The organism is Rhizobium indicum, assembly GCF_005862305.2.
GTDB lineage: Bacteria > Pseudomonadota > Alphaproteobacteria > Rhizobiales > Rhizobiaceae > Rhizobium > Rhizobium indicum.
Window position 1 is genome coordinate 1,295,786 of the sequence record NZ_CP054021.1, and the last position, 57,013, is coordinate 1,352,798.

The 57,013-nt window shown below is 60.8% G+C and carries 51 protein-coding genes and 2 pseudogenes (2 of these 53 cut by a window edge); 24 read left to right on the top strand and 29 right to left on the bottom strand.

Going from position 1 to position 57,013, the window contains the following annotated elements:
- Both FFM53_RS06420 and FFM53_RS06425 read right to left on the bottom strand, forming a co-directional pair.
- Nucleotides 1-299, bottom strand: the 5' portion of a protein-coding gene (locus FFM53_RS06420) for an MDR family MFS transporter (protein WP_138387760.1). 1,321 nt of this gene lie to the left of the window's left edge; only the first 299 of its 1,620 coding nucleotides appear in the window; the start codon lies at nt 297-299; its stop codon lies off the left edge, out of view.
- A gap of 78 nt (nt 300-377) precedes the next feature.
- Nucleotides 378-1,619 carry an HlyD family secretion protein gene (locus FFM53_RS06425; RefSeq protein ID WP_138387761.1) on the bottom strand — a complete coding sequence of 414 codons (1,242 nt, stop codon included), beginning with the start codon at nt 1,617-1,619 and terminating at the stop codon, nt 378-380.
- Nucleotides 1,620-1,757: 138 nt separating this feature from the next.
- Between FFM53_RS06425 and FFM53_RS06430 the strand changes: the two genes are divergently transcribed.
- A complete protein-coding gene (locus tag FFM53_RS06430; protein WP_138387762.1) occupies nt 1,758-2,660 on the top strand; it encodes a LysR family transcriptional regulator in 903 nt (300 codons plus the stop codon).
- A 166-nt stretch (nt 2,661-2,826) separates the two neighbouring features.
- Nucleotides 2,827-3,372, top strand: a complete 546-nt coding sequence (locus FFM53_RS06435; RefSeq protein WP_138387763.1) for a hypothetical protein — start codon at nt 2,827-2,829, stop codon at nt 3,370-3,372.
- 194 nt (nt 3,373-3,566) lie between these two features.
- On the opposite strand, the gene FFM53_RS06440 is transcribed toward FFM53_RS06435, so the two are convergent.
- Entirely contained in the window at nt 3,567-4,454 is an 888-nt protein-coding gene (locus tag FFM53_RS06440; RefSeq protein WP_138387764.1) for a branched-chain amino acid aminotransferase, read from the bottom strand.
- Between the two features lie 247 nt (nt 4,455-4,701).
- Between FFM53_RS06440 and FFM53_RS06445 the strand changes: the two genes are divergently transcribed.
- Nucleotides 4,702-5,745, top strand: a complete 1,044-nt coding sequence (locus FFM53_RS06445; RefSeq protein WP_138387765.1) for a zinc-dependent alcohol dehydrogenase family protein — start codon at nt 4,702-4,704, stop codon at nt 5,743-5,745.
- Between the two features lie 311 nt (nt 5,746-6,056).
- Here the strand turns inward: FFM53_RS06445 and FFM53_RS06450 are convergent, their stop codons facing one another.
- Complete coding sequence (locus tag FFM53_RS06450) at nt 6,057-6,875, bottom strand: sugar phosphate isomerase/epimerase family protein (protein ID WP_138387766.1); 819 nt, start codon at nt 6,873-6,875, stop codon at nt 6,057-6,059.
- Nucleotides 6,876-7,319: 444 nt separating this feature from the next.
- On the opposite strand from FFM53_RS06450, the gene FFM53_RS06455 reads away from it, so the two are divergent.
- Nucleotides 7,320-7,787 carry a cupin domain-containing protein gene (locus FFM53_RS06455; protein WP_138387767.1) on the top strand — a complete coding sequence of 156 codons (468 nt, stop codon included), beginning with the start codon at nt 7,320-7,322 and terminating at the stop codon, nt 7,785-7,787.
- 18 nt (nt 7,788-7,805) lie between these two features.
- Here the strand turns inward: FFM53_RS06455 and FFM53_RS06460 are convergent, their stop codons facing one another.
- The 5 genes from FFM53_RS06460 to FFM53_RS06480 form a co-directional block, all read right to left on the bottom strand.
- Nucleotides 7,806-8,444, bottom strand: a complete 639-nt coding sequence (locus tag FFM53_RS06460) for a TetR family transcriptional regulator (protein WP_138387768.1) — start codon at nt 8,442-8,444, stop codon at nt 7,806-7,808.
- 67 nt (nt 8,445-8,511) lie between these two features.
- Complete coding sequence (locus FFM53_RS06465) at nt 8,512-9,795, bottom strand: alpha/beta hydrolase (protein WP_138387769.1); 1,284 nt, start codon at nt 9,793-9,795, stop codon at nt 8,512-8,514.
- Between the two features lies 1 nt (nt 9,796).
- Nucleotides 9,797-12,850, bottom strand: coding sequence for an efflux RND transporter permease subunit (locus tag FFM53_RS06470; protein ID WP_138387770.1), 3,054 nt, complete (start codon nt 12,848-12,850; stop codon nt 9,797-9,799).
- On the bottom strand, nt 12,847-13,944 hold the full coding sequence (locus FFM53_RS06475) for an efflux RND transporter periplasmic adaptor subunit (protein ID WP_138387771.1): 1,098 nt from the start codon (nt 13,942-13,944) through the stop codon (nt 12,847-12,849). The genes FFM53_RS06470 and FFM53_RS06475 overlap by 4 nt, the downstream gene beginning before the upstream one ends.
- A 1-nt stretch (nt 13,945) precedes the next feature.
- Complete coding sequence (locus FFM53_RS06480; protein ID WP_138387772.1) at nt 13,946-15,010, bottom strand: efflux RND transporter periplasmic adaptor subunit; 1,065 nt, start codon at nt 15,008-15,010, stop codon at nt 13,946-13,948.
- Nucleotides 15,011-15,190: 180 nt separating this feature from the next.
- Here FFM53_RS06480 and FFM53_RS36230 point away from each other — a divergent pair.
- Nucleotides 15,191-15,859 (top strand): annotated as a pseudogene (locus FFM53_RS36230) (TetR/AcrR family transcriptional regulator).
- Between the two features lie 186 nt (nt 15,860-16,045).
- On the opposite strand, the gene FFM53_RS06485 reads toward FFM53_RS36230, so the two are convergent.
- Nucleotides 16,046-16,270 (bottom strand): hypothetical protein, encoded by a 225-nt coding sequence (locus FFM53_RS06485; RefSeq protein WP_138328563.1) that lies wholly within the window; start codon nt 16,268-16,270, stop codon nt 16,046-16,048.
- A 595-nt stretch (nt 16,271-16,865) separates the two neighbouring features.
- Between FFM53_RS06485 and FFM53_RS06490 the strand changes: the two genes are divergently transcribed.
- Nucleotides 16,866-18,185, top strand: a complete 1,320-nt coding sequence (locus tag FFM53_RS06490) for a glucoamylase family protein (protein WP_138328564.1) — start codon at nt 16,866-16,868, stop codon at nt 18,183-18,185.
- An 81-nt stretch (nt 18,186-18,266) separates the two neighbouring features.
- Here FFM53_RS06490 and FFM53_RS06495 read toward each other — a convergent pair whose 3' ends face one another.
- Nucleotides 18,267-18,662: a response regulator transcription factor gene (locus FFM53_RS06495; RefSeq protein WP_138387773.1), complete on the bottom strand. Its 396-nt coding sequence runs from the start codon at nt 18,660-18,662 to the stop codon at nt 18,267-18,269.
- Nucleotides 18,663-19,035: 373 nt separating this feature from the next.
- Between FFM53_RS06495 and FFM53_RS06500 the strand changes: the two genes are divergently transcribed.
- Together FFM53_RS06500 and FFM53_RS06505 are read left to right on the top strand one after the other, a co-directional pair.
- The gene (locus FFM53_RS06500) at nt 19,036-19,674 is read left to right on the top strand and encodes a response regulator transcription factor (protein WP_138328566.1); all 639 of its coding nucleotides are present in this window, start codon (nt 19,036-19,038) and stop codon (nt 19,672-19,674) included.
- A 782-nt stretch (nt 19,675-20,456) separates the two neighbouring features.
- Nucleotides 20,457-25,997 (top strand): trifunctional serine/threonine-protein kinase/ATP-binding protein/sensor histidine kinase, encoded by a 5,541-nt coding sequence (locus FFM53_RS06505; RefSeq protein WP_138387774.1) that lies wholly within the window; start codon nt 20,457-20,459, stop codon nt 25,995-25,997.
- Between the two features lie 344 nt (nt 25,998-26,341).
- On the opposite strand, the gene FFM53_RS06510 is transcribed toward FFM53_RS06505, so the two are convergent.
- Nucleotides 26,342-26,671: a hypothetical protein gene (locus tag FFM53_RS06510; protein ID WP_245456130.1), complete on the bottom strand. Its 330-nt coding sequence runs from the start codon at nt 26,669-26,671 to the stop codon at nt 26,342-26,344.
- A gap of 107 nt (nt 26,672-26,778) precedes the next feature.
- Between FFM53_RS06510 and FFM53_RS06515 the strand changes: the two genes are divergently transcribed.
- Entirely contained in the window at nt 26,779-26,994 is a 216-nt protein-coding gene (locus tag FFM53_RS06515) for a hypothetical protein (protein ID WP_171599321.1), read from the top strand.
- A gap of 792 nt (nt 26,995-27,786) precedes the next feature.
- A complete protein-coding gene (locus FFM53_RS06520; RefSeq protein WP_138387776.1) occupies nt 27,787-28,005 on the top strand; it encodes a hypothetical protein in 219 nt (72 codons plus the stop codon).
- A gap of 371 nt (nt 28,006-28,376) precedes the next feature.
- On the opposite strand, the gene FFM53_RS06525 is transcribed toward FFM53_RS06520, so the two are convergent.
- Complete coding sequence (locus FFM53_RS06525) at nt 28,377-28,571, bottom strand: hypothetical protein (protein WP_138328569.1); 195 nt, start codon at nt 28,569-28,571, stop codon at nt 28,377-28,379.
- Nucleotides 28,572-28,872: 301 nt separating this feature from the next.
- On the opposite strand from FFM53_RS06525, the pseudogene FFM53_RS06530 reads away from it, so the two are divergent.
- Both FFM53_RS06530 and FFM53_RS06535 read left to right on the top strand, forming a co-directional pair.
- Nucleotides 28,873-29,308: pseudogene (locus FFM53_RS06530) on the top strand (IS66 family transposase); the annotation flags it as partial.
- Nucleotides 29,309-29,639: 331 nt separating this feature from the next.
- Entirely contained in the window at nt 29,640-30,281 is a 642-nt protein-coding gene (locus FFM53_RS06535) for a TetR/AcrR family transcriptional regulator (protein ID WP_138387777.1), read from the top strand.
- Nucleotides 30,282-30,392: 111 nt separating this feature from the next.
- Here FFM53_RS06535 and FFM53_RS36240 read toward each other — a convergent pair whose 3' ends face one another.
- The 5 genes from FFM53_RS36240 to FFM53_RS06560 form a co-directional block, all read right to left on the bottom strand.
- Nucleotides 30,393-31,157 carry a hypothetical protein gene (locus FFM53_RS36240; protein ID WP_246413100.1) on the bottom strand — a complete coding sequence of 255 codons (765 nt, stop codon included), beginning with the start codon at nt 31,155-31,157 and terminating at the stop codon, nt 30,393-30,395.
- Between the two features lie 311 nt (nt 31,158-31,468).
- Nucleotides 31,469-32,356: a DUF2092 domain-containing protein gene (locus FFM53_RS06545; RefSeq protein WP_138387778.1), complete on the bottom strand. Its 888-nt coding sequence runs from the start codon at nt 32,354-32,356 to the stop codon at nt 31,469-31,471.
- A gap of 138 nt (nt 32,357-32,494) precedes the next feature.
- On the bottom strand, nt 32,495-33,277 hold the full coding sequence (locus tag FFM53_RS06550) for a 3-hydroxybutyrate dehydrogenase (protein WP_138328570.1): 783 nt from the start codon (nt 33,275-33,277) through the stop codon (nt 32,495-32,497).
- A gap of 26 nt (nt 33,278-33,303) precedes the next feature.
- Nucleotides 33,304-34,062 (bottom strand): acetoacetate decarboxylase, encoded by a 759-nt coding sequence (locus FFM53_RS06555; RefSeq protein ID WP_138387779.1) that lies wholly within the window; start codon nt 34,060-34,062, stop codon nt 33,304-33,306.
- 28 nt (nt 34,063-34,090) lie between these two features.
- The gene (locus FFM53_RS06560; RefSeq protein WP_138328572.1) at nt 34,091-35,269 is read right to left on the bottom strand and encodes a patatin-like phospholipase family protein; all 1,179 of its coding nucleotides are present in this window, start codon (nt 35,267-35,269) and stop codon (nt 34,091-34,093) included.
- Between the two features lie 147 nt (nt 35,270-35,416).
- On the opposite strand from FFM53_RS06560, the gene FFM53_RS06565 reads away from it, so the two are divergent.
- Both FFM53_RS06565 and FFM53_RS06570 read left to right on the top strand, forming a co-directional pair.
- The gene (locus FFM53_RS06565; protein ID WP_138328573.1) at nt 35,417-36,103 is read left to right on the top strand and encodes a TetR/AcrR family transcriptional regulator; all 687 of its coding nucleotides are present in this window, start codon (nt 35,417-35,419) and stop codon (nt 36,101-36,103) included.
- A gap of 75 nt (nt 36,104-36,178) precedes the next feature.
- The gene (locus tag FFM53_RS06570; protein WP_138388023.1) at nt 36,179-36,628 is read left to right on the top strand and encodes a hypothetical protein; all 450 of its coding nucleotides are present in this window, start codon (nt 36,179-36,181) and stop codon (nt 36,626-36,628) included.
- Nucleotides 36,629-36,859: 231 nt separating this feature from the next.
- Here the strand turns inward: FFM53_RS06570 and FFM53_RS06575 are convergent, their stop codons facing one another.
- The 4 genes from FFM53_RS06575 to FFM53_RS06590 all read right to left on the bottom strand — a co-directional run bounded on the left by FFM53_RS06575 (nt 36,860) and on the right by FFM53_RS06590 (nt 40,985).
- Complete coding sequence (locus FFM53_RS06575; RefSeq protein WP_138387780.1) at nt 36,860-37,366, bottom strand: P-loop nucleotide/nucleoside kinase family protein; 507 nt, start codon at nt 37,364-37,366, stop codon at nt 36,860-36,862.
- A 72-nt stretch (nt 37,367-37,438) separates the two neighbouring features.
- Nucleotides 37,439-37,909 carry a GNAT family N-acetyltransferase gene (locus tag FFM53_RS06580; protein ID WP_138387781.1) on the bottom strand — a complete coding sequence of 157 codons (471 nt, stop codon included), beginning with the start codon at nt 37,907-37,909 and terminating at the stop codon, nt 37,439-37,441.
- On the bottom strand, nt 37,884-38,447 hold the full coding sequence (locus FFM53_RS06585; RefSeq protein WP_138387782.1) for a P-loop NTPase family protein: 564 nt from the start codon (nt 38,445-38,447) through the stop codon (nt 37,884-37,886). Before FFM53_RS06585 ends, FFM53_RS06580 begins: the two co-directional genes overlap by 26 nt.
- 156 nt (nt 38,448-38,603) lie before the next feature.
- Nucleotides 38,604-40,985, bottom strand: coding sequence for a methyl-accepting chemotaxis protein (locus FFM53_RS06590; RefSeq protein ID WP_138387783.1), 2,382 nt, complete (start codon nt 40,983-40,985; stop codon nt 38,604-38,606).
- Between the two features lie 775 nt (nt 40,986-41,760).
- Between FFM53_RS06590 and FFM53_RS06595 the strand changes: the two genes are divergently transcribed.
- The 3 genes from FFM53_RS06595 to zwf all read left to right on the top strand — a co-directional run bounded on the left by FFM53_RS06595 (nt 41,761) and on the right by zwf (nt 45,578).
- The gene (locus FFM53_RS06595) at nt 41,761-43,035 is read left to right on the top strand and encodes a hemolysin family protein (RefSeq protein WP_138328578.1); all 1,275 of its coding nucleotides are present in this window, start codon (nt 41,761-41,763) and stop codon (nt 43,033-43,035) included.
- Between the two features lie 125 nt (nt 43,036-43,160).
- Nucleotides 43,161-43,931: a trans-aconitate 2-methyltransferase gene (tam, locus tag FFM53_RS06600; RefSeq protein WP_138387784.1), complete on the top strand. Its 771-nt coding sequence runs from the start codon at nt 43,161-43,163 to the stop codon at nt 43,929-43,931.
- 138 nt (nt 43,932-44,069) lie between these two features.
- Nucleotides 44,070-45,578 (top strand): glucose-6-phosphate dehydrogenase, encoded by a 1,509-nt coding sequence (gene zwf / locus FFM53_RS06605; RefSeq protein ID WP_138387785.1) that lies wholly within the window; start codon nt 44,070-44,072, stop codon nt 45,576-45,578.
- 32 nt (nt 45,579-45,610) lie between these two features.
- Here the strand turns inward: zwf and FFM53_RS06610 are convergent, their stop codons facing one another.
- Together FFM53_RS06610 and FFM53_RS06615 are read right to left on the bottom strand one after the other, a co-directional pair.
- Entirely contained in the window at nt 45,611-45,952 is a 342-nt protein-coding gene (locus FFM53_RS06610) for a hypothetical protein (protein WP_138387786.1), read from the bottom strand.
- 77 nt (nt 45,953-46,029) lie between these two features.
- On the bottom strand, nt 46,030-46,485 hold the full coding sequence (locus tag FFM53_RS06615; RefSeq protein ID WP_138387787.1) for an NUDIX hydrolase: 456 nt from the start codon (nt 46,483-46,485) through the stop codon (nt 46,030-46,032).
- A gap of 164 nt (nt 46,486-46,649) precedes the next feature.
- Between FFM53_RS06615 and FFM53_RS06620 the strand changes: the two genes are divergently transcribed.
- Together FFM53_RS06620 and FFM53_RS06625 are read left to right on the top strand one after the other, a co-directional pair.
- Nucleotides 46,650-46,916, top strand: a complete 267-nt coding sequence (locus FFM53_RS06620; RefSeq protein ID WP_138387788.1) for a type II toxin-antitoxin system ParD family antitoxin — start codon at nt 46,650-46,652, stop codon at nt 46,914-46,916.
- A 3-nt stretch (nt 46,917-46,919) separates the two neighbouring features.
- Nucleotides 46,920-47,234: a type II toxin-antitoxin system RelE/ParE family toxin gene (locus FFM53_RS06625; protein ID WP_138387789.1), complete on the top strand. Its 315-nt coding sequence runs from the start codon at nt 46,920-46,922 to the stop codon at nt 47,232-47,234.
- A 171-nt stretch (nt 47,235-47,405) separates the two neighbouring features.
- On the opposite strand, the gene FFM53_RS06630 is transcribed toward FFM53_RS06625, so the two are convergent.
- Nucleotides 47,406-47,798 (bottom strand): hypothetical protein, encoded by a 393-nt coding sequence (locus FFM53_RS06630; protein ID WP_138328585.1) that lies wholly within the window; start codon nt 47,796-47,798, stop codon nt 47,406-47,408.
- 224 nt (nt 47,799-48,022) lie between these two features.
- Here FFM53_RS06630 and FFM53_RS06635 point away from each other — a divergent pair, with 224 nt between their 5' ends.
- Nucleotides 48,023-49,588, top strand: a complete 1,566-nt coding sequence (locus FFM53_RS06635; protein ID WP_138387790.1) for a helicase HerA-like C-terminal domain-containing protein — start codon at nt 48,023-48,025, stop codon at nt 49,586-49,588.
- 329 nt (nt 49,589-49,917) lie between these two features.
- A complete protein-coding gene (locus FFM53_RS06640) occupies nt 49,918-51,510 on the top strand; it encodes an ABC-F family ATP-binding cassette domain-containing protein (protein WP_138387791.1) in 1,593 nt (530 codons plus the stop codon).
- 7 nt (nt 51,511-51,517) lie between these two features.
- Here the strand turns inward: FFM53_RS06640 and FFM53_RS06645 are convergent, their stop codons facing one another.
- The gene (locus FFM53_RS06645; RefSeq protein ID WP_138387792.1) at nt 51,518-52,015 is read right to left on the bottom strand and encodes a metal-dependent hydrolase; all 498 of its coding nucleotides are present in this window, start codon (nt 52,013-52,015) and stop codon (nt 51,518-51,520) included.
- Between the two features lie 384 nt (nt 52,016-52,399).
- Between FFM53_RS06645 and FFM53_RS06650 the strand changes: the two genes are divergently transcribed.
- Both FFM53_RS06650 and FFM53_RS06655 read left to right on the top strand, forming a co-directional pair.
- A complete protein-coding gene (locus FFM53_RS06650; protein ID WP_138387793.1) occupies nt 52,400-53,926 on the top strand; it encodes an ABC-F family ATP-binding cassette domain-containing protein in 1,527 nt (508 codons plus the stop codon).
- A 166-nt stretch (nt 53,927-54,092) separates the two neighbouring features.
- A complete protein-coding gene (locus FFM53_RS06655; protein WP_138387794.1) occupies nt 54,093-54,710 on the top strand; it encodes an outer membrane protein in 618 nt (205 codons plus the stop codon).
- 57 nt (nt 54,711-54,767) lie between these two features.
- Here FFM53_RS06655 and FFM53_RS06660 read toward each other — a convergent pair whose 3' ends face one another.
- From FFM53_RS06660 to FFM53_RS06670, 3 genes are all read right to left on the bottom strand, one after another.
- Nucleotides 54,768-55,547, bottom strand: coding sequence for a VOC family protein (locus FFM53_RS06660; RefSeq protein ID WP_138328591.1), 780 nt, complete (start codon nt 55,545-55,547; stop codon nt 54,768-54,770).
- A 77-nt stretch (nt 55,548-55,624) separates the two neighbouring features.
- Nucleotides 55,625-56,092 (bottom strand): DUF1579 domain-containing protein, encoded by a 468-nt coding sequence (locus FFM53_RS06665; RefSeq protein ID WP_138328592.1) that lies wholly within the window; start codon nt 56,090-56,092, stop codon nt 55,625-55,627.
- Between the two features lie 85 nt (nt 56,093-56,177).
- The gene (locus tag FFM53_RS06670) at nt 56,178-56,906 is read right to left on the bottom strand and encodes a DUF899 domain-containing protein (protein ID WP_138387795.1); all 729 of its coding nucleotides are present in this window, start codon (nt 56,904-56,906) and stop codon (nt 56,178-56,180) included.
- Between the two features lie 88 nt (nt 56,907-56,994).
- On the opposite strand from FFM53_RS06670, the gene FFM53_RS06675 reads away from it, so the two are divergent.
- Nucleotides 56,995-57,013: the start of a MarR family winged helix-turn-helix transcriptional regulator gene (locus tag FFM53_RS06675; RefSeq protein WP_138387796.1), read on the top strand. The gene runs 428 nt beyond the window's last position; the window shows 19 of its 447 coding nt (coding positions 1-19); its start codon is at nt 56,995-56,997; its stop codon lies off the right edge, out of view.

Genomic DNA, 57,013 nt, shown 5'->3' on the forward strand with positions numbered 1-57,013 from the left:
TTGCGGAGCGAGAAGACGCGCGCCAGCCAGGCGCTCAAGGGGATGACGACGATCTCGGCGATCAGATAGGAGGTCGAAATCCAGCCGCCGTCATCCGTGCCGGCGCCGATCGCGCCCTGGATATCGGCAAGCGAGGCATTGACGATCTGGATGTTGAGGACGGCCATGAAGGCGCCCAGCGTCGAGCCGACAACGGCTGCCCACATGCGAAGCGGGCTCATGGCGGCAGGTGTCGCGGGCGCTGCAGCGGCGGGGGGCGCCAGCGCATTGCTGTTGGCGGCGATCTGAAGAGTGGCCATGACCTATCTCCTTCCGGCTCTTGCGGAAAATTCTCTCATGACGGGGTCCGGGTGATAATTCGGGAAAAAGGGAAAGGATCATCCAGCAGGGTTGGATGATCCCTCCTTAGCTGCCGCGGAGGTCTGGGCAGCCTTGGTATCGATTTCGGGCTCGACCGACATGCCCGAGCGCAGCAGGCCGCTCAGAGCCTCGTCGTCGATGACGATCTTGACCGGGATACGCTGGACGATCTTGGTGAAATTGCCGGTGGCATTGTCCGGCGGCAGCAGTGAGAATTCCAACCCGCTTGCCGGCGAAACGCTGTCGACATGACCCTTGATCGAGATATCGGGAAAGCTGTCGACCTTGATCTCGACCGACTGGCCGGGGCTGATATAGGTCAGCTGCGTTTCCTTGAAATTGGCGACAACATAGACCGCATGCAGCGGCACGACCGCCATCAGCTGCGTGCCCGAGGTGACATACTGCCCGACCCGGATCGACCGGGCGCCGACCGTGCCGTCGACGGCGGCGACGATATCCGTATAGGAGAGGTTCAGCTCTGCCTGCTGGGCGGCGGCGGCCGCACGGTCGCGCTGGGCAACCGTCTGTTCGCGCTCAGTCTGCAGCACCGGCACCTTATTCTGAGCCGTGACGAGGGCTGCCCGGTCACGCTCGACGGCGGCAGCGGCCTGGTCACGGGCCGACTGGGTCTGTTCGGCGCGAGACTGGGTGCCGGCGCCGTTGGTGATCAGGCGGGCCGAGCGGGCGGCATCGGACACGGCAAAGTCCAGCGATGCCTGCGAGGCATCGATCGTCGCCCTCGCCTGCTCGATCACAGATTGCTGCAGGGAGATCTGGGCGTCGATATTGGTGATGGCGGCTTCGGCCGCCTTCACATCGGCTCTCGCCTGCGACAGTGCGGCCTGGAAGTCGCGGTCGTCGATGCGGGCGAGAACCTGACCGGCCTTGACCGCGTCATTGTCGTTGACCAGCACCTGGCTGATATAGCCGGCGACCTTCGGGGCGACAGTGGTGTAATCGGCCTTCACATAGGCATCGTCGGTGGATTCGATGAAGCGGCCGACCGTCCAGTAGCGGTAGCCGAAATCGCCTGCGAAAGCGACGCCGGCAAGCAGCGCGGCGGCAAGGGCGGCGCGCTTGACGATGCGGCGGCCGGTCTTTTTGGGAGCTTCCGCGACCGGTGCTTCGGCGACCGGCGCTTCAGAGACAGGCATGGGGGGCGCCTCGGCGGCAGGTGCCCTGGCGGCTTCCTCGGCCAAGATCTGCTCAGCCTCCCTCGCACTTTCGAAAACGTCTTTGCGGGGCAACTCGACCATCGTCATTCTCCTTCACCGTTGGCCTCCTCTGCGAGAGGCCCTGTTCGATGCGAAGGAAAATGCACCCTGACATTTATTTTGATAATCTGCTTAAATCGGGAAGGATCATCAACTCTCAGCGGATAATCCGAGGGCAATATGGATCGGCTGACAAGCCTCACAGTCTTTGGCCGGGTGGTGGAATGCGGTGGTTTTTCCGCCGCCGCGCGCCGGCTCAACATGTCCGTCACCATGGTCGGCAATCACGTGCAATCGCTGGAGGACCGGCTCGGCGTGCGACTGCTCAACCGCACGACACGCAAGGTCAGCCTGACGGAAACCGGCAAATATTACTATGAGCGCTCTTTGCAGATCCTCGCCGAGCTGGAAGAGGCGGACCGGACGGCAGGCGCGCTGAGCACGACGCCGCGCGGCACGCTGAAGGTCTATACCAGCAGCGCCATCGTGCGTTTCCTGCTGCCTGTCGTCAGCGAATTCATGGAGCTCTATCCGTCGATCTCACTCGATTTCAGCGTCGGCGAGCGGATGGTCGACATGATCGAGGATGGCTACGACCTGGTGATGCGCACCGTACCGCCGCCGGATTCATCGCTCGTCGCCCGCAAGCTGACGCCCTGGCGCCATATGCTCGTCTGCTCGCCGGCCTATTTCGAGAGCCATCCGATGCCGAAGACGCCGACCGACGTCGCCGATCACAATTGCCTGCAATATGCCTATTACCCCTATGGCGACGACTGGCGCTTCGAGGATGGCGAAGGCAACAAGGAGAGCGTCAAGATCAGCGGCAATGTCGTCTCAAACAGTGCCGAGATGCTGCGCTTCCTGACGCTGACCGGGCGGGGCATCTTCCTGGCGCCGAGTTTCGTCGTGTTCGACGACATCGCCGAAGGGCGGCTGGTGAAGATCATGCCCGACTACCGGCCGATCGAGTTCAACATCAACGCCGTCTATCCCAACCGCAGCCATCTGCCGACGAAGGTGCGGCTGTTCATCGATCTCTTGGCGGAGAGATTTGCGGAACATCGGAAGTGGATGACATGAGGGGGAATTTTACATTGGAGGTCACCCTTCACTGCAACACGGCGGAATTCGGCAGCAATGCCGTTCGGCCCCAAAAATGCCTCGACTTCGCTGGACACCATTCGACTATGAAAAACAACAGGATGGTGTGTCGGCTGTGCCCATAGACATTTGGAATGTTCGGCGAATGCTCATCGCCGATTTTCTTGGCACCGCGTGTGCAGCTTACCATCGCGCCTTGGATTTTTGGCCGCTTGATTCGGCCAATGGGCTACGAGGACTCTTCGATCTATTGGGTGGGCCGCTGCTCTTTCTCTCGGTCGCGGGCATAGTGTTCGTTTGGTTTATCGGCGCATTAGTCGCGTTATTTCGTCGTCGTATCCGTAGAATGGTGAGTCGTCTTATTGCTATCATCATTGTTCCGGTGTGTTTTGGGACGATGATCACCGTGCCTTTGTTCGATCCTTGGCTATGGTACGTCATTTTCAATAAATCGCGTTTCGAAGCGGCGGCAGCCGCGAGTGGCTCTGCACAGAACGGTACGATCATTGAGGGGCGCGACGTTTCGACAGGGATCGCCGGCGCGGGTTACAATCATTTTGTCGCTCTCATCTTTAGCGAAAGCGATCCGCCCAAACTGGTTTATGGCGACAGCGATGAAGAAAAATTGGCAGCCAATTCTGTGCTGACGCACCTCTACGGCAATTTCTACAGGCGAGATGAGTACTTTTGACGACCCTTGCGGGAACTGAGAGGCTGCGGCTATCCCCCTTCGCCCCGCAAGCGGGGAGAAGGTGCCGGCAGGCGGATGAGGGGCGGGCTGGGCTCTGATCCGCCGAACCGCTGCAGCCCTGCGCTTGCGCTTCGGGCGTTCGTCGTTGCAATCGATTCACTGGATCGATTGCTCCCGCTTCGCGGGACCTCTCCTCACTCTTCGCTCTCACTCCTGCCGTGGGCCCAGTCCATGTAGAGTTCCAGCGCCTTGCGGGTGACCGGGCCTTCCTGGAGGTTGCGGTCGTCGAGGCGGATGACGCCGACGACTTTGGAGTAGTTGCCGGTGGTGAAGATCTCATCGGCTCCGAGGAAGTCTTCGACCGAGAGCGTTGCTTCGTGCACGTCGAAACCGGCCTGGCGCAGCAGGCCGATGACGCGGGCGCGGGTGATGCCGGCAAGGAAAGTGCGGTTGGCGGCCGGCGTCATCACCACGCCGTCCCTGACCATGAAGACGTTCGAGGAGGCGGTCTCGACGACGTTGCCGTTCAGATCACGCACCAGTGCATTGTCGAAGCCGCGGCTGCGCGCTTCGGCGATCATGCGGCCGCTGTTTGGATAGAGCGAGCCGGTCTTCGCCTCGGTCATCGCCGTTTCCGGCGACGGGCGGCGATAGGGCGAGACGGTCAGGCTGGTGCCGCCATGGCCGCCCATCGGCGCCTCGAACAGGCAGAGCGCGAAGCGGGTCGATTCCGCGTCGACGGAGACGACGCTGCCGGGCGCGCCGTGTTCGCCCCAATACATCGGCTTGATATAGATCGCCGTGGCGCCATCGAATTTGGCAACGCCTTCCCAGGCGAGTGCTACGATCTCCTCGGCTGATTTCACCGGCTTCAGGCCCATGGCGAGCGCCGAGCGGTTGATGCGCTGGCAATGCAGGTCGAGATCGGGCGCGATGCCGTCGAACCAGCGGGCGCCGTCGAAGACCGTGGAGCCGAGCCACATGGCATGCGAGGTCGGCCCGATCAGCGGCGGATTGCCGGGGAGCCATTCTCCATCGACATGAGTCCAGGTGGTTGAGCGGGGTGTTGTATCGACGGCCATGATGGTTTCCTCCTGAAGCCGGAGAAGGAAAAACCGCCGCGGCAAGCCGGGTCAAGGACAAATCCCGAGCGGAAACACGGAAGCAAGAAAATGCCGGGGAATGCCGCCAGGCCGCAATATTCGTGCGCAGCGATGGCAGCTTCATCGATGGGTGCATCAGCAAAAATGATGGAATGGAATGTTGGAATGGCTGCCTGCCGCATGTCATCATGGGCGCAATCGCGGATAGACAGCAAGGAAAACGCCGATGAAAGCCATGTTCTACGAAGCCTTCGAACAGGCGCCCGAAATCCGCACCGTTGCCGATCCGACACCGACAGAGGACGGTGTCGTCATATCGGTCGGCGCCAGCGGGCTCTGCCGCAGCGACTGGCACGGCTGGATGGGCCACGACCCGGATATCCGCCTGCCGCACGTGCCGGGACACGAGCTTGCCGGGCGGATCGTCGCCACCGGCCGCGGCGTGATGCGTTTCAAGGTGGGCGACCGGGTGACCGTGCCCTTCGTTTCCGGCTGCGGCCATTGCAGCGAATGCCATTCCGGCAACCAGCAGGTCTGCCCGAACCAGTTCCAGCCGGGCTTCACTCATTGGGGGTCGTTTGCCGAATATGTGGCGATCGATTATGCCGACACCAATCTGGTGCACCTGCCCGATACGATCGACGACGCGACGGCGGCAAGTCTCGGCTGCCGCTTCGCCACCTCGTTTCGCGCCGTCGCCGATCAGGCGCGCACCGGGCCCGGCGAATGGATCGCCGTGCATGGCTGCGGCGGCGTCGGCCTGTCGGCGATCATGATTGCCACCGCGCTCGGGGCAAATGCGATCGGCATCGACATTTCGGAAGAGAAGCTCGCCTTTGCGCGGGAGTGCGGAGCGGTGGCGACGGTCAATGCGTCAGGTGTCGCCGACGTGGCGGAGGCGGTGCGCGAGATCACCAAGGGCGGCGCGCATGTCTCGATCGACGCGCTCGGCCATCCCGTCACCTGCTTCAATTCGATCAAGAATCTGCGCCGTCGCGGACGGCATGTGCAGGTGGGGCTGATGCTCGGTGAACACGCGACGCCGCAGATCCCAATGGCGCAGGTAATCGGCCACGAGCTGGAAATCTACGGCAGCCACGGCATGCAGGCCTGGCGCTACGACGCCATGCTGTCGATGCTTTCGGCCGGCAAGATCGCGCCGCAGAAGCTGATCGGACGGCGGGTCAGCCTTGAGGAGGCCGTGCCGGCGCTTATGGCGCTCGACAAGGCTGAAGCCACGGGGATCAGCGTGATTACCCGGTTTTCATGAAGCGCAGAAGCGAGCAAATAGCAACTTCGTCTGATGTATCTTGCTGCGGCTAAAGAGAGACGCGAGGCGCAGCGTAGGGTCTCTTCTCCCCAGCGGGGAGAAGGTGCCGGCAGGCGGTTGAGGGGGTGAGCGGCGAAGCCGCGAATGCGCTGAGCGCAAGCGAAGGGCAAGCGAAGGGCAATGAAGGGTGTACCGCGTGGCCCCCTCATCCGCCCTACGGGCACCTTCTCCCCGCTGGGGAGAAGAGGGAATAGCAGCCTCAGTGCTCCGATAAGGTAGTGTTTCCCAGACCTCTCGTTTTGCAACTGGCCTTATTCAGCCACGCCAATCGAAGCGAGAAAAGCAGCAGAAGCCGGGATCTTCGACTTGTCCTTGATCTCGATGATGAGGCGCGGGTTGCTTTCGAGCTTGGCGAGAGCCGCAAAGACGGCATGCCAGCGGATGGTGCCTTCGCCAAGGCTCCAGTGGCGGTCGGCATATCCGTCGGCATCCTGCAGGTGGACATGCTGGAGGCGATTGCCGGCGGCCTTGACGTAATAATCGACCGGTGGCGCACCGGTATAGCCATGGGCATAATGGGCGTGGCCGGTATCGATCGAGACCGCGACGGCAGGCGAGTTGAAGCTTTCGGCAAGCGCCACGCGAATATGCGGATCCTTGTCCTCGATGTTCTCGATGACCATGGTGCAGCCGATATCCTCGGCGCGCCGGACGGCGTCGCGGAGCGTCATGTGCGTGCGCTCGGCCAGGGCTTCGCGGGCGCCGGCATTGTCGTCGAGATTGTTGTAGGACCAGGACGTATAAGGGCTGTGGATGACCATATGGGTCGCGCCGATGACGGCGCAGACGTCGAGCCCCTGCAGCAGGCGCCTAGTGACGATGGCGCGGATATCGGGATCTTCCGAGGCGATGGTGAAGCCCCAGAACGGGCCGTGAATGCCGAGGCGGCCGCCATGACCGTCGAGAAGCCGCCTGGTGCGGGCGGCAAGCGGCGCCCAGTCGCCGTTCAGAATCTCGGCATCGATAAAGTTCTGCAATTCGAGATCGCGGGACTTTTCGAAGAGCCAATCACGGTGAAGTTCAACTTCATCGAGCGTCATGGCGGCGCCGACGACGGGAAGAGAGGACATGGATGCGCTCCATCAATGTGAATGATCAAAGTGAATGCCGGGACGGCGTGGAAGGACGGCCCTAGAGAAGGCCAAGAACGGCCGCCGCGTTCTATGCACCCCTTCTGTGTCGGCGGTATTACAGGCGCCGAGCCTTTCGCATCCCTCCGGCCTCAGTCATTTGCGCATAGCTGATGCGGCATTGACGGACCTTGCGGAAACGCCCCGAAGTACCGATATCGGCCTCGACAGTCTCGTGACGCAGTGGCGCGCGAGCGGCGTTGAACCCCTGGCAACGGAGCCGTTTGTTCAGCGCTTCGGCCGATGCAGCGCGCTTCTTTGAAAGCCTTCGGCGATGTTACCCCCAACAACAGGGCGGCTTGTCAAAGACGGCGCAAAGGTCTAACGGCTGCGCCCGCAAGAAAAAGCCGATCAGAAGAAGCCCTGTAAGAAAAAGAAAGAGACATGATGTCCAACTCATTTGTGAAAATGCATACAAGCGACGAGGCCAAGCGGTTTTTCGTCCTCGGCGACCGGGTCGAGCGTCGGCTTAGAATCAGCGGAACCTGGCTCAATCTCTTCGACGTCACCGTGCCATCAGGCAGCCGGACGCCGAAACATGCGCATGCGAGCCCGGAAGTGTTCCGCATCATCGAGGGAAAGCTGACGATCTGGCGCCTGGGCGACAGCGGCCCCGAAGAGATCGAAGCGAGCGTCGGCGACATCGTCACCATCCCGCCCTTCATGGTGCACGGCTATTCCAACCGTGGAACCATCCCCGTGGTCTTTTCCGCGGTCGTCGATCGGGACATGGCCGAATTCATCGAAGCGGAAGGCACAACCGAGCCTCCGAAGGCCAGCCCTTCGACGGAGACCATCGCCCGCATGACCGCGGCCGCCAATGCTTACGGGATCACCATCCTCGCGGCCTAGCGACCGCATCTGGGGGCGTCATTCCGCGGCCATGCTCTCCTCGCCTGGGGCAACTTGGCTGAGAGCTGCAACTGCGAAAGATGCAAGTTCATGGGCTGATAGCTCACAGTGGCTCGAAGGCAGAGCGCCAATAATTCTGGGGTCCCATAAGGAGATGATTGAGGCGCAAAAGCAGGAAGCGGCCGTGTCAACATTCCTCGGAACGAACTCTTCAGTCGCGATGCCAGTGGAAATGAGCTCCCCGATATACGCCTGAAGTCGCTTCAGATGGTCTCTGAATGATGGCCAACTGCCGTCTGCGGCGAGAACAACGAGGTTGAACATCTGGCTGTCGCCGTGACGTGCCTGCAGCATCAGGCGGTGTTGTCCGAGCGCGGTTTCTTTCAGGCGGCTCGCCGCACTGGTGAGCTCGCCGCCGGCAGATGGGGTGAAGGTGAGATCAGTTTCGAAGAAATTCCCGGCAATGGCATCCCAAATCGCCGCCTTGGAGGGGAAGATTTTGTACACACTTGCCGGCGACTTCCCCAGCAGTCGAGCGATATCGGCGACGTTTGTTTTCGAGGGTCCGTACAGCCGGCACGCTGCCGTGCCGGCTTCGATGATCGAGGACATATAGCCAGTCTGCGGCCGGTCGCTTACAGTCGTGCCAACGTCCATTTGCCAATCCTATCTGGTCCGCATGCTGGACGGGTCTCAGACGGCGTCTGATCGAGGCGGCTGACGATCAGTAGGCAATCTGACCATCCACCATCTTCCCCTCATTCGAGGAGAGTTCCCGCTTCAGGATTTCTCGCGCCTCCGGGCTGATGACCGCGACTGGAGCCGCAACGGCTACGCGCGCTGCCGAGCCGGCGAAATTGGCCGCTGTCATCCCGATCTGATCGGCAACGCTTGCCTTTCCGCCCTCGAGGCTCTGCCCTGCCAGCCGCCGCCCGAGCAGGCGCACGATCTCCGGGCTGTCGGCGAAGGCATTGTGGCCGAGCGGATCGTTCGTCGCGATGGCGCTCGTGTCGATAACGGAAACGCCGAGTTCGTCGAGAAGAGGCGCGTAAGGTCTGAGATCGGATCCGCCGACGCGGCTGACGCCACCCGATAGCCAGCTCGACATCTCCAGCGCCTTGTCGCGTGTCGAGGTCAGGATCGCAAAGTGCGGCCGTTTCGGCCCCATCTCGGTGAACTGGCGACGGAACACATCGATGTCGATGTCCGGCGATGCGAGAACGACGTTCTTGACCTTTGCCGGGATTGATTTCTCGCGCATGGCGACGCCGCGCAGCGCCTCGGCCGCAAGCCAGCCGCCCATGGAATGGGCGAGGATCGTCACATCGGAGACGTCGGGACTTTTCGCCGCCTGGAGGATCAGATCCTCCAGAGCGCGACGCGAATAGTTGGCGCTCTCCTTGTCGTAGAGGTAGTCGAAGACACGGCCCCTTGATGGCCAGGTGAAGAGGATCGGTGCGGCGTCGGTTCCCGAGTCATGGACGATCTGCGCGAAGCGGAAGACAGCGTCGGCGTAGGTGTTGTTGAAGCCGTGCACGAAAATGATGACCTGATGTTTCGTGTTTCGGTTCTTCCGGTACCAGTCGAACGCCTGGCCCTCGGATTGCACCTTGGCAACCTGCGTGACCGCAAACTCTTTTTGCGGGTTGGGCGGCATGCGGGACGGCCACTGCACCTCTCCGATCTTGCGGTTCCGATCGGGCGGGATGGATATGTCGACGCTGTTAAGGGAAATCGCCGTCCCGCGGTCACCGGAATAAAGCTTGCCGGGATCCTCCGAAGGCTTACGTGTCGTGGCGACCAGCATGGTGACCCGGCTCGTGCCGGCCGGGGCCACGGCGAGAGGCTGAAGGACATCCTGCACCCGGTTGGCGCAACCCGATGTAACGAGTGACAGGGCCACAAGGACCGGGACAGCGCGGCCTACGCGGGCAGCGATCGCCTTGGCGAACCCAAACCCGGTGAGACCCTGGGCAATGCGCCCAGGGAGTGAGAGCGATGTGGTCATCTCAGTTCTGCTCGACTTCGCGAGGAATCCGGAACCAGGCGACGTAGAGCGCCGGCAGGAAGAGAAGTGTCAGCGCCGTTCCGACGACAATCCCGCCCATCATCGCGTAGGCCATGGGACCCCAGAAAATTTCATGCGAGATCGGGATCAGGGCCAGGGTTGCGGCCGCAGCAGTGAGCATGATCGGCCGCATGCGGTGCTCGGTCGCCTCCACCACCGCCTTCCACGCCGATATTCCCTCTGCGCGCAACTCCTCGATCTGCACGATCAGGATCACGGAGTTGCGGATGAGAATTCCGACCAGCGCGAGCACGCCCAGGAGCGCGACGAACCCAAGCGGCGAGTTGCTGGCGAGCAGCGCCACGACGACGCCGATGAGGGCCAGCGGCGCTACCGAGAAGACCAGGAACAGCCGGTGGAAGCTCTGAAGTTGGATCATCAGCAGCGTCGCCATGATGACGAACATAGCCGGCGCCACCTTGGCGATCGGACCCTGCGATTTGGCGCTTTCCTCGACTGCGCCGCCGACCTTCACGGAATACCCGGCCGGCATCGTCTTTTCGAAAGCCGAAACCTTGTCGGAGAGCGCCTTCACAACGGTCGCCGGCTGCGTCGCATCGCCGATCCCGGCCTTGATCGTGATGGTCGGAATTCTGTCGCGCCGCCAGATCGTCGGCTGTTCAAGCTCATAATGGAAGGTTGCGACGGATGACAGCGGGACGGATTGACCGTTGCTGCTCTGCAGTTGCAGGTCAAGCAGGGTGTCGATCGAGCCGCGCTCCTTTTCCGCGGCACGGCCAATGACATCGACCAGATAGATGTCGTCCCGAACCTGCGTTACGGCATTGCCTTGTACGACGGTGTTGAGCGCCATTGCGATGTCCTGAGACGAGACGCCGAGCTGTCGGGCCTTGTCCTGCAGCACGTCTATCTTCACGACACGGGCCGGCTCATTCCAGTCGAAGGCGATGTTCCGGAGGGAAGGATAGGTGCCGACGATCGAGCCCAATTTCTGTGCCAGGTCGCGCACCGTCTGCAGATTTTCGCCGGACACTCGGTACTGGATCGGCTTGCCAACCGGAGGCCCGATGTCCAGAAGCTTCACGTAAGCGTCCGTTCCCGGAAACGTCTTCTGAAGGTAGACCTCCATCTGCTGCTTCAGCTTGTCCCTGATGTCGAGGTCCTTGGTGACAACGACCGTCTGGCCGAAAGAAACGTCAGCCGGCTGCACGTCGAAGGACAGAACGAAGCGCGGCGCACCCCTGCCAACGTATGTCGACCAATGTTCGACGCCAGCGTTGCCAGTCAGCATCGCACGCTCGAACTGGGCCATCTGGCGGCTCGTTTCGGCGATCGAACTGTTCTGCGGCAGGTTCCAGTCGACGATCAGTTCCGGACGGTCGGAGCTCGGGAAGAACTGCTGCTGCACCATCGACAGGCCGGCGATCGATCCAGCGAAGAGTAGGACTGCTGCGATGATCGTCATCCAGCGCCAGCGCAGGCAGAATTGCAGCAGGCTGGAAAAAATCTTGGCAAAACGGCCCTTGTGCTCGGCGTGCTTCTTCATCGTCTTCGGTAGAATGGTCACCCCGATCAGGGGCGTGAACACCACCGCGACCACCCACGAAACGACGAGGGAAACCGCTATGACCACAAAGAGCGAGAAGGTGAACTCGCCGGCGTTGCTCTTGTTAAAAGCGACGGGGATGAAACCCGCGACGGTGACGAGCGTGCCCGTCAGCATCGGGAAGGCCGTGGATGTGTAGACGTAGGTGGCGGCTTTCGTGAGACTGTCGCCCGTTTCCAGCCGTGCAACCATCATCTCGACGGCGATCATGGCGTCGTCGACAAGGAGGCCGAGCGCGATGATCAGCGCTCCGAGCGAGATGCGCTGCAGCGAGATGCCGGTGTAGAACATGACCATGAAGGTGATGGCGAGAACGAGCGGGATCGCGATTGCCACCACCAGGCCGGCCCTCATCCCCAGACTGATGAAGCTGATCGCGAGCACGATCGCGACCGCCTCGAACAGAGCTTTTGTGAAGCCGCCGACTGCCTCCTCAACCACCTTTGGTTGGTCGGACACCTGTTCGACCGAGACGCCGACCGGAAGCTCCTGGGTGATTTTGCTCATCGTCTTGTCAAGCGATTCGCCGAAGGCAAGCACATTGCCGCCCGTCTTCATACCGATCGCGAGCCCAATGGCAGGCTTTCCGTTGAAGCGGAAGAGCGACGTCGGCGGGTCGACATAGCCGCGGGTGATCGTGGCGACGTCGGTCAGCGGGAAGAAGCGGTCGTTTACCCGAAGATTGATCCCACGCAAGGTGTCCTCGGAGATGAAGCGCCCGCCGACCCGCAAGGCGACCCGCTCCGGTCCGGTTTCGACAAAGCCGGACTGGGTGACGGCGTTCTGCGCTTGCAGCGTGGCAATGATGGCGGAGCGGTCGATGCCGAGGGCGGCGATCTTGCGGGTGGAGAATTCGAGGTAGATCACCTCGTCCTGCGCGCCGACAATATCGACCTTGCCGACGTCGGGGATGTTGAGGATCTGCGTCCGGGCATTCTCGGCGAAGTCGCGCAGTTCCCTCTGGCTAAGTCCGCTGTCGCCGGTGAAGGCGAAGATGTTGCCATAGACATCGCCGAACTGGTCATCGAAGAAGGGGCCGACGACGCCTTGGGGGAATTCGTTCTTGATATCGTCAATCAGGTTGCGGACGCGCGACCAGGTGGGCTTTACGTCCCGCGCGATTGTATCCGGCAGCAAATCGACGAAGACGATCGTTTGCCCGGCAGTCGTAATGCTGCGGGTATGTTCCAGCTTGTCGAGCTCCTGGAGCTTCTTTTCGATGCGGTCGGTAACCTGCTGCGTCACCTCCTGGGCAGAAGCGCCTGGCCATTGGGCCTGGATCACCATCGTCTTGATCGTGAAGGATGGATCCTCCTCGCGGCCGAGCCCAAGATAGGCAAAGGCGCCCGCCACCGCGAACATGATCATGAAGTACCAGACAAGCGAACGATGCTCGAGCGCCCAGTCAGAAAGGTTGAATTTATTCACGGGCGTGGCTCCTGTCCGAGTTGCACTTTCTGTCCATCAGTGAGTTCATCAACTCCGGCGATGACGATCTCTTCCCCTTCCCGCAGGCCCGCTTGAACCAGGACTGAACGGGGGGCGGACGCCGGACCTTCCAGTTCAACCGGCCTCAGGACGACCTGGGCCGTGGAGCGATCCACCACCCATACCTGGCTGGCACCGTCTTTATGACGGATGGCGGAGAGCGGCAGCGCGATCGCCTGCTTCCTTTCTCCGACAAGCGGCGTAACGGTGACTACGGCGCCGAGGCGGAAGATGTCCGGCGCCTGATCGATCCCGATCTTCAGCCGATAGGTGCGGGTATTGGGATCGGCCTGCGGTGCGATCTCGCGAACGACGCCCGTGGCCTGGATCCTGCTGTCGAGCTGGAGGGCGACGTTGAAGCGGTCGTTCAGGCGAACGCGACTGAACTGCGCCTCCGGCACGTCGACCACCACGTCGCGCTGCTCGAGGCGTGCCAGTTTCAAGACCGGTTGGCCGGCCGAAACGGTCTGGCCCATTTCTGCGGACGTGGCGGTCACGACGCCGTCGAACTCGGCCCTCAGCTCGGCGTAGCCGAGCTGCTCATTCGCCTTCGCAAGGCTGGCCGTCGCTTTCGCGACATTGGCGGTAGCCGACTTGAGCTGCTGTTCGGCAAGATCGTGATCGGCAACGCTCGCCGCATTGCTCTGAACGAGCCTTCGCTTGCGGGTTTCCGTCGTCGCGGCGTTCTCCAACTGCGCCTGGGCGTTGCGCAGTTCGGCTTCCGCGCTCCTGACTGCGAGCTGCAGAGTGAGAGGATCGATTTCCGCTAGGACATCGCCCTTGTGCACCAGATCGCCGACATCGACCTTGCGAGAGACCATTCGCCCGAGCGTCCGAAACGCCAGGTCGGTCTCGATGCGGGCCCGCACCACGCCGGGCGAGGTTGCGATTTTGCCCTGTTCGGCCGCAGCCGTGACGACTTTGACAGGACGGGGAGCCGCCGCCTCCCCTGCGACGGAGTTCTGATCGCAGCCTGCAAGCAGCGACACTGACAGAAGAAGCGGGAGAGAGGTACATATGCGATTGAGGGTCATCTCACTTGCCTTCCCAGGCGACTGCCTGGCCTTCCTTGAGGAATTTTCCGCCTTCGGTGACGATCAGGTCTTGTGCGGCGACGCCGCCAGTGACGACGAAATCGCTCTGACGGTATCGGTCGACCGAAATCTTCCGAAGCGAAACGGAATGGTTTTGGGTGTTGACGAGCCACACGGCGAGTTCGCCTTCGGCTGATGCGATCGCGGTATAGGGCAGCACGATTCCGTCGCGCGGCGAGGCGCGCAGCTTGCCCACGACAGGCGTTCCGAGTGGCCATGGCGCGCCCTCCTGGAGCCCCACCTTGATCCGGATCGTGCCTGCCTTCGCGTCAATGACGGGCGAAACCTCGCGTATGCTGGCATGAACGTCGCGCGAGGGGTCCGACACCGGTGCGACCTCAACGTCGTTCAGCGGCCGGCCATCCAGAAAGAAGGCCTCGAAGACGTCGAACACCGCATCCCGCGGTCCGTCATGAGCGAGCGTGAAGGCCGACTGCGCTGCTGACACCACCTGCCCGGCTTCGATGCCGCGCGCCGTGACGATGCCGTCTGCAGCCGCTTTCAACTCGGTGTAGGACAGCGCGTCCTCGGCCGTCGCGAGCGCGGCCTCGGCGGCCTCGAGGGAAGCCTGCGCACTCAGCAGCTCCTTCTGTGCATCGTCAAAGACCGCCCGCGGAACAGCCTGCGACTGCAGGAGCGACTTCGCCCGGTCGAAGGCGAGTGTCTTCTGTCTGGCGACGGCCTGCGCCGACTCCAGCGCGGCGCGGGCGACGCTGACGTCCGCCTGCTGTTCCGTGTCGTTGAGCCGGGCAAGCACGTCGCCGGCGTGGACATGCGATCCGACGTCGACCCTTCTCTCAAGAACCCGGCCGCTGACGCGAAAGGAGAGTTCGGTCTGAACCCTTGCCTTCACCTCGCCGGTGATTTCCGCACCCGATTGATACTGAGCCTCGGCGGCCGCAACGACGCGGACCTGCTGCGGCGGCGGCGCAACTTCAGCTTTTTCTTCGCAGGCAGCCAGAACTGCGCAGGCGAGACCAATTCCCAGCAATCGAAAGGACTGCATTTTTTGCTCCGGTAAGGTTGCGAAGAGAGCCGCGTTGTTGATCGGCCAGCTTCGATCTGCTGCGTGTAACAGGCCATCGCCCGATGTTGACAACGCCCACTTAAAGGCAAAAGTGGGCGCTGTCAACATACGACAGGCAAGAATGTTGACACGAGCAACTTAAAACTTAAATGGACAAATATGACCCAAGACATTTCCACGACAGAGCCGCGCCCGTATCACCATGGTGACCTGCACAGGGCGTTCGTCGAGGCCGCACTCGATGTCCTCAGCGAGTCCCAGATTCACTTCGGGAGCTCGCCCGACGCGCGGGCGTCAGTCACAACGCCCCATACAAACACGCCGACAAGCGGGTATTGCTGGCCGCCGTCTGGGCGGTTGGATTTGAGCTCCTTGCGAAGCAAATGAGCGACGCGACGAAGGACTCGACGGTCCGCGCGAGCGGCTGGCAGCTATAGGGCGGGTCCACGTCGGCGGCGGCGTCAACAATCCTGCGCTCTACAGATTGTGTTCAAAGGCTATCTCGCCGGTCAGGACAACGGGCCCCTGCTGTCGAAAGAACTGCGGCAGAGAACATAAGAGCGCTTTTGGTGAATGCGATAAGCGACGGCGCGCTCGGGCGGCCCATTCCGGACACGGCCGCAAATACACGTAACTTTGACGGTGCCATTCTATTTTTCTGGTCGCAAATGCATGGTCTCAGTTGCTGCAGATGGACCGCCTCGTCGGCCCAGCGACAAGACGAAGGCGCTGACGGAGAGCGTCTTGCAAAGCATGCTCGACAGACTGGCGAATAGTATCCCCGCTATACCACCAGGAGTGTGGGTAGGACCTCGGCCTGTCTACTAAAACGTCCCGAGCCTCGCGCCCGGCGGGCCTGCTGACATTTGGCAAGATGCTTGCATTGGGGCTGATGTTTTGCTGGCGACCGTGCGGGTGATTTCCGCACTCAAATCAAAAATAGCGAGGATTGGGGTGCACCGCTCGCAGAACGCCTCCCCTGCCCGAGGTTGGGAATATCCGACCGACCTTAGCCTAAGCCGCGGTCAGCACATCTCCGACCTGGATATACGACGACTTGGCCTTCGCAACCTTCTCCCTCAGAGCAGCCAACTCTTCAGCAAGCAGTTCCACGGCGATCTTCTGGACGGCTGCCTTCAACCGATCCTCGACGTCGAAACTATCCAGCATGTAACTGGTTATTGCGTCTTTCATCAGTTCTTCGATGGCAGGATCATTCTGCTCCAGCGTATCAGTCATACTGTGCTTCCTCTGGTTGCGGGCATTCCCTTCAGTTGGCACCTTTGAGGCTAGTCCCAGGCGCGGTCTCGGTCCATTATACTCAGGGAAGGCTTTCTGAATTCTAGGCATGCTCATTTCCTCCATTGGTTTAGCCCGCTCCATAAGATTCCGGAGTCTATCGTCCTTAAACCTCCTCGGTTGGGAAATTACAGATGTGCAGGAAGCTTTATCCCACGAGGCTCTCGCGGCGGATCGCAGTGGCAATTCGAGTGTGAAGACTCGGCTGATAGGATTGGGAAGGTCAAAGTCGGCGCAAAAGGCAACGGTGGGAGTGTTTTGATGAGCTGAAGTCATTTGCAACGATTTCGGCCAATCCGCGCCAGTTCTTGTCCAGGAGCGGAGGCACTGCGGACTTGAGTTCCCGCCGGTTAGTCGGCTTATCAGCTTTCTACACAAAGATGGATTGGCGAGTCCTGGATCGGTTTCCATAACTAGAGGGACTCAGGTCGAGGAGTGCACGCCGTGATACTGGACGAAAACCGACGGCAGACGTAAAATATGCCGGTTGGTGAAGAGGGACGCGCGCGACATCCGCATCGTCATTGGTTACCAAATGTCCGACATCGTATCGACCGACCGCTCGCTCGACCGTTTGCCAACCGACCAGGATCTGGGGCGGCTGCAATTCACCACCTTGCTATACTATCTCCAATGCACGAACCCGGACAACGGTCTGGTTCGCGACAAAACCGAACCGAATGCCCCGGCAAGCATCGCGGCAATTGGCATGGCTCTGGCGACAATTCCCGTTGTTGTCGAGCGTGGGGTAATCATTCGCGAATTTGCTGCAAAGATCACCCGCAAGCGATTGCGGTTTTTGATGGAATGCCCGCAGGGGCCGGAGCCCGATGCATCCGGGCACAGGGGCTTTTTCTATCATTTTCTGGACATCGAAACGGGCCGCCGGGCCTGGCAATGCGAATTGTCCACTATCGATTCGGCTTTCCTATTCGCCGGCGCCCTGACCGCGGCGACCTATTTTGATGGCGATACGGCCGACGAGGCAGAAATCCGCCAGCTTGCGACGGCGCTTTACGAGCGAGCCGACTGGATCTGGGCTTGCGATGGCGGCCCCACCTTGACGCATGGCTGGCACCCGGAAAGCGGGTTTATTCCTTATCGCTGGCGCGGTTACGATGAGGGTCTGCTGCTGTACATTCTCGGGCTGGGATCGCCAACCCATCCATTGCCACCGGAGAGTTACGCCGCCTACACCGCGAGCTATGAATGGAGAAACATCTATGGTCGCGAATTGCTTTATTCGGGGCCGCTTTTTACCCACCAGTTGTCGCACATGTGGGTAGACTTTCGAGGCATTCGTGACGAGTTCATGCGCCAGCACCACAGCGACTACTTTGAAAACAGCCGGCAGGCATCGTTCGTGCAGCAGGAATACGCAATTCGCAACCCAATGGGTTTTGCAGGTTACGGGGAATATTGTTGGGGGTTTACTGCCTGCGACGGACCAGGTTGGGGTAAGCGGGCGATCAATGGCGTCGATCGGGAGTTCTTCGACTACAACGCCCGAGGCGCGCCCTTCGGACCTGACGATGGCACCGTCGCGCCATGGGTCGTTGTCGCCTCGCTGCCGTTCGCGCCGGAGATCGTCGTACCGACAGTCCTCAACTTTGCGCGAATGAAGCTCGGCATGACGCGGCTTTACGGTTTCAAACCGTCGTTCAACCAGACCTATGCCGTGGAAAACAGTCCCACCGGATGGTGGGTAAGTCCCTATCACTTTGGCATTGACCAAGGTCCGGTGGTGCTGATGATCGAAAACTACCGGACCGGTTTGCTCTGGAACATCATGCGTCGATGCAAGCCCCTGGTGATCGGATTGCGTCGCGCGGGATTTTCAGGAGGGTGGCTTTAGATTGAATGCGCTGCGATCCCTGGCGCTCCCCGCGCCCGCCGAGTTGGTACCGCCCCTTTGCCCAGGAAGGGTCTTGCAACCTCATGAACCGCTTTCGCCCTCGCTACTGAGAGCCAGCGCAGAACGGATGCAATCAAGCAAAACCTGTTCGCCAAACGGTTTTGTCAGGCAGCCGACGATGTCCGCGCCCAACGCAGACGCGCGCACATTCTTTTCCGGAAAAGCGGTGATCAGAACGGTCGGAATGCTCTTGCCCAGCGCCACGAGCCGGCGGTGCAGATCGAGCCCACTCATTCCGGGCATATTGACGTCCGTCACGAGGCAGGCCGTGCGGCGGATATGAGGGAATCTCAAGAAATCATCCGCGGATGAAAAGGTCTCGGCATCAAATCCCATCGACCTCATGAGCCCCTTGATAGCCTCCCGCATCGACTCGTCGTCGTCGACGATCGCAATCAGAGGTTTCTTGGTTGGCACTGCCGCCTCCCGACTTCGCCGATCGGCGTCGTGCCGAATTAGCGTTGTGGCGCGCTTGGCTGGATGGATTTAGTATCTAACGGCGACAAAGGCATCGCAAGCTATACGATCGTATAGATTGTCTAAGACTTGCTGCAACGAACGGGACATTTGGCCAAGAGCGCCCGGAACATGGGCCGCCCGCATCTAGCCTTGTGGCCGAGGTAATTATCGCGCATTCTGGTGTGCGAAAGAAACCCGTTTCGGCACTAGCGAGGGAGACAGGAGGAGTGTTCTCATCGCGTGACTGGCGCTCTGCTGGGTGGGCTGCTGCTGCAGTGGGGGTGGATAGTATATATCCCAAAACGCCGATTCACCTTGGGGGCTCTGACATTTGACCGAGGCGCCAGCAACCATCATTGTCATCGATGATGACCCGGAAATCCGCGAGGCGCTGGGCAGTCTGCTGCGTTCCGTCGGCTTTGCCGTCAATCTCCTCGCTTCGGTGGGCGACTTCCTCAGGTCTGGGCGACCCAACGGACCGACCTGTCTCGTGCTCGATGTCCGGCTTCCGGGACAAAGCGGTCTTGATTTTCAGCTCGAGCTGTCGCGAGAAAATATTCAGCTACCGATCGTCTTCATCACCGGGCACGGCGACATTCCCATGTCTGTCCAGGCGATGAAAGGGGGCGCGGTCGAATTCCTGACGAAACCGTTCCGAGACCAGGATTTGCTCGACGCCGTTCACGTCGGCCTGGCGCGCGACCGCGTGTGGCTTGAAAATGAAAAGGCATTGGCGACGGTGCGCGCGCGTTTCGATAGCCTGACCCCGCGGGAGCGCGAGGTGATGGCTTTGGTAGTGACCGGACGGCTCAACAAGCAGATTGCCGGCGATCTAGGCGTGAGCGAGATTACCGTGAAGGTTCACCGCAGCCAGGTCATGCAGAAGATGGGCACCAGATCCCTGCCCGAGCTCGCGCGTATGGCTGACAAGCTGATGCTTGCGTCGGGAAAGCCGCAAACGCACTCATAAAGGTCTTGGCGGCGCGTATAGGTCACCCCCTCCTCATTGGTAATCGATCCTTCCGGGTGGCCAATAGCCCCGGGCGGGAGCCCTGCTCTATGGTGCGCGTTCCTTTCCCTCCTCCCAGGCCGGATCGCCACCGATCGGCCCGCCTTGGCCTCCCACCCCGCGGGAGGCTTCTTTTTGGCCTCAGTCCCCGCAAGACACTTTCGACGCCAACACCGACAACGGATCGCAACTGACGGCACGACCGTGCGCGCGGTGGAGTAGCTCAGACCATCGCCCCAGTTATTGTTGGGGCCCAGGATGACTTCGCCGACAAGACTCCCTGAGCAGAAGTTCGATGATGGGTATCGGCGCCGGTATTCCAAGGTATCGCAAAAACGAAACCATAGTATAATTTCCCGTCGTCCCTTCCATCGCTAGGCTCCACTCGTTGCCTCGCGAGACAGGTGGCGAATCCCCCCGTTGCTACCACCAAGCTTCGGCGCTCCTCCATCCGAAGCTCTGCGGGTCCACGACCCGCCCGACCGCCCAGCAGCCGCTGGGCGGTCTTTCGTAGAGGTGGACCACGTATCGAACGGGCGGGTGATGGCCGCTCGTTGTTGGGACGAACAGGCGAGATGTGGTAAGAAGGTGGGGAAGTGGTTGCGGTTCGTCATCTGTGCTCTCTGTGGCCAATTTGATCGGACGGATCTCCGAAACGAAAGTGGCAGTACCAGATGCGACAGGCTGACGAAGTCGTCAGGTAGGCACATCCTCTTTATTCGGCGTCGGTGGAGATTTGCAGTTTGGAGGTTCTTTGGGAGGACGGTGATCGCGTGTTCCGCCGGGAACGGCGCCGGGGTTCCGACGGCAAGTGGAACCAGGTCCTGGTCGTGCTTTCGGCCCTTGAGTACCCGACACCTTCAAGCCTCGGCCGCCTCGAGCATGAATACGGATTGAAGGATGAGCTCGATGGCGCATGGGCGGTGCGACCGCTTGAGTTGGTGCACGAAGGCAGCCGGACCATGCTGGTGCTTGAAGATCCGGGCAGCGAGCCGCTCGCCCGGCGACTCGGAACGGCAATGGAAACCAAGCTTTTCTTGCGCCTCGCGATCGGCATCGCCGCTGCGCTCGGCAAGGCCCACCAGCGCGGCCTCGTCCACAAGGACATCAAACCAGCCAATATTCTGGTAACGGACAGGAGCGCCGAGGTGCGGCTCACCGGCTTCGGCATCGCCTCGCGCCTCTCCCGCGAGCGGCAGGCGCCCGAGCCGCCCGAAGTGGTCGCCGGAACGCTTGCCTATATGGCCCCGGAGCAGACCGGGCGCATGAACCGCTCGATCGACTCCCGCAGCGACCTTTATGCACTCGGCGTGACCCTCTACGAAATGCTGACCGGGAGCCTGCCCTTCGCCGCTTCCGACCCGATGGAATGGGTGCATTGCCACATTGCACGGCAGCCGGTGCCGCCCAACGAGCGGGCAGCGAATGTTTCGCCGGCAGTCTCGGCCATCGTCATGAAGCTGCTCGCCAAGACGGCCGAGGAACGATACCAGACGGCAGGCGGCGTCGAGCACGATCTGAGCCACTGTCTCAGCCAATGGGAAATCCAGTGCCGGATTGACGCATTCCCACTCGGCGAACGCGATATCCCGGACCGCCTGCTGGTTCCTGAGAAGCTATACGGGCGGGAACACGAGGTCGAGACCTTGCTCACTGCCTTCGACCGCGTGGTGTTGAGCGGGGCGCCGGAGTTGGTGCTGGTCTCTGGCTATTCCGGCATCGGCAAGTCGGCGGTGGTCAATGAACTTCACAAAGTACTGGTGCCGCCGCGCGGGCTGTTCGCGTCAGGCAAATTCGATCAGTACAAGCAGGACATCCCCTATGCGACCCTGGCGCAGGCCTTTCAGGGCCTGCTCAAGGGGCTCCTCGCGAAGAGCGAGGCCGATTTGGCAACGTGGCGCGAGGCGCTGAGCGAGACGCTGGGACCGAACGGACAGCTGATGGTCGATCTCGTCCCCGAACTGAAGCTCATCATCGGCGACCAGCCGCCGGTCGCTGAACTTCCGCCACAGGACGCGCAACGGCGATTCCAGCTGACACTCCGGCGGTTCATCAGCGTCTTTGCCCGACCCGAACATCCGCTGGCGCTGTTCCTCGACGATCTCCAATGGCTCGACGCAGCGACGCTCGACCTGCTGGAGGATCTGCTGACCCGGTCGGATCCACAGCAGCTCATGCTGATCGGCGCCTATCGCGACAACGAAGTCACCGCCGCCCATCCGCTGATGCGGAAGCTTGATGCGATCAAGACCGCCGGCGGCAAGGTCGCGGAGATCACGCTTGCGCCGCTTACTAAAGACTATCTCCGGCAGTTGATTGCGGATGCGCTCCACTGTCAGCCCGATCGTGCAGCCCCGCTCGCACAAATGATGCACGACAAGACCGGCGGCAATCCGTTCTTCGTCCGTCAGTTCCTGTTTTCGCTCGCCGAAGAGGGGATGCTCACCTTCGATCATCACGCGGCATCCTGGTCCTGGGATCTCGAGCGCATTCATGCCAAGGGATACACCGACAACGTCGTGGACCTCATGGTCGGCAAGCTCGCGCGGCTGCCGCCCGATACGCGGGAGGCGTTGCAGCAGTTCGCCTGTCTTGGAAGCATCGCAAATACCAGGATGCTTTCACTCGTGCTCGGGATCCCGGAGGAGCAAGTCCCCGGGGCCCTGTGGCCTGCCGTCGCTCATGAACTGCTCGAGCGTCTGGCAGGCGCCTACCGGTTCGTCCACGATCGCGTTCAGGAATCCGCATATTCGCTGATCCCGGAGGAGCGACGCGGCGAGTTGCACCTTCGTATAGGGAGACTGCTTGCGGCGAACACTGCGCCGGAGCTGATTGACGATTACGTTTTCGAGATTGTCAGCCAGCTCAATCGCGGAGCCACACTGATCACCTCAACTGAGGAGCGCGAGCAACTGGCCGAATTCAATCTGCTGGCCGGCAAGCGCGCCAAGGCCTCGACGGCATACGCCTCGGCGCTCAACTATTTTGTTGCCGGCACGATACTGCTTTCGGGAGACGCCTGGGAGCGCCAGCACCAACTGGCGTTCGCGCTTGAGCTGAACCGAGCCGAATGCGAGTTCCTCCTTGGCGCGCTGGCGGCCGCGGAGGAGCGGTTAGCAGAGCTTTCCAATTTTGCTGCCTGCTCCGACGACCAGGCCTCTGTCGCCTGCCTGCGCATCGATCTCTATGCTGCGCTCGGTCAGACCAGTCGCTCCGCCGCAGTCGGTCTCGACTACCTGAGGCAGTATCTCGGCATCGACTGGTCGCCGCATCCCCCCGACGAGCAGGTTCGGCGCGAATACGACCGGATCTGGTCGCAACTCGGGAGCCGCGCGATCACTGAGCTCATTGATCTACCGTTGATGAGCGACCCAGCATCCTCCGCGACGCTGGATATTCTCACCCGGCTCGTTGGGGCGGTATGGCATACCGACGCGAACCTGGCATGCATGGCAATCTGCCTGGCCGTGAATCGGAGCCTCGAGCGCGGCAACAGCGACGGCTCCTGCTACCAGTATGTGTCGCTTGGCTATATTGCCGGGCCGCGCTTCGGCGACTATGAGGCCGGATACCTCTTCGGTCAGCTAGGCTGCCAACTGGTCGAAAAGCACGACCTGAAGCGCTTTCAGGCCAGGATTTACAAAGACTTCGCGGCTCACGTCATACCGTGGACGAGACATGTCCGAATCGGCCGCGACATGTTGCGGCGAGCGCTTGAAATTGCCGACCAGAGCGGCGACCTCACGTTTGCCGGATACAGCTATGCCAGTTTGAATTCGAACCTGCTGGCGGCGGGAGATCCGCTTCTGGAAGTGCAACGCCAAGCGGAGATTGGCCTCACATTTGCGCAAAAGGTGCGGTTCCAGTTCGTCATAGACCTCGCCAGCGCGCAGCTCGGGCTCGTCCGGACGCTGCGGGGGTTGACCCGGAAATTCGGCTCCTTTGACGACGACGGATTTGACGAACTTGAGACCGAACGCCGGTTTTCCGAAAATCCGAATCTTGCGGAAACCTGCTACTTTGTCAGAAAACTCCAAGCGCGGTTCTTTGCGGGCGACTATGAGGCGGCGGTCGATGCGTCATTGCGAGCGCAGAGGCTACCATGGACATCGGTGTCGCATTTCGAAGAAACGCCGGAGCATCATTTCTACGGTGCCTTGGCCCGCGCCGCATGCTGCGACTATGCTGTGGTTGACCAGCGGGCGCGGCATATGGAGGCTCTGGTTGCACACCACCGACAGCTTCAGATCTATGCGAAGAATTGCCCGGAGAACTTCGAAAACCGAGCCGCGCTGGTCGGCGCCGAGATAGCACGCCTTGAAGGCCGCGAAATCGATGCCGTGCGTCTTTACGAACAAGCGATCCGCTCGGCGCGCGCAAACGGCTTCATTCATCATGAAGCCCTCGCATATGAACTCGCCGCCCGCTTTTATGCGCAGGGAGGCTTCGAGGACTTTACTCGTCTCTATCTCCGCAACGCGCGTGGCTGCTATCTGCGCTGGGGCGCCGACGGCAAGGTGCGGCAACTCGACCAACTCTATCCTGACCTGAGAGGGGAAGAACGCGCTCCCGCTCCAACAAGCACCATTGGTGCACCGGTCGAGCAACTCGATCTCGCAACCGTTATCAAAATCTCGCAAGCCGTGTCGGGCGAGATTGTCCTTCAAAAGCTGATCGACACGGTCTTGCGCACCGCCCTTGAGCAGGCGGGCGCCGAGCGCGGCCTGTTGATCCTGCCGGGTGACGGTGAGTCACGGGTCACGGCGGAGGCCACGACTGGCGGCGAAACGGTCGTGGTGCAGATGCGTGACGAGATCGTGACAGCGATCACGCTGCCGCAATCGCTCCTTCATTATGTCTTGCGCACAAACGAAAGCGTAGTTCTCGACGACGCCTCGGCTCAGAATCCATTTTCCGCGGACCCCTATATTTGTCAGCACCATGCTCGTTCCATTCTCTGTGTGCCGTTGTTCAATCAGGGCCAACTGACCGGGGTACTCTATCTTGAGAACAACCTCGCCCCTCGGGTCTTCGCGCCGGCCCGGATCGCGGTGCTGAAGCTGCTCGCCTCTCAGGCAGCGATCTCACTGGAGAATACCCGGTTGTACCGCGATCTCGCTGAACGCGAAGCCAAGATCCGTCGCCTCGTCAAGGCCAACATCATCGGGATCGTCATCTGGGATATCGAAGGTCGCATTCTTGAGGCCAACGACGCGTTCCTCCGCATGGTGGGATACGACCGAGAGGATCTTGCCTCGGGTCGGCTGTGCTGGACGGACCTGACGCCGGTCGAATGGCGCGACCGCGACGCGCGGACCGTCGCAGAGTTGAAGATGATCGGGGCAGTCCAACCGTTCGAGAAAGAGTACTTTCGGAAAGATGGCAGCCGTCTGCCCGTGCTGATCGGCGGCGCACTGTTAGAAGAAAGCAGGAATGAAGGTGTCTCTTTCGTCCTCGATTTGACGGAGCGCCGGCGGGCCGAAGAGGCGTTACGGGAGAGCGAGGAAGCCTTGCGCGAGGCGCAGGCGCAACTGGCCCACGCAAACCGCGTCGCCACAATGGGGCAGCTCACGGCCTCCATCGCCCATGAAGTCAATCAGCCGCTCGCCGCGTCGCTCACCAACGCCCAGGCGGCCTTGCGCTGGCTCGGTAGCCATCCGCCGAATCTGGAGGAGGTGGCACAGGCGCTCGCCCGGATCGTCGAGAACGCCAATCGAGCCGGCGATGTCATTGGCCGGATCCGTGCCTTGGTTAAGAAGGAGCCCCCTCGCAAGGCGCAGTTCGACCTCAATGAAGCCATTCGTCACGTGATTGCCTTGACCGGCAGTGAAGTGCTCCGGCAAGGCGTCACGCTGCAGACCGAATTCGCGACGAGCCTCCCGTCCGTGCAAGGAGATCGCGTCCAGCTGCAACAGGTGATCCTAAACCTGATCATGAACGCCATCGAGGCGATGAGCTGCGTTGGTGAGGAAGAGCGCGAGTTGCTGATCAGCACCGAGACAGAGGCCTCGGGAGGCGTGGTCGTCGGGGTGCGCGACTCGGGTCCGGGCCTGGACCAGCAGGCTATGGGCCGTCTTTTTGAGGCCTTTTACACGACCAAATCCAGCGGCATGGGTATGGGCCTGGCGATCTGCAGTTCGATCATCGAGGCTCACGGGGGCCGGATGTGGGCCACCGCTAATGAACCTCGTGGGGCTGTGTTTCGGTTCACCCTGCCTCTCAAACGAGACGAAGCCGCTGGCGCAACGCATGCCGACCAAATGGCAATGTTGGGAAACCAATAGGACCAACAACTGGCTGAAGCTCTCGCAGCCAGTGCAGGTCTCAGCGAGGTGGGAAGGCCGTCGGCCTGGCCCCTTCTCCATCACGAGACGACTGAGGTGCGGCCGAAGCTGAATTCACCTTCACGACCCGGTCATCGGGCCAATGGGGCGGCAGTAGCGAAAGCAACAAGCGCATGGATCGCGGTGCGAAATCGCGCGACAAGAAACTGGACGACGCGATGGAGAGCATCAACATGTTCGCACCAACTAAAAGGTGCCAGCCACCAAACTCGATGATCCTCAAGTGCGGACCACAAGACCCTTTCCAAGACGCGGATCGCTTGGTTTATGCATGGTCACGGAACTCACTGAAGGGCAAAGTCCTCGAAGTCCTCTACAAGACGGACAAGCCCGAGGGAGTAGCACAAAAGACCGAACCGCGTCCCGGTCACGTACAGGGTAAAGGCAGATCTCCCGGCGTGCAAAGCTTGCCCCCAGGAAGGCGTGATTGTTTCGCGTGGCATGACGGAAAACATCATCAAATGCGCCTCAAAGGCCGTATTCGGCCATGATGAACCATCTGGCGGCATCTGGAGCGGAGAGCCCGGAACCCAGGGCCTAGCTTTCCCATATGCGCTGGGAAACAGCGTCAACGGGACCAGATCGATTTCGATGCGGTTGAGTTCATGTGTCATGGTGTCAATCCTTAGAAGGAACGCGGGGGAACGAACAGGCAAACGGTGCGACCCGTGGGCTCGCCGGCCACCGTGCATTGGTGAAACTGCCGTCCGGACTGTTCTTGATGCAGATCCCGCGGCGTGATGAACTCCCCAGTGAGCTAGTCGCGCGGGCCTTCGTGAACCGCTTGATGGTGGATGTTCGCGGCAATCAAATCCGCTGCAACACGAAAACGGATATGTCCATCCGTTCGGCTGTGCCGCCGTTGGCGTCGCATCATGCGCCGCTGCCGGAGCAGCGATCACGACTGCAAAGCAAATGGCCGCTGGCTTGCCCATGATCCGCACCTAGACTTGAAGCTTTCCCTTCGATCGAGTTCCGCTACGAATAGCGTCTCCGTCTGTCCAGGCGGCCCCACGTCCCGAATCGCTTCGTAGTTTGCGGCGGGAGACTGTACCCTGACCGTAACAGGACGCTGCTCGACCCGCTATTGATCTGGAAGAAGGATCGGGTAGCGAAGAGGGAGGGGATGACTTATACGAGGGTTTAGGAGTCCTTGATCGGAGGCCGGCAAGCCGCGTGATGTCTCCGCTAGAAAGTCGACCATCACCCGCTCCTTCGAGATGAGATGCCGCCAGCTGGGATAGACGACTATGACGCCGATAACGCGCTCCTTTTTCGCGACACGGCCGATGACCATCGACCAGATAGATGTCGTCCCGAACCTGCGTTATGGCATTCCCTTGTACGACGGTGTTGAGCGCCATTGCGATGTCCTGGGACGAGACGCCGAGCTGTCGGGGCCTTGTCCTGCAGCACGTCAATCTTCATGCCGCATCCGTCGTCTTGAGCGCGCCGGCCAGAGAACACTGAGCAATGTGTGGGCGCTTCATGCTCGAAAACGAATGGCTGAGCCTGGCATAGCTCCCTGGTAGCCCGCCTGTCTGCTGCGTCCGTATAATTTCCGCATACACAAGTATGATGGCGGACCGTCACACGTTGTTTTAACGTTTGCTCATAAGTGCTGGCTCCGCCTAGCTGCTCATGTTCGCATCGGCGTCGCTACCCATTCACAGAACGTTGGAACCAGTGGCCAGTTTTCAGGTTCCAAAACCGTTAGGAAGGACGCAGAATGCCGACGGTATTTCCGACTGCGATCACGCCGCCAGACGAGCACGTTGTCACCGCCCGCGAGGCGCTTGAGCCCCTCTACGAAAGACTGGAGCTTCACACCGAGTCCACCTTGCTTTCGGCGGCAATGGAAGCCGGATGGCCCGCCGAGGAGGCAACGAAGGCGGTGGCTGCCCTTAGATTGCAAGACGCCCTCAATATTCTTGGCCGAGCGAATTGAGGTCCAGCATATCGACGCACAGCCCAAACGGCCGAATGAAGTGGTAGGCTTCGCAAAGTTCTAAAGGAATTGAACCAACGAGGGATTATCCAGCAGCACGATCAACGAGCGCTGCGTCAATGGAACCGTCCTCTCACGACGCCTCGGTCGCAACTCGATCGAAACAACGCAGACCTACCAGCATGCCCAATTCGACCTCAAGGAAGCGGCTCACCAAGCGTCAGACGGATCAATTTGGCAAGCCGATCCGTCCCCCGACGACCGCCTGCTCGCTTTCCTGGAGGGGCTGTAAGACAAGAGCTTAAGTCGAATCGGCCCAGAGCCACAACCGTCCAAACAGCTGCAAGTGTTGCGCAAACGGCCAGTTGCTTCTAACACCATCCGGCAAAACACCAGAGGCTCGCTTGGTTGCCACGGTTTAGCAGATCGACCAAGTTATCGGCCTCCTCGGCGGTGAGCATGTCCATGACAAACCCATCGATGACGGCCGGCTGTCCGATGACCTTATCGAACACCGTCCAATAAATGTTGAGGTTCTTGCAACGGCTATATCTTTGCGCTGCCATCGTGAACTGCCTCCAGGTGCGGTAAAGTTGCCCTAGCGTTATCCCTACTTTCGTCAATTGTGAGCGGCCTGTCGGACATGACTGCCCGACCGCTCTTGGAGATCTGCGAGGCTCGTGACGCTAGTCAGTAGCTCGGCAGAGGAAGAGGGCTCGCATTCAGCGGGTGGTAAAGGAACCCTTGCGCCACAGAGAGTTAGGTGGCCCGTTGCCTTTAAGAAGGCGCTCACAGTAGAGCATTTTTGTACCTGCCAATGAAGAGATGCGTTGGCATCAGGCATGCTATCTACTCGTATACCCCCCCAAGCCGGAAGAACGGTCAGAGTCTGCAGGCAAGCAGAAGATTCTGATCCAAGAATACGTCTCCGAACGGTTGGACGTGATGCCGGCGAAGTTCCGCGTCATCGGCACGCGCCACCCAAAGTACGCTTTTAAGACTAGGACGGCGTTATCTAGGCGGCTGCTCCAGCTCACCTCATCGAGGGCGGCATTCCGACAGAAGGGCTTTTGGCGCAGATTGCCGTGTCCAAATATGCCGATGGCCTGCGGCTCTAACGCCAGGAAGTCATCTACGCCCATGACAAGGTGGAACTCGACCGCAAGCTGATCGCGCAAAGGATGGGCAAGCTTGGCTTCTAGCTAGGTATCTTGCCGATCATATCCTTGCCGGAATCAAGGGTGCATCGCATACGCTGGCGAGCGGGAGAATGAATGCAACCACGGTTCTCGGCGGGTCAGCCATTGGTGCTCAGCCACCCAGTTCGCGCCGTTCCGTGTGTATCTTGCTCATTGCATCCTTGCCACAGCAGCTGCGAACAGAGCCGCGTTGTTGATCGGCAAGCTTCGACCTGCTGGGTGTAACTGGCCATCGCCTGATGTTGACAACGTCAACTTTTTTGATTAAAGTAGACGATGCCAACATCTCTCGGGCAATGTCGACGCACACATCCATACAAGATGAGCGGGATACGACCGAAACACTGCCACTGCAGATCAGCGCCCACAACCGAGGGTCCTGAGCGGGCCACCATGCCGTGCCACCCGATACTCTCAAAGAAACCACGGGATGTGATGAAACGAGCTGGAAAGAAAACATCGCGGGCGGAACGGAAGGCGCGGCGTCCCCATGAAATACTGGAGGCCGCGTTCGAGGAGTTTGCGGCAAAAGGTTATGCGGCAACGCGAGTTGAAGACATCGCAACTCGACTGCGGGTAACAAAGGGAACGGTCTACCTCTATTTCCCGACCAAAGACGTTCTTTTCCAGGAGATGTTTCGCCACGCGTCGACGTCATCCGCAGACCTGTCGACCGCCATCGGCTGCCTCCGGGGATCCTGCGCGGAGCGGATCCGCGACCTGCTGCTTATCGCTTATGAAAACACGGCCAACGACCGAAAGACGAGAGAACTCCTGCGCTTGTCCGTCGCCGAAGGAGCTCGTCTTCCCGAAATGGTCGATTGCCGTCATGAGCTATTCATCGCACCGACGCTTGCAGCCCTCACGGCATTGGTCAAAGAAGGCGTGAAATCGGGAGAGTTGAGACAAGATACGGCGGCCGACACGCCTGACGTGCTCGCGAGCTCGATTTTTCAGGTTGCCGCCTGGCGTCTGATGTTTGCGGATCGAAAGCCGATCGACGGCAAGGCGCTTATGGAGTCGCACATTGACCTTGTCATGCACGGACTCGTGCAGCATTCGGGACGAATGGCCTGATTTGGCGAGGTACGTCAGAGCGGACGGAGCAGTGCAGTTTTCGATGCTGGCAAAGGCCGGATACGTCGTGCGACGTCCGGCCTCAACCTCTTTCCCCATGCAGAGCTGAATCTAATTTCCGCTAGGCACGCGATTGTAATCCGAGGGCGGGACTTCGCCCGTGACCAAGATGTTTCCCTGGATCTTATAGACGATCCGTAGATTGGCTGCCGCAGCCTGGAGCCAATTGACCGCATCTTCCGACGTCCATGCCGTGCCCTCCGGCGGCAGGCTCTCAAACAGGCCGGCAATCAAAGGATTGACAGACTGGGAGCTGCTGTTGCCGCCGCTCTGGTTCGTCCCGCCCTCCCCGCCGCCATTGGACGAGGCCGTGCGGCTCTGATCGGAAGAGGTCGCATATACCTCGCCAGAAGAGCCTGAAGACTTGGCGTGAGACGAACCCGACGACGCCGCGTTAGCAGAGCCCGAAGCACTGCCGTGGGACGAATTCGAGGACACTGCGCCAGAGGAACCCGTATGGGATCCAGACTCATAGGAAGAATACGTCGTTCCGCCGGTGCTCGAGGCGGCTGCCGCACCGGTGACGACGCCTGCCGCATACCCGCCCAGAACGTAGGCTCCGCGGCGATAATATCCACGCCCATAGTCTCCACCGCCATACTTTCCGTGACCATGGCCGCCGACGCCGTCTCCACGACCATAATATCCACGGCCAAAGTATCCGTTGCCGTTGCCCGAGACCTTGAGATCGCCGGAATTGTTAACGGTGAGGTTGCCGGAGTCCTTCGCGACGATATTGCCGCCGGAGTTCATGAAGGCGCGGTTCCCGTTGACGTTACGGCCCGAGTTCAGCGTGTTGCGGATATTTCCGGACACCTTGTTCCCTCCGCGGCCAGGTCTCTCCGCCAATCGCCCCTTTGCGCCACCGACATTTGGCGCACGAATCCGACGGTTCACCGGTGGACGGTTCTGCACGCGCATCGGCGGCCGGCCGTGGCGGGCCATCGGCGGACGCGGTGTGCCGCCCATCTCAGGACGTGGCGGCCCTCCCGACGGTAGATGTGGTGGGCCTCCAGACGGCAGGGGCGGCGGACCGCCAGGGGGCGGTCCAAACTGACCGAAGGCCGCGTCCGATGTAATGGCCGTGAAAGCGAGAAAAGCAAAGCAGGTGCGCTTCAGATAGTTCATCACTTGCTTCCTTTCGTTCCCGATGCGACGGCTGGTGTCAGGTCGATCTTTTTCACATCGGCGGGAGGTTCAAAGGTGAATTCGGAGTCGGACAGAGGGGGTTGGGTCTTCCAGCTGGTGAATTCGGCGACGAAACTTGGTTGGCCCTGCAGCAACGGGTAGGTGACGACCAGACGATGCGGCGTCGCCGCGGCATTCTTCTCGACCCACAATTCCAGATCGATGCCGGACTTCTGAGAGAAAAACAGATGCCCGCACTCGACGCCGTCGACAGTAGCCGTTCCCACCTGCCAGGCGGCCAAGGCATCACCCAACAGGACCTTGTCTGGAAAGTCTGCAAAAAGGGCGCCGAGCGGAAAATCGACGTCCAGCTTGGTTGCCACCTCGTTGAGCGCAGATGGTATGTCGCCCGATGCCGGGATCGTTGCGTATTGCTTGCTGTCGGGAAAGAAGACCGATGCCGCTTTGCCGTCGTAGAACAGATCGTGCTTGCCGTCATCGCCGGTAAACTCGACGACAATCCGGTCGGGACGGCGCACGGTGATTTTCATCGTATGGAAGATGTGAAGCGGTTGTCCTGACTGATCCAAGTAAATGCTGATCGTTCTCGCCGTGATCGTCATGTCCCTGGCAAGTAGCGTCTTTCCCATCTGCGAAACGGCGGTCGCGGCCTCGTCGCTGATCGCCGGTTTTACCGGCGGGGTCGGCTCATCCGCTCGAGCTGTCGGCAGCGCAGCGAATCCTACGAACATGCCGAGCGCGGCAGTTTGGATGGCATGCCGCATCGCAGTCACTGCATGCACGCCTCCGTCGACAGAGCGGTTCGCGGCCACCGAAGGTCGCCGGGCCTTCGTGAAGGCCCGCTGCAAACCATTACAGACTTCCATGTTCATTTCCTTTGATACTCAAGAACGAGATAGCGCGAGCTCACTGCGGCTCGTCGCGAGTAGAGTTGGTCCGGGGTGCTGGAGCGTTCCTGTCGCACGGCGCCGCAAAGGGTGTCGTCCGTCTGTCCGCAACCGATCCTACTGCATGAACCAGCCGTGGCTCACGACCAGCGACTGACCGGTCACGGCATTGGACCTGGCCGCCGCGAAATAGAGAACAGCGTCGGCCACGTCATCGGTGCTGGTAAACTTGCCGTCGACCGTGTCCTTGAGCATCACCGTCTTGACCACCTGCTCCTCGCTGATGCCGAGCTCCCGCGCCTGCTCGGGGATCTGTTTGTCGACGAGCGGCGTGCGCACGAAGCCGGGGCAGACCACGTTGGCCGTGACGTTGTGTTCGGCCCCTTCCTTTGCCAGTACCTTGGCCAGTCCGATCAGTCCGTGCTTGGCCGTGACATAGGGGCCTTTCAACTTCGAGGCTTCCTTGGAGTGCACGGAGCCCATGTAAATCACCCGGCCGTAATTGGCGGCATACATGTGCTTGAGGCAGGCGCGAGTGGTCAGAAAGGCGCCGTCGAGATGGATCGAAAGCAGCTTTCTCCAGTCCGCAAAGGGAAAGTCGACCAGCGGCTTGACGATCTGGATGCCGGCGTTGCTGACCAGCACGTCGATCTTGCCGAACTTGGCGATCACCTCGCCAACGGCCTTTTCCACCTGCTCTTCGTCGGCAACGTTCATCGCCACGGCGAAGGCATCGCCGCCCTTCTCCTTGATCTCGGCGGCCGTTGCGTTGGCGGCGTCGAGATTGAGGTCGGCGATCACGGGAATGCCGCCTTCGGTTGCGAAGCGAAGCGCGATTTCCTTGCCGATGCCGCTCGCGGCTCCGGTGATAATCGCTACTCTTCCATCAAATCGAGACATGGATAGTTCCTTTCAGTTGCGGGAGATCAGTCGTTTTGGAGGTAGTCGAATACGACCTCGCCGAGGCCGAGCGTCAGGTCGGCGACGTAATGGCTGGCCGAGGTGACCTCGCGCACGGGTAGACGCGCGACGTCGCACATTGCGTGTTCGAACAATTGCAGGGCTGCCGGCCCGGCCCATGCGCCCTTCAGGGTCACATCCTCGAGATAGTAGCGCACGAGTTCGCAAATCCGGGGCGAACCGTCGACGTGTGGGATGACCTTCAGCACGAAGGCGGGCTTCGCCATCGCCTTTGCCAGCGGCTCCAGCGGGAGCTCGCGATGCTTGTAGCCCATGGTCGCCATGACGCACAAAACCGAGCCGTAGTGGAGCGTCCCGACGAGCGTCTCCTGCTCGTGCGACAGCTTCGGTGTCGCCAGCTTCTTCGGAAAGCCCCAGATCTCACGGCCGCCGGCGATCGGAGAGTTGTCGTCAAGATACATGGCATGCACGTAGCTGCCTTCCTGCACCTTGCCCGATGGCGTCGTGAAGCGCACCGGAATGACCTGCCCGGTTTCCGTATAGTCGCCGAAGCCGGTCGAATCCGGCATGCGGATGAATTCATAGGCGACGGTGTCGCCGATCACTTCCAGCGGTTCCGGCACGAGGGCGCGCAGGGTCTCCGGATCGGTCCGGTAGTTGATGACGACAAATTCGCGGCTGTAGAACTTGTAGGGTGGCCTCGGATAGGCCGGGTTGTTGAGCGGCATCGCGAAGGCATTTTCGCGGACTGCGGCGATCTTCATGGTCGTGCTCTTCTCTTTGGGTGAAATCTCAATCGAAGTCGAAAATGGCGACGCCGTCGGACGTGCCAGGCCTCTGCAGCACCTCGGGGTGGCGCAGTGTCCGAAGGGCGTCGTTGTAGCCGGAGGCCCAGTGCTCCTCCATCGTCAGCCGGGAGAACTCGTAATCCTTGGAGCTCGCTTCGTATTTTTTGGCGCGATATATGAGCTGTACGATGTTGTAGACCTTCTCGTCGGCCTGATCGACGAGCAGCTTGATCTCCGGATCGGCTTGCAGCAGCGCGTCCTGCGGGACGAGCTCCACGAGATGGCCGAGTGCGCGGCGCAGCCGCTGCTGCGTCTTGAAATGGTCGGTCGCCGCGCGCGTGCGGCTCGAGAAGCGGATATCCTTCTGCCGCAGTTCGATTCCGAGGAGGTCACGCGGGAACTCGCCACTCGCGCTCCAGAGATCGACCTGAAAGGCCAGCGTGTCCTGGCGCGGTGAGTTGTCGAGGACCCATTGCAGCGGCGTGTTCGATATGAGGCCGCCGTCCCAGTAACACTCGCCGTCGATCCTCGTCGCCGGGAAGCCAGGCGGCAGGGCGCCGCTCGCCATGATATGTTCGGGACGGATAGCGTGGGTCGTAGTGTCGAAGTACTCGAAGTTGCCGGTGCGCACGTTGACGGCGCCGACGCTGAAACGCATGGCCCCAGTATTGATGCGGTCGAAGTCCACCAGCCGTTCCAGCGTCGCCTTCAGCGGTGTGACGTCGTAGAAGCTTTCCGCCTCGATGCTGCCGGCGGATGAAAAGAAAGGTGGCACCGGACGGGGCGTGAAGAAGCCTGCGGCGCCGTCCATAAGGGTGGCGAAGGCATGTGCCTGATTGAGCAGGCCACGCGCGAAATCACCCTGGAGCCCCATCGCCCCCAGCATCGCCGAAAACAGAGTGGGAAACCCGTGAGCCGGGGCGGTTACCGTCTCCCAAAAGTTCCGGAGCGCCTCCACTCGTCTTTCAGGCGGATTGCCCGCAATCAGGGCACTGTTGATGGCACCGATGGAGATGCCGGCGACCCAGTCAGGATGCAGACCGGCTTCGGCCAATGCTTGATAGACGCCGGCCTGATATGAGCCGAGCGCTCCTCCGCCTTGCAACAACAGCGCGATACGCTCGAATGGCGGACGCTCCGGTATACGGTGCGTCTTGTTTTTGACGGGATGTTGAGCGGCCATGCAGTTTACCTCGGTTCTTGATCCCGCCGCCGTTCCAGATCGGCCGCAGCATATGTTGACATCGCCCACTTAAGTGCTAGAGTGGACAATGTCAACATCCATCGACAGAATGTTGACATGAGCAACTTAACAACCTAAATGGATGGCATGACCCAAGACATTTCCACGAAAGACCAGCGCCCGTACCACCATGGCGACCTGCAGAGGGCGATCGTAGAGGCCGCCCTGGACGTCCTCAGCGAGTCTCAAAGCACGGAGTTTTCGCTTCGTGAGCTCGCACGTCGGGCGGGCGTCAGTCATAACGCCCCGTACAAACACTTCGCCGATAAGCGCGAATTGCTGGGAGCCGTCTCGGCGGTTGGGTTCGAACTGCTGGCGAAGCGGATGGACGAAGCGACCAAGGAACTCGACAGTCCGCGCGAGCGGCTGACAGCTATGGCGCGCGCATATGTCTCCGGCGGCGTCAACAATCCGGCGCTCTACAGATTGATGTTCGGCGGCTACCTCGCCGGGCAGGACGAAAGGCGCCCCGCGATCGAAAGAACGGCGGCTTACAACATGAAAGCCCTTATAGTTGGCGCGATCTCCGACGGCGCTCTCGGGCGCCCGATTGCAGATACCGAGGCCAATACCCGCACGATCGATGGGGCGATTCTTGTTTTTTGGTCCCAAATGCACGGTCTAACTTTGCTGCTGGCGGATCGCCTCGTCGGCCCCAGCGACAAGATGGAGGAGCTGACCGAGAGCGTCTTGCAAGGCATGCTCGACGGATTGGCGAATTGTATCCCTGCAATACCATCAGGCGTGTGGGTGGGTCCTCCGCTTGCCGAGTAGGGCTTGAGGCTCGCGGGCAGCCACTCTGTCATTTACGTGGTGCCCGCGCCGGCTCGTTCCGAGAGGAGAAATCTCATGGACGCATACATCTCTGCTCTGATGGGGCTCGCCGGCATCGCGATTGGCAGTCTGACCTCGTTTGCCTCCACCTGGATGACGCATCGATCACAGGTGAAGGAAAAACAACGCGAGGCCGAGATTGCCAAACGCGAAAAGCTGTTTTCCGATTTCATCACCGAAGCCACGCGGCTTTATGGTGACGCAATAAGCCACCAGAAGGACGACGTCTCCGACCTCGTGCTGCTATATGCATTGGTCGCCCACATGCGTCTGATCGCATCCCGTCCGGTCGTGGATGGAGCCGAGCTGGCAATGGTAAGGATCGTCGAGACCTATTTGACGCCAAATCGCTCACTCTCTGAAATCCGCGATCTCGCGCGTTCCGGCGAGATGAACTTTCTCCTCGATTTTGGTGAGGCTTGCCGGGCAGAATTGGCGACAGGAGGCCTGTCTCCCCGGCGATAGGATTATGCGGAAATCACCAGCAAAGCTACAATCAGCCACGTTCGGCGCAAGCCAGCCAAATGAAGAAAGACGCGTGATCGCCGCCGCATATTGATTTCCGTATCTTGATAGCCTCTGCAGAGGCCACTGGGCAGACAAAATCGGAATCGCGACCCAGGAAGGCGGCCGCTATAGGATGCTACGATGAGATCCGCCTCGCTCACGTGTCGGCTCGGAAACGAGATCATTCATTCATCGTATCGGCAGCGATTTCAATCGGCTCACCAGTTCATCCAAAACGGCTTCGACCGTTTTCGAAGCCGTATCGATGACGATTGCATCGTGCCATTCGTCATAGGCTCTTTCGGAAATCTCTTGCCATGTCGGCTTCACCAGACCTTCGACGTCGGTGAGGCGCGTTTCAGCACGCTTGCGGTGCTCGGCTTTATCCGAGCAAACGACCTCGACCTCCGCCGCCATCACCCCGGCCGCTTGCGCGACCGAACGCCATGCCGACCGGGTTATCCGGAGCGGGTTGACGGAATCGGCGATAACGGTTCTGCCGAGGGTCAGATTGTCTCCAGCGATGCCGTAAGCGACGATATAGCCAGCAGGCCCGACATCATCGGTTATTCCGGAAGCGCGGATTGCTTGCTCGATAGTATCGACGCGCACATGGACCGCATTCAACCGTTCGGCCAAAGCGCGGGCAATCGTCGTCTTTCCACTGCCAGGCAGACCGCCAAAGATAATGAGCATCGTGACCTCGTCGTTTTGGAGAGGCTCCGCGAGAACGTCAGAGCAGCTCGCGGTCAGCGCAATACTTCATCATTAAGGCCTGGTTCGCAATTCCTTTGTCAGCACCGGGTTTTCACCACCGGCCTCAACGAGGGTCCACCCGAGCGCGCCGTAGAATCCCACGGCGCCTCGCGCCGCGTTCACAAGCAATCTCTCGACCCCGTGTTGTGATGCGAATTTTTCGAGGCCGGTCATGAGCATCCGCCCGTACCCCTTTCCCTGGCATTCCGCCCTGATCGCGACGGTTCGCACACACGCCGTCGCATCGTCCATCAAATCGAGGCGGGCCGCACCCACCGGCGTATTTTCAAGCAGAAGCAGCAAAGGGAAATGTTCATCCCTTCGATCATCGGGGTGGTTCGCCTCATAGCCAATCAACCCGCGGGCCTCGAAAAGGACAGCGCGGCGGATGTCGTGATAGGCATTCCAGTGTTCATCCGCAGAAACCTGGACGACCATCCAGGCGTCTTCGCCCTCGTCATTCGGAAATCTGGGTTCGTTCATCGATGACCTCGTCGATGCTCATGGACAATCGGCCGGCAAAATCGGTGACGGCCTCACGGCTCGATAACAGGAACTTCGGACGGGAAAAGACCGAGAACAATCGCGCGTGCGTCTCGAATGAATTCCAGTTGTTCATTCTACTCCGGTATTCGGCCACCCACTTCAAAAGGCCATCGAACTGGGTTGCGGTCTCGCCGCCCTGAATGCCTCGCTCCTTGATGTTGGCGATGCATTCCTCCTCCGGCAGATCAATCCAGATCATGCTCGTCGTGCGGTTGAGGACCATGTTCACCAACTGCCCGTAAACGCCCTCCATGACCCAGGCGTCGCGCTCGGCCGCTGCCTTGACCATCTCGTCCCGCAACGCACTGTCGCGAGCGATCCCATAGCGCCCGGGCTCCCAATGCATGTCATCAAGGTGAATAACCGGATGGTGAAGCTGCTCACTGATACAACGGGCGAGCCATGTTTTGCCTGCGCCGCCATTGCCCATGATGAGTATGCGGTCAAAGGCGAATGGCGGATCGGGAAACGTCATCGGCAACTCCGAGGACTTTGCGCTGATGCTGGTTTGTGTGACCTTAGCGCGAGGTATTGAATGTTTTCAAATCAAAATTGAGCGCGCGCCATCCTGCGGCACTGTCCGCTTGAGGAAAAACAATGGCTGCCGCCTTCGAGGACGCGCGCCAAATACCTAGAACTCTTCCCAGTTGCCCTCGGTGGAAGCCGGTGCGGCTGATGTGCCGAAGGCGGCTGCGAGCTTGCCGCCGAGTGCACGGGCCGGTGACGGAGCGGGCCTGGCATGATCGGTGGCCGAGGCGGGAACCGTTCTGCGCGCCGCAAGCGTCGCCGCGGCCGGGCGCGCCAGCGGCTTGGCAGTCGTCCGGGCGGCAGGGGCCGCGTTGGCCGCCTGGCCGAGATTGAACTGTGCCAGACGCTCCGAGAGGGCAGATACCTCCGTCACCAGCGTGTGCGAGGCGGCGTTCGATTCCTCGACCATTGCGGCATTCTTCTGGGTCGACTGGTCCATCTGGTTGACTGCCGTGTTGATCTCCAGGAGACCCGTCGACTGTTCACGGGCGGCCTGAACGACCGCCTGGACATTGCTGTTGATCTGCTGGACTTCAGCAACGATCGCCTGCAGCGCTTTGCCGGTCTGGCCGACGAGATCGACGCCACGCTTGACCTGGTCGCCGGACGAGGTGATCAGCGCCTTGATCTCCTTGGCGGCCGTCGCCGAGCGCTGCGCCAGTTCACGCACTTCCTGTGCGACGACGGCAAAGCCCTTACCGGCCTCCCCTGCACGTGCTGCCTCAACGCCTGCATTGAGGGCCAACAGGTTGGTCTGGAAGGCAATATCGTCGATCACACCAATGATGTTGGAGATCGACTGCGAGGATTGCTCGATGCCGGTCATCGCGTCAACGGCTTTGCGAACGACCTCTCCGGATTTTTCCGCACCATCCTTGGTGCGGCTGACGAGCGCGCCTGCTTCTTCGGCGCGAAGGGTGGAGTCCTTGACCGAGGTGGTGATCTGCTCGAGCGCAGCGGCGGTCTCCTCGACGGAAGCGGCCTGCTGTTCGGTGCGGCGGGCGAGATCGTCGGCACCGGAGCGGATTTCTTCCGAACCGGCCTGGATGACGGCAGCGTTTTCGGAGAAGGAAATCAGGGCTGCCTGCAGCTTTTCGACAGACGCGTTGAAATCGACGCGGATTTCGTCAAGGGAGTCGGTAAACGGCTTTTCCAGCCGGACGGTCATATCTCCGTTGGAAAGGCTGGCCAGTCCGTTGCCGAGTTCGCTCACCGCGAACTTGATCGAATCCTCACGGGCAGCATGGAGGACCGAACGTTCCTGTCGTTCGATCTCTTCGCGGGACCGGGAGTTTTCTGCATCCGTTTCCAGCTTGATCTTCTGGCGATTGCTTTCCAGCAGGATGGCGAGGGAACGCGAGAGGTCACCGATTTCGTCCTTGGCATTCTTGTCGCACAATTGCACATCGAGCTGGCCATGGGCGATGCGATCGGTCTCGGCGATCACGCCCTCAATGCGGCGGATGAATTTGGCTGCGATGAGCCAGCCTGAAAGACCGAGCAGGAGTGCAGCGATGGCGGTGATCGCAACGGCGCTCCAGGCCATGTTGTTGAGCTGGGCAAAGACGGTGGATTTGGGCACCGAGACGACGGCGTACCAGTTCAGGTCATTCGTCAGCTTTACCGGATAGGCGACCAAGAAATAGGTCTGGCCGTCCGGGCCTGCGATCTCCTGCGCGACGCCGGGCTTGGCGATCAACTGATCCCAACCGGCGGTCAGATCGCCGCCGTCCTTGATATTCTTGCCTGCGAGTTCTGCGGAAGGATGGCTGATGATGCTGCCGGCGCCCGTCACCAGGCTGAGATAGCCAGTCTCCATCGGGTGGACTGCCGAGATCGCCTTGTTGGCGTCGTCGAGCGAAATATCCATGCCGGCGACGCCGAGCGCCTTGCCATCGACCATGATCGGCTTGGCGACCGAGGTCATCAGCACGTCCTTGCCGTCGACCGCATAGACATAAGGTTCGATGACGACAGTCTTTTTCTGAGTAAAGGGCAGCTGGTAGTAATCGCCGGCGCCCGACACGCCATAATCGACCAGCGGCGTGTGCTGGATCTTGTCGCCACTGCGGACCCAGTAGGGCACGTAGCGGCCGGTCGTGTCGTGGCCTTCCTTGCCGACAAAATCCTTGTCCTTGCCGTCGAAGGCATTCGGCTCCCAGCCGGTCCAAACACCGAGCGCCATCGGATTATCCTGCAGCATGTTCTTCAGCAAGTCGTCGGCAGTCGCACGATTGGCGTTTCCGCCGTCCTTCATCGTCGACAGCGACGTTTCCAGCGTATTGACGATGCCGAGTGCCACGCTCATGGATTTCTCGACGTTGAGCGCATTGGTGGCGGCGATCTGGAGCATCTGATCGAGGCTCGATTTGCGCATATCGTTGTAGGCGATGTAAAAAAGAACGCCCGATGCCGCGATCGTGGCGATGACACCGCAGGCCGCCACGGAAAAAATGTTGCGTCCGGTCGCCGATTTGAACTGCATGCGCTTAACCTCCTCAAGCGGGCAGGTCGTCGATCGCGCACCGATCTATTCCGTCCCGGCTTCCCCCAGACCGAGAACTGATTTCAGGACGTGGCTGCACGTCACGGAAATCGTTCGCAATTTAAAGAAAATACGGAGCGGCTGTTAATTTACGGTGTATTGCGGCAGCTTTCCTTATGACAAGGCAGCCTGCTGCGCCTCTTTTAAGACGCGCAGATGCGGTGCGGCTGCCGTTGGCGAAACTGTCACATCAAGACGCTATAAGGATTTTCGCCCGGCGCCTCTTGCGTCGGCACTGTTTCACCGTCAAAATTGCGACATGCCTGACAGCGACCCATCCAGTACACGCTCCGCCCCTTCCAACCGGGATCTCCCGGCCGAGGAAGCAGGCGACCATTGTAGACGGTGCGATGACCTCCGCCTCGCCTCGAGCATATCACGGCTCCCGCAGAGAGCAGCCGCTTTCCACATCATCGAGAATGACGGCGGCCACATGCCAGCCCGCTTGTACCGACGGCATATGACTTTCACTTCAGAGGAGCGGTCCGCCATGACGACGACCGCCTTTGATGATTGATGTTCTCCGACTGGATTTCGACCCTTCCGCATGGGTCGGCGTTGTCACTCACGGATTTCTGAAAACTGATGGAACCTACACTGATGTAACGCGATGATAGAAAGACGATAGGCGATGGGTCTATAGTAGCGTCCCTTCGAATGCCTCGCCGCGTCGCCTGATGAATTCGGTATGACAACCTCAACGAATAGGGTCCCTGTGTTTCTGGAAATTGGAATTGTGGCGTTTCTCACCATCCTGAATGGTGTGCTCGCCATGTCGGAGCTGGCCGTTGTGTATTCTCGAACAGCTCGCCTAAAGGTTCTCTCCGACAATGGAAGCAAGGGTGCAGCTCAAGCGATCAAACTTGCCGAAAACCCCGGTCGTTTTCTCTCTACGGTGCAGATCGGCATCACGCTGGTCGGCGTTCTATCCGGCGCTTTCTCCGGGGCCACGCTCGGCGGCCGCCTGAGCGGATGGCTAGAAGCCCAGGGAATGTCATCGACGGCCGCTGATGCCATTGGCGTAGGTTCAGTCGTCGTGGCAATCACATATCTTTCGTTGATCGTCGGCGAACTTGTTCCAAAGCAGATCGCATTGCGGGAACCCGAAGCGGTTGCGGCCAGGGTCGCACCAGCCATGGCGGTACTTTCAAAAATTGCGCTGCCGCTCGTGTGGCTTCTGAACGCCTCCGGAAATCTTGTGCTTAAGCTCTTGGGCCAAACAGGAAAAGGTGGCGACAATGTCTCCGACGCAGAGATCAAAACTGTTCTGGCCGAGGCGCAGTCGGCTGGAGTGATCGAAAGCGAAGAGTCCGCGATGATATCAGGTGTCATGCGGCTTGCGGACCGCACTGCCCGAGCGCTTATGACGCCCCGACGGGACGTCGAAATTATTGATATCGACGACAGCCTTGATGAAATTCGGACCCAGTTGCACAGGACGAAGCGGTCGCGGTTGCCGGTTCGAAAAGGCAGTTCGGACGAGGTGATCGGCATCCTTCCGGTCAAGGACTTCTACGACGCGATGTCCGAACACGGCAGTGCCGACATTACGGCTCTGACGCAAGACGTCCCGGTGGTTTCAGACCTTTCAACTGCCATCAATGTGATTGAAGCCATCAGGAAATCGCCCGTTCACATGGTGCTGGTTTTCGACGAGTATGGCCACTTCGAGGGGGTTGTCTCGTCAGGTGACATATTGGAAGCAATCATGGGGGCTCTGCAGGAGGGACCGGTCGATGAACAGGCCATCGCTCGTCGAGACGACGGCTCTTATCTCGTGTCGGGCTGGACGCCAATTGACGAGTTCGCTGAATTCTTAAACCTCAAGCTCGATGGCGACTTGGAATATCAGACTGTCGCCGGCTTGGTGTTGGAAGAGTTGAAACATCTGCCGGAATTGGGCGAGAGCTTCACGAGAGATGGATGGCGCTTCGAAGTCGTCGATCTCGACGGGAGGCGCGTGGACAAAATACTTGTGTCGGCTGAGTGAAGACCGGCGGGCGCCCTCTTCGCCAGCGACTTCGCCGATGAGGTCGTCAATCTCGACGGCCGCAACATCGACAAGATCCGCATCCACCACTTGGACGATGGGGCCTGACAGCAGGAGTGAACGCCATGGCATGGTCCGCCAATCAATATGTGAAATTCGAGGATGAGCGCACGCGACCGGCGCGCGACCTGTTGGCACAGGTGCCGCTGCAAAACATTCGTCATGCCATCGATCTCGGCTGCGGCCCGGGCAATTCGACCGAGCTGATCATCGAGCGCTACGGGGCGCAGGGCGTCTCGGGCGTCGACAGTGACATGAACATGCTGGAGGCGGCGCGCAAGCGGCTTCCGGGCACTGCCTTCGTCGAGGCCGATCTCACCCGCTGGCAGTCGACTGAGCCCGCCGACCTTTTGTTTGCCAATGCCGTCTTCCAATGGCTGCCTGACCATCTCGATATCTTCGACCGGCTGATGGACGGGCTTTCCGAAGGCGGCGTGCTGGCCGTGCAGATGCCCGACAATCTCGGCGAACCCTCGCATCTGGCGATGGAGGAGACGGCGCATGCCGGCCCGTGGAAATCCGCCTTCGAGGCGAAGAGCGTGCGCCGCAAGGGGCTGCCCCCGCCGTCCACTTATTACAGCCGGCTGATCGCCAAATCCTCTCGCGTCGATATCTGGCACACCATCTACAATCACCCGATGGCGGATGCTGCAGCGATCGTCGAATGGGTGAAGGGAACCGGGCTGATGCCCTATCTCGCCCATGCCGGCGAGGAGCATCGCGAGGAATTCCTGGCCGATTACCTCAAGCAGGTGGAAAAGGCCTATCCCAAGATGTCGGACGGGCGGGTGCTGCTGCGGTTTCCGAGAATTTTCATGGTGGCGGTGAAACGGTAAAGCCGGCCGCGCCAAGCAAGGTGACGCGAGCTTGGGCGCCCCGGATGGTGTCAAATGCTTGTTATCCCTCGCCCGCATGGTGCTTGCGGCGAGACCGGCACGCAGTATAGTCGGCCGGAAAATCCAAGGAGATGACACATGGACGCTGTCCCTACCCCGCCGGTCACCCTCGTCATCTTCGGCGCCACGGGAGACCTGACGCGCCGCCTGCTGGTGCCGGCGATCATCAATCTGACGCGCAGTCGCCTTGTCGGCGAGGATCTCCACATTCTCGGCATCGGCATCGAGCCGGGTGACGACGAGTTCCTGCGCGGGCGGCTCGACCAATTCCTCAGCCATCTGAGCGGTGAAGAGCCGCCGGTGAAGGACGAGACCTGGGAAAGCCTGCGCCGGCGCATTTCCTACACGTCTGGGGATTTCACCAAGGACGATATTTTCGTCGAGATCGGCAAGCGGCTGGGGCCGCATGCCAATGCCGCCTTCTATCTCGCGGTGCCGCCATCCTTTTTCGGGACGATCGTCGAGAAGCTCGCCGCCCATGGGCTGACCAATGAAAGCGACGGCGTCTTCCGCCGCGTCGCGATCGAAAAACCGTTCGGCACCGATCTCGCCTCGGCGCAGGCGCTCAATGCACAGATCCTCGCGCAGGTCGGGGAAGGCCAAGTCTACCGGCTCGACCATTTCCTCGGCAAGGAGACGGTGCAGAACCTAATGACGGCGCGTTTCGCCAACATGATGATCGAGTCCTTGTGGAACAGCCGCTACATCGACCATGTACAGATCACCGCCGCCGAAATCGTCGATGTCGGCAGCCGCGGCAAATTCTACGATGCTACTGGCGCGCTGCGCGACATGGTGCCGAACCATCTCTTCCAGCTGCTGGCGATGATCGCCATGGAACCGCCGAACAGCTTCGATGCCGAGGCAATCCGCAACGAAAAGAGCAAGGTGCTGAAGGCGCTGCGCGTCTATACACCTGATGAGGCCAAGACGCATGGCGTGCGCGGCGCCTATGCTGCGGGCCCGCTCAATGGGGCTCAGCTTCCGGCCTATCGCGATACCAAGGACGTCTCGCCCGACAGCAGGACCGAGACCTTCGTGGCGCTGAAGCTCTATGCCGATACTTGGCGTTGGGCCGGCGTGCCCTTCTATCTCAGGACCGGCAAGGCGCTGACGGCGCGCGACACCGAGATCGTCATCACCTTCCAGCCGGTGCCCTTCGCGCAGTTTCGCGAGACCGACGTCAAGCGCCGCCTACCGCCGAACCGGCTGGTGATCCAAGTGCAGCCGGACGAGGGCATGAGCATGGAAATCTCGATCAAATCGCCGGGGCTTTCGGTCGACACCGTGCCGGTCTCGCTCGATTTCCGCTATTCCGACAAATTCGATATTGCCAAGACGACCGGCTATGAATCATTGCTCTACGATCTCTTCATCGGCGACCAGACCCTGTTCCAGCGCGCCGACGGCATCGAGGCCGGATGGGCGGCGGTGCAACCCTTCCTCGATATCTGGGCCAAGGATGAGAGCGTGCCTGACGCCTACGCGCCGGGCAGCATGGGACCGGCCTCAGCCGACGAACTGATCCAGCGCGACAGACGGCAGTGGCATGAACTCGGCGTCATACTGCACGGAAACGACAAATAGCCGGTCCTGCTTGCTGATCTGGGCCTATCCCGTCAGCGGCAGGCGTCGCCTAGCGTACCGTCGCGCTCGGCCGCGCGGTACTGACGCGTTCCGGGCCGCGGGCAGACGGTCCGATCGGACGGAATGACGACGGTGATATCACCGGTTTCGACTGGATCCAGCGGAATCATGAGTCCGCCATTGGATTCCGCCCCCGGCACCGTGCCGGGTGGCATGCCGCCGAAGCGGCCGCTAGAATCCATATCAGCAAGGGCCTGGGAGAAAGCCGGAGCGGCGAAGCCGAGGAGAATGATCGAGGCTGCTGCAAGAAACATACGCATGATGCTATTTCCTATGTTTTCAGCGATGCGACAGAAACAGCAGGACGACCTCATTGTTCCCCCGGAAGCGGGGGCGAACGATCAAAGTTTAGCGATCGGAATATGGCGCCTCAGAGCGGGCGATCTCCGGCTCAATCGCGCCAGCGCGACAGCAGCCTGTCGAGACCTGTCGGATAGAGATCGATGCCGGCGTCCCGCAGCCTGTCGCGGCCGAACCAGCGCGCCATCGCCGCCGTCTCGTCGAGTTCGGAATAGTGGATTTCATCGCGCTCATAGAGCGACGCATCGGCCAGTTCGATATCGGCAGCGAAGATGAATTCGTGACCGATTGCGCCATGATGCTCGTAAATGTTTTCGAGCAGATGCCAGGGGCCGACGATGCGGATCGCCGTTTCGAGTTCCTCCTGGAATTCGCGGTGCAGGGCCCCTTCGCGGCTCTCGCCGAATTCGATCGCGCCGCCGAGCGGGCGAACGCCCTTGATGCGGCCGCTGTCATCCTCCACTTCGGCGGCAAGCAACTGGTCTTTCCGCCAGGCGAGGCCGATCACCTTCACCCTGATCTGCTGCGATGGACGCCAGATGGTCATAAGACTCTCCTTCCCTCCAATGGGGCAGCCGTTAACTAGTGGGCAGAGGCTGCGATGCAAGGGCGATCAAAGCCAGCGCGCCGATGATCATGTTAGGTCAATCTTTGACATCTATTGCCATAGGGGGCCGACTGCCCCATATTCGTGACAACGAAAGGAAAACCATGCCCAACGTCGCGTTCGGAAACCACTACGAGGAATTTGTCCGGAAGCAGTTGGACTCCGGCCGCTATAACAATGCCAGCGAAGTTGTTCGGGCAGGACTGCGGCTGCTGGAGGATCATGAGGCGGCCCGCGAACGCTGGCTCAATGAGGAGATCCCGGCGCGCTACGACGACCTAGTGAACAACCCGAGCCTTGGCATCCCGGCCGAGACAGTACGCGCCCGCTTTGAAACCAAGCGCCGGATTGATGCGGCGAAAGCCAAGTAGGGCATGGCCTACCGCATTATTTATCATCCGAAGGCGGAAGCCGAACTCGACAAGCTCTATGCCGATATCGCCGTTGAGGCGGGAACGGGCATCGCCGGCGACTTCGTCAACGCAGTGATCACTTTCATCGAGGCCCTGGAGATGTTCCCGGAACGGGGCACGGTGCGGGAAAGCCGGATTCCCGGCCTTCGTGTTATCGGCTACCGGCGCAGCGTCAGCGTGGCGTTCTCGGTCAGTGGCGGTGACGTCAACATATTGGGCGTGTTTGCGCGTGGGCGTGATATCACTGACGAGATTCTGGAAGAGCGACAAGGGTAAGCCGACAGGCGAGCCTCCTCCGCATGGACGGTAGGTTGCAGGCCCCTTCGGTTCAGCTCGCCTGCCGCCGACCGGCCATTTCTTCAAGTTGGACGGGCCTTTGTCCCGGCGATTTCAGGACAAGATATAATGAGCCCCGCAACGACGCGAGGCTCTTGCCGATCCCTCGTCTCAGACGAACTGGCTGAGGCCCGGGACGGAAGCGACGACCTCGTCGACGACCCCTTCGCCGGCATATTGCTTGGCGATCGCGATGGTTTCCTTGGCAAGCGAGGTGATCTCGCCCATGCCGAGGCCTTCGCCCATCAGTTGCTGGCCGAGCCCCATGATGCCACCGCCGCCGAGCGAACTCATCAGCCCGCCGAGCAGACCGCCGCCGCCAGCGCTTGCGCCATTGAACTGGGCAACGAGATCGGCGCCGCCGGGGATCGCTTCGATCATCTTGGCAACCGGGCCATCGGCGGCCTCACGCTGCAAAAAGCCGAGCATCATGCCGAGCGCCTTTTCGGCCAGATCAGGTGCAATACCCACGCGATCGGCGATCTGGGTCACAATTTCATTCATCGTCAGCCTCCTATTTTTTGACGTTAACGTCAACGTTAATCGAGATTCGACCGCAACTCAAGCCGGCCCCTCCCCGGGCCGCACTTTGTCCGGTTTTGCTTTCAATGCAAACAGTTGTCCGCATGCGCATGCCTGCTTATAACAGGGAAACGATGGTTCGATGAAGGCGACAGAAGCACGCCTTCTCATACAAATGGCGGCAGAGCCCCAAGGGAGCATTCCGAATGATCGAGGATGGCAAGATTTTCATCGGCGCGAGCCGCAATCCCGATGACAGCATCAACAAGCCGGAATATCTCGACCTGAAATTCGGCAATCGCCACGGCCTCGTCACCGGCGCCACCGGCACCGGCAAGACCGTGACGCTGCAGGTACTGGCCGAAGGCTTCTCCCGGGCCGGCGTTCCGGTGTTTGCGGCCGATATCAAGGGCGACCTTTCCGGCATCGCCGCCAAGGGCGAGCCGAAGGATTTCCTGACGAAGCGTGCCGAGCAGATCGGCTTTGCCGACTACGAATTCGACCAGTTTCCAGTGATCTTCTGGGATCTGTTCGGCGAGAAGGGCCACCGGGTGCGCACCACCATCGCCGAGATGGGACCGCTGCTGCTCGCCCGCCTGATGGATGCCTCCGAACCGCAGGAAGGCGTCATCAACATCGCCTTCAAGATCGCCGACCAGGGCGGGTTGCCGCTGCTCGACCTCAAGGATTTCAGCTCGTTGCTGAACTATATGGGCGAGAATGCCAGCCAACTTTCCAACCAGTACGGGCTGATCTCCAAGGCTTCGGTCGGCTCGATCCAGCGGGCGCTGCTCGTTCTCGAACAGCAGGGGGCCGAGCACTTCTTCGGCGAACCGGCGCTGAAGATCACCGACATCATGCGCACCAGCAATAATGGCTACGGCCAGATCTCGGTGCTGGCCGCCGACAAGCTGATGATGAACCCGCGGCTTTACGCCACCTTCCTGCTCTGGCTGCTCTCCGAGCTCTTCGAAGAATTGCCCGAGGTGGGCGATCCCGAAAAGCCGAAGCTCGTCTTCTTCTTCGACGAGGCGCACCTGCTCTTCAACGACGCGCCGAAGGTGCTGACCGAACGCGTCGAGCAGGTGGTGCGGCTGATCCGCTCCAAGGGCGTCGGCGTCTACTTCGTGACGCAGAACCCGCTCGACGTGCCGGAAACGGTGCTCGCCCAGCTCGGCAACCGGGCGCAGCACGCGCTTCGCGCCTATTCGCCGCGTGAGCAGAAGGCGGTGAGGACGGCGGCCGACACCTTCCGTGCCAATCCGGCCTTCGATTGCGCCACCGTCATCACCAATCTCGGCACCGGCGAGGCACTGGTCTCGACGCTTGAGGCCAAGGGCGCGCCTTCGATCGTCGAGCGTACGCTGATCCGCCCACCATCCGGCCGCGTCGGCCCGGTGACGGATGTCGAGCGCCGGCAGATCATGGACAGGAGCCCGGTTCTCGGCGTCTATGACGAGGATGTCGACCGCGAATCCGCCTTCGAACTGCTGGCCGCACGGGCGAAGAAGGCGGCCGATGCCGACGCCGCCAAGCGGGCGCAGGAAGAAGCACCACAGCAACAGGGCAACACGACCTCCGGCTGGAACCTGCCGGGCTTCGGCGGCGGCAATGACGACGACAACCAGGGCCGCGGCCACTCGCGCGGCCGGGCGTCCGGCTATCAGCGCGAAACGGTGGTGGAAGCGGCGATGAAGAGCGTGGCCCGCACGGTGGCGACACAGGTCGGCCGGGCGCTGGTGCGCGGGATCTTGGGGAGCTTGAAGCGGTAAGTTGGGGTCTCTTCTTCCCTCGGGGAGAAATGCCGGCAGGCAGATGCGGGATGAGAAACGCCAGCGACGAACGCCTTGAGCGGCCAGCGAAAGGCAGCAATGGCGTACCGTGTGGCCCCCTCATCCGACCCTTCGGGCCACCTTCTCCCCGCTGGGGAGAAGAGGGAATAAGATCGCAGCCTGCCGCCCGATTGGCTGCTTTGCCTTGAACCGGCAGCCTTTATTCCCTAAATTACCTACCATCGACCATTTCAACAGGATGTGTGCCGCAATGGATTTCAACCCGATCGCAACGCCAGTTCGCCTTGCCAACGGGGACATCCATAGCCATGCCTGCATCCATTACTCTCTCCCAAATTTCATGGTCCGCGCCTGACGGGCGGCCGCTTTTTTCCAATCTCGACCTGAGTTTTGGGGCTGAGCGTACCGGTCTTGTCGGACGCAACGGCGTCGGCAAGACGACGCTGCTGAAGCTCGTCTCCGGTGAAATCCAGCCGCATTCGGGCACCGTATCCGTCAACGGCAGCCTCGGCGTGCTGCGCCAGAGCGTTCAGGTGACGCCTGACGAAACGGTCGCCGATCTCTTCGGCGTCAGCCATGCGCTCGCTATTCTTCGCCGTGCCGAAGCCGGCGAGGCAACGGCCGACGAGCTTGCATCGGCGGACTGGATGCTGGAGGCGCGCGTCGCCGCAGCACTCAATCGGACCGGGCTCGACGCGCCGCCGGAGACGCCGCTTGCGGTACTCTCCGGCGGGCAGCGCACCCGTGCCGGGCTTGCCGCGCTTGTTTTCACCGAACCGGATTTCCTGTTGCTCGACGAACCGACCAACAATCTCGATCGCGAAGGCCGCGAGGCGGTGATCGCGCTGATGTCAGGCTGGCGGGCCGGCGCCATCATTGTCAGCCATGACCGGGAACTGCTCGAAAGCGTCGATGCGATCGTCGAACTGACGTCGCTCGGTGCCACGCGCTACGGCGGCAACTGGAGCCATTTCCGCGAGCGCAAGGCTCTCGAGCTCGCCGCAGCACAGCATGATCTTACTGAAGCCGAAAAACGCATGGCCGAGGTGGCGAGAAAGGCGCAGGCGACGGTGGAGCGGCAGGCGCAGAGAGACAGCACCGGGCGGAAGATGGCCGCCAAGGGCGGCATACCGCGCATTTTGCTCGGCGGCATGAAGGAGCGGAGCGAAACGACGGGTGGCGATAATGCCCGCCTCGCCGGCCGCCGGCGCGCCCAGGCAATGGAAGAGGCAATAGCAGCGCGCGAGAAGATCGAGATCCTCCAGCCCTTGTCGGTCACCCTACCGCCGACCGGACTGCCCGCCGGCAAGATCGTGCTGAAGATGGATGGTGTGACATCGGGCTACCAGCCTGATGATCCCGTCATCCGCGATCTCTCCTTCGATGTGACGGGACCGGAACGGATCGCCGTCACCGGCCGCAACGGCTCGGGCAAGACCACATTGCTAGCGCTCGTCACCGGCGAGCTGAAACCCTGGGCCGGCACGGTCGGCGTCATGACCGCTTTCTCTATGCTCGATCAGAAGGTGAGCCTGCTCGATCCTTCGGCCTCGATCCGCGACAATTTTCGCCGGATCAATCCGCAGGCCGATGAAAATACTTGCCGGGCGGCCCTTGCCCGCTTCATGTTCAGGGCGGACGCTGCGCTACAGACCGTATCGACGCTAAGCGGCGGGCAATTGCTGCGGGCGGGCCTTGCCTGCGTCCTCGGCTCGGCACCGCCGCCGCTGTTGATCCTCGACGAGCCGACCAACCATCTCGACATCGACTCGATCGCCGCGGTCGAGGCAGGACTGCGCGCCTACGACGGCGCGCTGCTGGTGGTCAGCCACGACGAGACATTCCTCAGGAGTATCGGGATCACGCGGCGGTTGGAACTGTCGCCAGCCGACCCGGGATAATTCCGGCTCATGCCTGCTGCCGGCCTCCGACGCGACGGTTCCGACAGACGGCGACGATCAACGCGGTGACGCAGATCAGGAGTTCAAGAGCGAAGGTCCAATGCAACATGAAACTCACGACCCAATTGCTGTAGGTCGCCGGCACCGTCGTCAGCTCGAATTTCGACCAATCGAATGGCGCGAGCCAAAGCATCGGCGCAGCGACGGTATCCATAACCATGTGAAGCATGACGGCTGCGAAAAAGACGGCGGCCGTGGGAAGCCGGTCCGGCGCCAGTCGACCGATCGCCAACAGAGCCGTGGCGGCGAAGCCGAGCCAAAAAAGCGGCCAGTGGGAGACATAGTCGTGATGGTGAATTTTGCCGCCGGTCAGGAAGAAATAGACCATGTCGAAATCCGGCAATACGCTGCCGATCAAGGCTGCGGTCATGATGCCGGGTGCGGCGGACCGCTGCCGCGCGGCGCTCCCGAGAAGGTAGCCTGCCGGCAAATGGGCAATGAGCATGCGTCTTATTCTCCCCGGTCGGTCCCGAAGAATCCTCTATGCGCGGTTTATGGCTAGAATCGGCACAGGTCCGGCTCTCTTGCCTCTTTTCGCGGGCAATGTTATTGGAATCCCGCAAGCTTTTGAGAAAGGAGGATCACGCAATGCAATATTATTTTCGGTTTAATCGCCAGCGTGGTCCCGTCGACGCCCTGCAAATGCGTTTGCAGGGCTGACCAGAGACCGTTTCTCGACATCTCTTCCTGGTCTGCCCTTCGTGGCCAATGCGGCGCCGTAGATAACAGCGCGCATTTTTCTCATTTCCCGGGCCCGATACGCGCAATCCCGTGATGGCTGAATGCCCCGGATCGCGCTCGAATACCCGGTCAAGACCAGAGAACGATCATGACACTCATCAATATCCGCAATCTTGGCGTGACGCTGGGCAATCCCTTGTTTTCCAAGCTCAATCTCGTCGTCAATGCCGGCGACCGCATCGGTCTGGTCGCTGCCAACGGGCGGGGGAAATCGACGCTGCTTGCCTGCATCACCGGCGCGCTGGAGCCGAGCGAGGGCGAGATCACCAAGGCGCGCGGGCTGACCGTCGGCCATGTCGCGCAGAATGTGCCACCTGCCCTTTTCGACACGCCGTTCTACGATGCGGTGCTGCAGGCGTTGCCGGCCGATCAGGCCGAAAGCGAGAGCTGGCGGGTCGACGTGGTGCTGGAATCGCTCGACGTGCCGGAGGCCATGCGTGGCCGGCCGCTGAAGCAGTTGAGCGGCGGATGGCAGCGGCTTTCCATGCTTGCCCGCACCTGGGTGAGCGAGCCCGACGTGCTTCTGCTCGACGAACCGACCAACCATCTCGACCTCGAAAAGATTGCGCAGCTGGAGGGCTGGCTGAATGCGCTGCCGCGCGACGTGCCGGTTATCCTGTCCAGCCACGACCGCGCCTTCCTCGATGCGACGACCAACCGGACGCTGTTCCTGCGGCCGGAGCAATCGCCGGCCTTCGCCCTGCCCTATACCCGGGCACGCTCCGCCCTGGACGAGGCCGACGCTTCCGAAGCCCGGCGCTACGAGCGCGACATGAAGGTGGCGGAGCAATTGCGCAAGCAGGCGGCGAAGCTCAACAATATCGGCATCAACTCCGGCAGCGATCTGCTCGTCGTCAAGACAAAGCAGCTCAAGCAGCGTGCGGAGAAGCTTGAGGACGCAGCAAAACCGGCGCATCTGGAGCGCTCGGCCGGCGCCATCCGGCTTGCCAATCGCGGCACGCATGCCAAGGTGCTGGTGACGCTGGAGGATGCGGCGGTGACGACGCCGGATGGAACGCTGCTGTTCAAGACCGGCCGGCAATTCATCTGCCAGGGCGACCGCATCGTGCTGCTCGGCCTCAACGGCGCCGGCAAGTCGCGGCTGGTCTCTATGCTGAAGCAGGCGATCGAAAAGCCGGAGACGGCGCGGGACAGCATCAAGGCGACGCCTTCGCTGGTGCTAGGCTATGGCGACCAGGCGCTTGCCGATCTTGCCGACACCGACACGCCGATCGGCACGATCATCCGCCGCTTCGATGTCGGCGATCAGCGGGCGCGGGGCTTGCTGGCAGGCGCCGGCATGACGATCGACATGCAGGCAAAACCGATTGGCCAGCTCTCCGGCGGCCAGAAGGCCAGGCTCGGCATGCTGGCGCTGCGGCTGACGGAGCCGAACTTCTACCTGCTCGACGAACCGACCAACCACCTCGACATCGACGGACAGGAGGCGCTGGAGAGCGAGCTGATGGCGCACGAAGCGAGCTGCCTGCTGGTCTCGCATGACCGCAGTTTCGTGCGGGCGGTGGGAAACCGGTTCTGGCTGATCGAGAGGAAGCGGCTGGTGGAGGTGGAGAGCCCGGAGGGGTTCTTTGCTTCGGTGGGATCAGGCGTGTGATGGGCAACGGGGGCGTGCCGCGTCGCCCCGTCCTTTGCGAGGGTTCGCAACAAATCTCAATGTTAAAAGACACTCCGCAACATCGGCGCGGGGCATGGTTTCTTGAGAGCCGGGCGGTGTCGCGATCGCCTCTCGACTTTTCTTCCCATGAACACGAGGCATCTCCATGCATATCAGATTAGTCGCCTGCGCCGCCCTGACGCTTTCGGTTGCCGTTCCTGCCGTTGCCGCCGATCTTACCTATGAAACGCCGTCGGCACCGTCCGCCGAGCAAGTATCTTCGGCCTATGACTGGTCGGGCTTCTATCTCGGCGCCCAGGGCGGATATTCCTGGAGCCAGGCAAAGATCCTCGGCTCGGATCAGGATATCGACAGCGGCACATCCGGCCTGCATGCCGGCTATAATTTCCAATCCGGAAATATCGTCTACGGCATCGAGAACGACTTTAACTACAACTTCGAGAAAAATGACAATGCGAACCTCGAATGGGATGCTTCCGGCCGAGCCCGGGTAGGTTACGCCTGGGATCGAACCCTGTTCTTTGCAACGGCAGGCGTGGCAGCCGGCGGCGGCAAGGTCGACATTCCCGCTGCCGGAAAGAAGGATGGCATCCTGATCGGCTGGACGGCCGGCGGCGGCATCGAACATGCGGTCACCGACAATATCCTGGTGCGCGGCGAGTATCGTCATTCCGATTTCGGCAACAAGGACTTCCGTTCGACCATCGGCGATGTCGGCGCCACGCAGGACAAGGTCCTCTTCGGGACCAGCTACAAGTTCTGACGGAAAGGCGGCGGCAGCCGTATGAGGGTCCTGCCGCACGCTGCCACGCCTAAAAACCTACCGCTTCGGTGCGACCAGGCAGAAGAAGGCGCCTTGCGGGTCGGTGGCCTGGATGATCCAGCTGCCGCCGGGGACTTCCATCGGGCCGTTGACGACCTTGCCGCCGCCTGAGGTGACGCGTTCGATCGCGGCGTCGAGGGTCGGCACGATGAAATAATAGCACCAGAAGGTCATCGGCATGTTTTCCGGCTTGGTCATCATGCCGCCGATCTGCCGACCGTTATGGGCGAAGAGGTAGTAGACGCCCATCGGACCCATGTCCATTTCGCTGTCCTTCGTCCAGCCGAACAGCTTGGAATAGAAGGAAACAGCGTCTTTGCCGTTGCCGGCATAGAGTTCGCGCCAGCCGATATTGCCGGGGGCGTCGAAGGCCAGTTCCGGCATGGGCTTCTCCATCGGCGCCGGCGTCATGATGCAGAGCACCGCGCCATGCGGATCGGCAACGACGGCGAAGCGGCCGATGGTCGGGATGTCTTCCGGCGGACGGCGGACCGAACCGCCATTGGCGGCAAAATCCTTGGCAGTCTGGTCGACATCGTCGACGTCGACATAACCCGTCCAGTTCGGCGGAATGCCCTTGCCTTCAAGTTCGGTCGGAAATTCCATCAGGCCGGCGACGCCGATGCCGTTCGCTTCGAAGATCGTGTAGGTGGGCATGCCCTCCATTTTCATTTCGGAGGTGGTCCAGCCGACGACCGAGCTGTAGAATTTCGCGGCAGCCGATGTGTCGGGGGTCATCAACTCGCACCAGATGAACTTTCCATGCGTCTCAGACATCATACTCTCCCTTTTCGACGCCCCTCTTCGGAGGCCTCTTTGCGAGGCCCCTTTCTCGAGGTTGAACGCCGTGATTGTCAGATCTTGCGGGCGTAATGTGCTTCCATGAACTGCTTCCAGGAGCCGTCCGGCTGCTTGGCGCTGGAGACGAAGGTGCGGTGATCGGCGTCGACGAAGATGATCTGCTCGCGGTAGTCGGCAAGCCCCTCGCCATTGAAGTCGGGGCCTGTGGTATAGAGGTCCAGCACATTGCCTGACGCGTCGACCGCACCCTCATAGACCCACATATAGTCCATCATGCTGCCGATCCAGCTGCCGACATACTTGCCTTTTGCGTCGTTGTAACCGAGCGTCAGGATGCTGGTCGCCTCCTTACCATCAGGCATACGGCCGGTCCCTTCGGCGACGAACCAGATGCCGTGCAGCGAGCGGACGGTCTCCGTCCAGGGCTCGCCGCCACTCATGTCGGGTGCGGTGACGGTCCAGTCGCCGACCAGTCTTTCCAGGAAGGAATGTTCCTTCAGCACTTCAGCGGTCTTCATCATCCTCTTCTCCCTTGAGTGATGGTGGTGTTTGTTTTCCGCATTCCGGACGCAAAACCGCTTACACTTTTCGGCATCATGCTCCGGCTCAGTGACAGCAGGATGGCGCCTTGGCGGCCTCCTCATATTCGTCGTGGCGGCGCACGAAATTCATCGTGCTGTCCTCGTTGCGGCCCTTCGGCGCGCGGTCGAGGATCATCAGGGTGCCGATCAGTTCTTCCGGCCCGCGGGCATAACTCGAATAGGTATGGAAGACCTCGCCCTTGTCGTTGCGGTAGAAAGCGCTGAGGCCCGGCAGTTCGTCATTGGCATCAGCCGGCTGCATCGGTGTGAAATTGTAAAAGACCTTGTCTTTGGCAAGATCCTCGGGGCTGAAAGAAACGTGATAATCGAAATTGAAATCGCTGCCGAAGGAAGAGACCCAGGGAAATTGCCAACCCATGCGCTGTTTGTAGGCGGCGATCTTGTCGAGCGGCGCGCGTGAAACGGCGACCCAGGTGACGTCGTGATGGTTCAGATGCGGCAAGGCGCCATCGACATGATCGGACAGGAAGGAGCAGCCGGTGCAGCCGGCATCCCAATCCGGGCCAAGCATGAAATGGTAGATCAGCAACTGGCTGCGGCCATCGAAGAGATCGGCGAGCGACTTCCTGCCCTCCGGCGTTTCGAAAGCATAATCCTTGTCGACCTTCACCCAGGGCAGCGCCAGACGGGCGGCGTTGACGCTGTCGCGCAGCCGCGTCTCCTCCTTCTCCTTTGCCAGCAGGACACGGCGGGCTTCGAGCCACTCTTCGCGGGACACTACCTCGTTCTGCATGAAATGCGCCCTCCTCCGGCGCTTGCCGGTGAAGCCGGCTCATCTCCTTCTCCTTGACTAAATACATTGATATCAATAGAAATGAAGCATGTCAAATTCGATCGAGA

Bases quoted from the DNA above. Each gene is read 5' to 3' on its own strand.
- FFM53_RS06425 (WP_138387761.1), bottom strand. From the start codon at position 1,619: ATGGTCGAGTTGCCCCGCAAAGACGTTTTCGAAAGTGCGAGGGAGGCT.
- FFM53_RS06430 (WP_138387762.1), top strand. From the start codon at position 1,758: ATGGATCGGCTGACAAGCCTCACAGTCTTTGGCCGGGTGGTGGAATGC.
- FFM53_RS06435 (WP_138387763.1), top strand. From the start codon at position 2,827: ATGCTCATCGCCGATTTTCTTGGCACCGCGTGTGCAGCTTACCATCGC.
- FFM53_RS06440 (WP_138387764.1), bottom strand. From the start codon at position 4,454: ATGGCCGTCGATACAACACCCCGCTCAACCACCTGGACTCATGTCGAT.
- FFM53_RS06445 (WP_138387765.1), top strand. From the start codon at position 4,702: ATGAAAGCCATGTTCTACGAAGCCTTCGAACAGGCGCCCGAAATCCGC.
- FFM53_RS06450 (WP_138387766.1), bottom strand. From the start codon at position 6,875: ATGTCCTCTCTTCCCGTCGTCGGCGCCGCCATGACGCTCGATGAAGTT.
- FFM53_RS06455 (WP_138387767.1), top strand. From the start codon at position 7,320: ATGATGTCCAACTCATTTGTGAAAATGCATACAAGCGACGAGGCCAAG.
- FFM53_RS06460 (WP_138387768.1), bottom strand. From the start codon at position 8,444: ATGGACGTTGGCACGACTGTAAGCGACCGGCCGCAGACTGGCTATATG.
- FFM53_RS06465 (WP_138387769.1), bottom strand. From the start codon at position 9,795: ATGACCACATCGCTCTCACTCCCTGGGCGCATTGCCCAGGGTCTCACC.
- FFM53_RS06475 (WP_138387771.1), bottom strand. From the start codon at position 13,944: ATGACCCTCAATCGCATATGTACCTCTCTCCCGCTTCTTCTGTCAGTG.
- FFM53_RS06480 (WP_138387772.1), bottom strand. From the start codon at position 15,010: ATGCAGTCCTTTCGATTGCTGGGAATTGGTCTCGCCTGCGCAGTTCTG.
- FFM53_RS06485 (WP_138328563.1), bottom strand. From the start codon at position 16,270: ATGACTGATACGCTGGAGCAGAATGATCCTGCCATCGAAGAACTGATG.
- FFM53_RS06490 (WP_138328564.1), top strand. From the start codon at position 16,866: ATGTCCGACATCGTATCGACCGACCGCTCGCTCGACCGTTTGCCAACC.
- FFM53_RS06510 (WP_245456130.1), bottom strand. From the start codon at position 26,671: ATGACACATGAACTCAACCGCATCGAAATCGATCTGGTCCCGTTGACG.
- FFM53_RS06515 (WP_171599321.1), top strand. From the start codon at position 26,779: ATGCAGATCCCGCGGCGTGATGAACTCCCCAGTGAGCTAGTCGCGCGG.
- FFM53_RS06520 (WP_138387776.1), top strand. From the start codon at position 27,787: ATGCCGACGGTATTTCCGACTGCGATCACGCCGCCAGACGAGCACGTT.
- FFM53_RS06525 (WP_138328569.1), bottom strand. From the start codon at position 28,571: ATGGCAGCGCAAAGATATAGCCGTTGCAAGAACCTCAACATTTATTGG.
- FFM53_RS06535 (WP_138387777.1), top strand. From the start codon at position 29,640: ATGAAACGAGCTGGAAAGAAAACATCGCGGGCGGAACGGAAGGCGCGG.
- FFM53_RS06545 (WP_138387778.1), bottom strand. From the start codon at position 32,356: ATGGAAGTCTGTAATGGTTTGCAGCGGGCCTTCACGAAGGCCCGGCGA.
- FFM53_RS06550 (WP_138328570.1), bottom strand. From the start codon at position 33,277: ATGTCTCGATTTGATGGAAGAGTAGCGATTATCACCGGAGCCGCGAGC.
- FFM53_RS06555 (WP_138387779.1), bottom strand. From the start codon at position 34,062: ATGAAGATCGCCGCAGTCCGCGAAAATGCCTTCGCGATGCCGCTCAAC.
- FFM53_RS06560 (WP_138328572.1), bottom strand. From the start codon at position 35,269: ATGGCCGCTCAACATCCCGTCAAAAACAAGACGCACCGTATACCGGAG.
- FFM53_RS06565 (WP_138328573.1), top strand. From the start codon at position 35,417: ATGACCCAAGACATTTCCACGAAAGACCAGCGCCCGTACCACCATGGC.
- FFM53_RS06570 (WP_138388023.1), top strand. From the start codon at position 36,179: ATGGACGCATACATCTCTGCTCTGATGGGGCTCGCCGGCATCGCGATT.
- FFM53_RS06575 (WP_138387780.1), bottom strand. From the start codon at position 37,366: ATGCTCATTATCTTTGGCGGTCTGCCTGGCAGTGGAAAGACGACGATT.
- FFM53_RS06580 (WP_138387781.1), bottom strand. From the start codon at position 37,909: ATGAACGAACCCAGATTTCCGAATGACGAGGGCGAAGACGCCTGGATG.
- FFM53_RS06585 (WP_138387782.1), bottom strand. From the start codon at position 38,447: ATGACGTTTCCCGATCCGCCATTCGCCTTTGACCGCATACTCATCATG.
- FFM53_RS06590 (WP_138387783.1), bottom strand. From the start codon at position 40,985: ATGCAGTTCAAATCGGCGACCGGACGCAACATTTTTTCCGTGGCGGCC.
- tam (WP_138387784.1), top strand. From the start codon at position 43,161: ATGGCATGGTCCGCCAATCAATATGTGAAATTCGAGGATGAGCGCACG.
- zwf (WP_138387785.1), top strand. From the start codon at position 44,070: ATGGACGCTGTCCCTACCCCGCCGGTCACCCTCGTCATCTTCGGCGCC.
- FFM53_RS06610 (WP_138387786.1), bottom strand. From the start codon at position 45,952: ATGAGGTCGTCCTGCTGTTTCTGTCGCATCGCTGAAAACATAGGAAAT.
- FFM53_RS06615 (WP_138387787.1), bottom strand. From the start codon at position 46,485: ATGACCATCTGGCGTCCATCGCAGCAGATCAGGGTGAAGGTGATCGGC.
- FFM53_RS06620 (WP_138387788.1), top strand. From the start codon at position 46,650: ATGCCCAACGTCGCGTTCGGAAACCACTACGAGGAATTTGTCCGGAAG.
- FFM53_RS06625 (WP_138387789.1), top strand. From the start codon at position 46,920: ATGGCCTACCGCATTATTTATCATCCGAAGGCGGAAGCCGAACTCGAC.
- FFM53_RS06630 (WP_138328585.1), bottom strand. From the start codon at position 47,798: ATGAATGAAATTGTGACCCAGATCGCCGATCGCGTGGGTATTGCACCT.
- FFM53_RS06635 (WP_138387790.1), top strand. From the start codon at position 48,023: ATGATCGAGGATGGCAAGATTTTCATCGGCGCGAGCCGCAATCCCGAT.
- FFM53_RS06640 (WP_138387791.1), top strand. From the start codon at position 49,918: ATGCCTGCATCCATTACTCTCTCCCAAATTTCATGGTCCGCGCCTGAC.
- FFM53_RS06645 (WP_138387792.1), bottom strand. From the start codon at position 52,015: ATGCTCATTGCCCATTTGCCGGCAGGCTACCTTCTCGGGAGCGCCGCG.
- FFM53_RS06650 (WP_138387793.1), top strand. From the start codon at position 52,400: ATGACACTCATCAATATCCGCAATCTTGGCGTGACGCTGGGCAATCCC.
- FFM53_RS06655 (WP_138387794.1), top strand. From the start codon at position 54,093: ATGCATATCAGATTAGTCGCCTGCGCCGCCCTGACGCTTTCGGTTGCC.
- FFM53_RS06660 (WP_138328591.1), bottom strand. From the start codon at position 55,547: ATGTCTGAGACGCATGGAAAGTTCATCTGGTGCGAGTTGATGACCCCC.
- FFM53_RS06665 (WP_138328592.1), bottom strand. From the start codon at position 56,092: ATGATGAAGACCGCTGAAGTGCTGAAGGAACATTCCTTCCTGGAAAGA.
- FFM53_RS06670 (WP_138387795.1), bottom strand. From the start codon at position 56,906: ATGCAGAACGAGGTAGTGTCCCGCGAAGAGTGGCTCGAAGCCCGCCGT.